Annotated in this window: 50 protein-coding genes, 1 tRNA gene and 1 pseudogene (1 of these 52 running past the window's edge); 29 read left to right on the top strand and 23 right to left on the bottom strand. The window is 42.5% G+C overall.

The features are described from left to right. Window positions 1-2,076, bottom strand: the 5' portion of a protein-coding gene (locus V7K98_RS02405) for a trifunctional serine/threonine-protein kinase/ATP-binding protein/sensor histidine kinase (RefSeq protein ID WP_335019233.1). It extends 3,876 nt beyond the left edge of the window; only the first 2,076 of its 5,952 coding nucleotides appear in the window; it begins with the start codon at window positions 2,074-2,076; its stop codon lies beyond the left edge, outside the window. A 145-nt stretch (window positions 2,077-2,221) separates the two neighbouring features. On the opposite strand from V7K98_RS02405, the gene V7K98_RS02400 reads away from it, so the two are divergent. From V7K98_RS02400 to V7K98_RS02375, 6 genes are all read left to right on the top strand, one after another. Then, the gene (locus V7K98_RS02400) at window positions 2,222-2,548 is read left to right on the top strand and encodes a DUF433 domain-containing protein (RefSeq protein ID WP_094344177.1); all 327 of its coding nucleotides are present in this window, start codon (window positions 2,222-2,224) and stop codon (window positions 2,546-2,548) included. A gap of 3 nt (window positions 2,549-2,551) precedes the next feature. Further along, the gene (locus tag V7K98_RS02395; protein WP_335019231.1) at window positions 2,552-2,899 is read left to right on the top strand and encodes a DUF5615 family PIN-like protein; all 348 of its coding nucleotides are present in this window, start codon (window positions 2,552-2,554) and stop codon (window positions 2,897-2,899) included. 101 nt (window positions 2,900-3,000) lie between these two features. After that, a complete protein-coding gene (locus V7K98_RS02390; RefSeq protein ID WP_335019229.1) occupies window positions 3,001-3,726 on the top strand; it encodes a pyridoxine 5'-phosphate synthase in 726 nt (241 codons plus the stop codon). Between the two features lie 147 nt (window positions 3,727-3,873). Then, on the top strand, window positions 3,874-4,593 hold the full coding sequence (locus V7K98_RS02385) for a SnoaL-like polyketide cyclase (protein ID WP_335019342.1): 720 nt from the start codon (window positions 3,874-3,876) through the stop codon (window positions 4,591-4,593). A gap of 65 nt (window positions 4,594-4,658) precedes the next feature. Beyond that, on the top strand, window positions 4,659-4,988 hold the full coding sequence (locus tag V7K98_RS02380) for an MgPME-cyclase complex family protein (protein ID WP_335019228.1): 330 nt from the start codon (window positions 4,659-4,661) through the stop codon (window positions 4,986-4,988). Window positions 4,989-5,272: 284 nt separating this feature from the next. Further along, window positions 5,273-5,968 carry a hypothetical protein gene (locus V7K98_RS02375; RefSeq protein ID WP_335019226.1) on the top strand — a complete coding sequence of 232 codons (696 nt, stop codon included), beginning with the start codon at window positions 5,273-5,275 and terminating at the stop codon, window positions 5,966-5,968. Between the two features lie 111 nt (window positions 5,969-6,079). On the opposite strand, the gene V7K98_RS02370 is transcribed toward V7K98_RS02375, so the two are convergent. The 3 genes from V7K98_RS02370 to folD form a co-directional block, all read right to left on the bottom strand. Continuing rightward, window positions 6,080-6,541 carry a divergent PAP2 family protein gene (locus V7K98_RS02370; RefSeq protein ID WP_335019224.1) on the bottom strand — a complete coding sequence of 154 codons (462 nt, stop codon included), beginning with the start codon at window positions 6,539-6,541 and terminating at the stop codon, window positions 6,080-6,082. Window positions 6,542-6,824: 283 nt separating this feature from the next. Further along, a complete protein-coding gene (gene crtE / locus V7K98_RS02365; RefSeq protein ID WP_335019222.1) occupies window positions 6,825-7,757 on the bottom strand; it encodes a geranylgeranyl diphosphate synthase CrtE in 933 nt (310 codons plus the stop codon). 214 nt (window positions 7,758-7,971) lie between these two features. After that, window positions 7,972-8,850 (bottom strand): bifunctional methylenetetrahydrofolate dehydrogenase/methenyltetrahydrofolate cyclohydrolase FolD, encoded by an 879-nt coding sequence (gene folD, locus V7K98_RS02360; RefSeq protein WP_335019220.1) that lies wholly within the window; start codon window positions 8,848-8,850, stop codon window positions 7,972-7,974. 224 nt (window positions 8,851-9,074) lie between these two features. Here folD and V7K98_RS02355 point away from each other — a divergent pair, with 224 nt between their 5' ends. Together V7K98_RS02355 and V7K98_RS02350 are read left to right on the top strand one after the other, a co-directional pair. Then, window positions 9,075-9,548 (top strand): hypothetical protein, encoded by a 474-nt coding sequence (locus V7K98_RS02355; protein WP_335019218.1) that lies wholly within the window; start codon window positions 9,075-9,077, stop codon window positions 9,546-9,548. A gap of 21 nt (window positions 9,549-9,569) precedes the next feature. Beyond that, entirely contained in the window at window positions 9,570-10,004 is a 435-nt protein-coding gene (locus V7K98_RS02350; RefSeq protein ID WP_335019216.1) for an NUDIX hydrolase, read from the top strand. Here V7K98_RS02350 and V7K98_RS02345 read toward each other — a convergent pair. Next, window positions 9,948-10,079 (bottom strand): hypothetical protein, encoded by a 132-nt coding sequence (locus V7K98_RS02345; protein ID WP_335019214.1) that lies wholly within the window; start codon window positions 10,077-10,079, stop codon window positions 9,948-9,950. The genes V7K98_RS02350 and V7K98_RS02345 overlap by 57 nt on opposite strands. Before the next feature lie 246 nt (window positions 10,080-10,325). Between V7K98_RS02345 and V7K98_RS02340 the strand changes: the two genes are divergently transcribed. Continuing rightward, window positions 10,326-11,429, top strand: a complete 1,104-nt coding sequence (locus V7K98_RS02340) for an AI-2E family transporter (protein WP_335019212.1) — start codon at window positions 10,326-10,328, stop codon at window positions 11,427-11,429. Window positions 11,430-11,467: 38 nt separating this feature from the next. Here V7K98_RS02340 and V7K98_RS02335 read toward each other — a convergent pair whose 3' ends face one another. Beyond that, window positions 11,468-12,850: a sensor histidine kinase gene (locus V7K98_RS02335; protein ID WP_335019341.1), complete on the bottom strand. Its 1,383-nt coding sequence runs from the start codon at window positions 12,848-12,850 to the stop codon at window positions 11,468-11,470. 1,527 nt (window positions 12,851-14,377) lie between these two features. Here V7K98_RS02335 and V7K98_RS02330 point away from each other — a divergent pair. The 3 genes from V7K98_RS02330 (at window position 14,378) to V7K98_RS02320 (ending at window position 16,996) form a co-directional block, all read left to right on the top strand. Beyond that, on the top strand, window positions 14,378-14,872 hold the full coding sequence (locus tag V7K98_RS02330; RefSeq protein ID WP_335019210.1) for a hypothetical protein: 495 nt from the start codon (window positions 14,378-14,380) through the stop codon (window positions 14,870-14,872). A 108-nt stretch (window positions 14,873-14,980) separates the two neighbouring features. Beyond that, the gene (locus V7K98_RS02325) at window positions 14,981-15,634 is read left to right on the top strand and encodes a pentapeptide repeat-containing protein (protein WP_335019208.1); all 654 of its coding nucleotides are present in this window, start codon (window positions 14,981-14,983) and stop codon (window positions 15,632-15,634) included. A 756-nt stretch (window positions 15,635-16,390) separates the two neighbouring features. Continuing rightward, the gene (locus V7K98_RS02320) at window positions 16,391-16,996 is read left to right on the top strand and encodes a DUF4360 domain-containing protein (RefSeq protein ID WP_335019206.1); all 606 of its coding nucleotides are present in this window, start codon (window positions 16,391-16,393) and stop codon (window positions 16,994-16,996) included. A gap of 146 nt (window positions 16,997-17,142) precedes the next feature. Here V7K98_RS02320 and nagA read toward each other — a convergent pair whose 3' ends face one another. Next, window positions 17,143-18,327 (bottom strand): N-acetylglucosamine-6-phosphate deacetylase, encoded by a 1,185-nt coding sequence (gene nagA, locus V7K98_RS02315; protein WP_335019204.1) that lies wholly within the window; start codon window positions 18,325-18,327, stop codon window positions 17,143-17,145. 152 nt (window positions 18,328-18,479) lie between these two features. Between nagA and purE the strand changes: the two genes are divergently transcribed. The 7 genes from purE to V7K98_RS02280 all read left to right on the top strand — a co-directional run bounded on the left by purE (window position 18,480) and on the right by V7K98_RS02280 (window position 24,282). Then, a complete protein-coding gene (gene purE, locus V7K98_RS02310; protein ID WP_335019202.1) occupies window positions 18,480-18,998 on the top strand; it encodes a 5-(carboxyamino)imidazole ribonucleotide mutase in 519 nt (172 codons plus the stop codon). Between the two features lie 107 nt (window positions 18,999-19,105). Beyond that, window positions 19,106-19,405, top strand: coding sequence for a putative quinol monooxygenase (locus V7K98_RS02305; RefSeq protein WP_335019199.1), 300 nt, complete (start codon window positions 19,106-19,108; stop codon window positions 19,403-19,405). Between the two features lie 160 nt (window positions 19,406-19,565). Next, complete coding sequence (locus tag V7K98_RS02300; RefSeq protein ID WP_335019197.1) at window positions 19,566-20,345, top strand: class II glutamine amidotransferase; 780 nt, start codon at window positions 19,566-19,568, stop codon at window positions 20,343-20,345. A 414-nt stretch (window positions 20,346-20,759) separates the two neighbouring features. Beyond that, entirely contained in the window at window positions 20,760-21,956 is a 1,197-nt protein-coding gene (locus tag V7K98_RS02295) for a sulfate ABC transporter substrate-binding protein (protein WP_335019195.1), read from the top strand. A gap of 232 nt (window positions 21,957-22,188) precedes the next feature. Beyond that, on the top strand, window positions 22,189-23,049 hold the full coding sequence (cysT, locus tag V7K98_RS02290; RefSeq protein ID WP_442940385.1) for a sulfate ABC transporter permease subunit CysT: 861 nt from the start codon (window positions 22,189-22,191) through the stop codon (window positions 23,047-23,049). Next, window positions 23,036-23,896, top strand: a complete 861-nt coding sequence (gene cysW / locus V7K98_RS02285) for a sulfate ABC transporter permease subunit CysW (protein WP_335019193.1) — start codon at window positions 23,036-23,038, stop codon at window positions 23,894-23,896. Before cysT ends, cysW begins: the two co-directional genes overlap by 14 nt. A gap of 119 nt (window positions 23,897-24,015) precedes the next feature. Next, entirely contained in the window at window positions 24,016-24,282 is a 267-nt protein-coding gene (locus V7K98_RS02280) for an NIL domain-containing protein (protein ID WP_335019191.1), read from the top strand. A gap of 23 nt (window positions 24,283-24,305) precedes the next feature. Here the strand turns inward: V7K98_RS02280 and V7K98_RS02275 are convergent. The 5 genes from V7K98_RS02275 to V7K98_RS02255 all read right to left on the bottom strand — a co-directional run bounded on the left by V7K98_RS02275 (window position 24,306) and on the right by V7K98_RS02255 (window position 28,365). Further along, window positions 24,306-24,378, bottom strand: a tRNA-Arg gene (locus V7K98_RS02275). A 65-nt stretch (window positions 24,379-24,443) separates the two neighbouring features. Then, entirely contained in the window at window positions 24,444-25,649 is a 1,206-nt protein-coding gene (locus tag V7K98_RS02270) for a murein hydrolase activator EnvC family protein (protein ID WP_335019189.1), read from the bottom strand. 302 nt (window positions 25,650-25,951) lie between these two features. After that, complete coding sequence (locus V7K98_RS02265; RefSeq protein WP_335019339.1) at window positions 25,952-26,974, bottom strand: tRNA-dihydrouridine synthase family protein; 1,023 nt, start codon at window positions 26,972-26,974, stop codon at window positions 25,952-25,954. A 555-nt stretch (window positions 26,975-27,529) separates the two neighbouring features. Beyond that, entirely contained in the window at window positions 27,530-28,066 is a 537-nt protein-coding gene (locus V7K98_RS02260) for a transposase (RefSeq protein ID WP_335019338.1), read from the bottom strand. Window positions 28,067-28,071: 5 nt separating this feature from the next. Next, window positions 28,072-28,365: a transposase gene (locus tag V7K98_RS02255; RefSeq protein WP_335019187.1), complete on the bottom strand. Its 294-nt coding sequence runs from the start codon at window positions 28,363-28,365 to the stop codon at window positions 28,072-28,074. 63 nt (window positions 28,366-28,428) lie between these two features. Between V7K98_RS02255 and V7K98_RS02250 the strand changes: the two genes are divergently transcribed. Continuing rightward, window positions 28,429-28,644, top strand: coding sequence for an IS4 family transposase (locus V7K98_RS02250; protein ID WP_442940387.1), 216 nt, complete (start codon window positions 28,429-28,431; stop codon window positions 28,642-28,644). Window positions 28,645-28,982: 338 nt separating this feature from the next. Here the strand turns inward: V7K98_RS02250 and V7K98_RS02245 are convergent, their stop codons facing one another. Beyond that, entirely contained in the window at window positions 28,983-31,988 is a 3,006-nt protein-coding gene (locus V7K98_RS02245) for an MFS transporter (RefSeq protein WP_335019185.1), read from the bottom strand. 79 nt (window positions 31,989-32,067) lie between these two features. Here V7K98_RS02245 and V7K98_RS02240 point away from each other — a divergent pair, with 79 nt between their 5' ends. After that, window positions 32,068-32,232, top strand: a complete 165-nt coding sequence (locus tag V7K98_RS02240; RefSeq protein WP_335019183.1) for a hypothetical protein — start codon at window positions 32,068-32,070, stop codon at window positions 32,230-32,232. 126 nt (window positions 32,233-32,358) lie between these two features. Here the strand turns inward: V7K98_RS02240 and infC are convergent, their stop codons facing one another. The 4 genes from infC to V7K98_RS02220 all read right to left on the bottom strand — a co-directional run bounded on the left by infC (window position 32,359) and on the right by V7K98_RS02220 (window position 38,351). Further along, window positions 32,359-32,892 carry a translation initiation factor IF-3 gene (gene infC / locus V7K98_RS02235; protein ID WP_335019181.1) on the bottom strand — a complete coding sequence of 178 codons (534 nt, stop codon included), beginning with the start codon at window positions 32,890-32,892 and terminating at the stop codon, window positions 32,359-32,361. Between the two features lie 861 nt (window positions 32,893-33,753). Then, window positions 33,754-36,135: a phosphoketolase family protein gene (locus tag V7K98_RS02230; protein WP_335019179.1), complete on the bottom strand. Its 2,382-nt coding sequence runs from the start codon at window positions 36,133-36,135 to the stop codon at window positions 33,754-33,756. Window positions 36,136-36,324: 189 nt separating this feature from the next. Continuing rightward, window positions 36,325-37,053, bottom strand: coding sequence for a ribosome maturation factor RimM (gene rimM, locus V7K98_RS02225; RefSeq protein WP_335019177.1), 729 nt, complete (start codon window positions 37,051-37,053; stop codon window positions 36,325-36,327). A gap of 14 nt (window positions 37,054-37,067) precedes the next feature. Then, a complete protein-coding gene (locus V7K98_RS02220) occupies window positions 37,068-38,351 on the bottom strand; it encodes a valine--pyruvate transaminase (RefSeq protein ID WP_335019175.1) in 1,284 nt (427 codons plus the stop codon). A 291-nt stretch (window positions 38,352-38,642) separates the two neighbouring features. Here V7K98_RS02220 and V7K98_RS02215 point away from each other — a divergent pair, with 291 nt between their 5' ends. Together V7K98_RS02215 and V7K98_RS02210 are read left to right on the top strand one after the other, a co-directional pair. Next, window positions 38,643-39,752: an S-(hydroxymethyl)glutathione dehydrogenase/class III alcohol dehydrogenase gene (locus V7K98_RS02215; RefSeq protein ID WP_335019173.1), complete on the top strand. Its 1,110-nt coding sequence runs from the start codon at window positions 38,643-38,645 to the stop codon at window positions 39,750-39,752. A 260-nt stretch (window positions 39,753-40,012) separates the two neighbouring features. Further along, window positions 40,013-40,471: a DUF29 domain-containing protein gene (locus tag V7K98_RS02210; protein ID WP_335019171.1), complete on the top strand. Its 459-nt coding sequence runs from the start codon at window positions 40,013-40,015 to the stop codon at window positions 40,469-40,471. A gap of 25 nt (window positions 40,472-40,496) precedes the next feature. Here the strand turns inward: V7K98_RS02210 and V7K98_RS02205 are convergent, their stop codons facing one another. Further along, complete coding sequence (locus tag V7K98_RS02205; RefSeq protein ID WP_335019169.1) at window positions 40,497-42,173, bottom strand: hybrid sensor histidine kinase/response regulator; 1,677 nt, start codon at window positions 42,171-42,173, stop codon at window positions 40,497-40,499. Between the two features lie 272 nt (window positions 42,174-42,445). Beyond that, window positions 42,446-44,365: a GTPase family protein gene (locus V7K98_RS02200; protein ID WP_335019166.1), complete on the bottom strand. Its 1,920-nt coding sequence runs from the start codon at window positions 44,363-44,365 to the stop codon at window positions 42,446-42,448. Window positions 44,366-44,617: 252 nt separating this feature from the next. Between V7K98_RS02200 and V7K98_RS02195 the strand changes: the two genes are divergently transcribed. Both V7K98_RS02195 and V7K98_RS02190 read left to right on the top strand, forming a co-directional pair. Next, window positions 44,618-44,908 carry a DUF433 domain-containing protein gene (locus tag V7K98_RS02195; protein WP_334859110.1) on the top strand — a complete coding sequence of 97 codons (291 nt, stop codon included), beginning with the start codon at window positions 44,618-44,620 and terminating at the stop codon, window positions 44,906-44,908. Then, the gene (locus tag V7K98_RS02190; RefSeq protein ID WP_335019164.1) at window positions 44,905-45,291 is read left to right on the top strand and encodes a DUF5615 family PIN-like protein; all 387 of its coding nucleotides are present in this window, start codon (window positions 44,905-44,907) and stop codon (window positions 45,289-45,291) included. The genes V7K98_RS02195 and V7K98_RS02190 overlap by 4 nt, the downstream gene beginning before the upstream one ends. A gap of 168 nt (window positions 45,292-45,459) precedes the next feature. On the opposite strand, the gene ebsA is transcribed toward V7K98_RS02190, so the two are convergent. Beyond that, on the bottom strand, window positions 45,460-45,834 hold the full coding sequence (ebsA, locus tag V7K98_RS02185; protein ID WP_334855550.1) for a type IV pilus biogenesis protein EbsA: 375 nt from the start codon (window positions 45,832-45,834) through the stop codon (window positions 45,460-45,462). 626 nt (window positions 45,835-46,460) lie between these two features. Here ebsA and V7K98_RS02180 point away from each other — a divergent pair. Then, the gene (locus V7K98_RS02180) at window positions 46,461-47,867 is read left to right on the top strand and encodes a glycosyltransferase (RefSeq protein ID WP_335019162.1); all 1,407 of its coding nucleotides are present in this window, start codon (window positions 46,461-46,463) and stop codon (window positions 47,865-47,867) included. Window positions 47,868-47,973: 106 nt separating this feature from the next. Here the strand turns inward: V7K98_RS02180 and V7K98_RS02175 are convergent, their stop codons facing one another. Next, a complete protein-coding gene (locus V7K98_RS02175; RefSeq protein ID WP_335019160.1) occupies window positions 47,974-50,031 on the bottom strand; it encodes a DNA polymerase III subunit gamma/tau in 2,058 nt (685 codons plus the stop codon). Window positions 50,032-50,459: 428 nt separating this feature from the next. Between V7K98_RS02175 and V7K98_RS02170 the strand changes: the two genes are divergently transcribed. Together V7K98_RS02170 and V7K98_RS02165 are read left to right on the top strand one after the other, a co-directional pair. Beyond that, the gene (locus tag V7K98_RS02170) at window positions 50,460-51,146 is read left to right on the top strand and encodes a hypothetical protein (protein WP_442940386.1); all 687 of its coding nucleotides are present in this window, start codon (window positions 50,460-50,462) and stop codon (window positions 51,144-51,146) included. 171 nt (window positions 51,147-51,317) lie between these two features. After that, window positions 51,318-55,199, top strand: coding sequence for a CHAT domain-containing protein (locus tag V7K98_RS02165; protein ID WP_335019156.1), 3,882 nt, complete (start codon window positions 51,318-51,320; stop codon window positions 55,197-55,199). A gap of 79 nt (window positions 55,200-55,278) precedes the next feature. Here V7K98_RS02165 and recR read toward each other — a convergent pair whose 3' ends face one another. Beyond that, window positions 55,279-55,845 carry a recombination mediator RecR gene (recR, locus tag V7K98_RS02160; protein WP_335019337.1) on the bottom strand — a complete coding sequence of 189 codons (567 nt, stop codon included), beginning with the start codon at window positions 55,843-55,845 and terminating at the stop codon, window positions 55,279-55,281. A gap of 710 nt (window positions 55,846-56,555) precedes the next feature. On the opposite strand from recR, the gene V7K98_RS02155 reads away from it, so the two are divergent. Further along, entirely contained in the window at window positions 56,556-57,449 is an 894-nt protein-coding gene (locus tag V7K98_RS02155; protein WP_335019154.1) for an SHOCT domain-containing protein, read from the top strand. A 128-nt stretch (window positions 57,450-57,577) separates the two neighbouring features. On the opposite strand, the pseudogene V7K98_RS02150 reads toward V7K98_RS02155, so the two are convergent. After that, window positions 57,578-57,671: pseudogene (locus V7K98_RS02150) on the bottom strand (photosystem II protein D1); the annotation flags it as partial.

The following is a 57,671-nucleotide window of genomic DNA, read 5'->3' as shown; positions in this document are numbered from 1 at the left end:
GAGTGCTTTCCATAACTCATTTGCCGTTGTGGCCTCAGACTGTTCATAGACGATCGCTAATGTGGCTAAATCAAATTGGTTTCCGACACAAGCCGCTAATTTCAAAACTTCTTGAGTTTCTATTGATAACTTTTCTAGTTGAATTGTCATAAACTCTACTACATCATCAGTCAGGGCGAGCGATCGCACTTGAGCAACATCACATTCCCACCCCCCTTGACTTCCCCCCTTAGCAAGGGGGGTAAATGTAATTAGTTTTTCTTGATGTAGCGCTTTGAGAAACTGGGTACTAAAGAAAGGATTACCTTTAGTTTTGGTCAATACCAACTCTGTTAACGGTGCAGCTAATGCTAGAGTGCAACTCAACGTATCTGCAACCAAATGATTAACAGATGTTTGATCGAGAGGAGCTAAGATAATTGTATTGACTGTAGCGCCTAACTTCTGAACCTCTTGCAAAGTCAGCATCAGGGGATGTACCGGGTTGACTTCGTTATCTCGATAAGCACCAATTAATAGTAGATAGGCGATGTCAGCTTCGCTCATTAACAAGTGGATTAACTTTAAAGAAGCCGAATCTGCCCATTGCAAATCGTCAATAAAAATCACCAATGGATGTTCTAGGGCAGTGAAGACTTGAGTGAATTTCAAAAACAGCAAATTGAAGCGTTTTTGTGCCGCACTCCCAGAGAGTTCCGGCGCAGGAGGCTGTTTACCAATAAGACTTTCCAGTTCTGGAATCACCTCAATCATCACTTGTCCGTTCTCACCCAAAGCCGAGAGAATTTTGTACTTCCATTGCTCGAATTGAGCGTCAGTTTCACTCAGCAGTTGCCTGATTAAGTCTCGAAAGGCTTGCACAAAGGCAGAGAACGGAATGTTGCGCCCAAATTGGTCAAATTTACCTTTAATGAAGTAACCCCGTTGTCGGACAATTGGCTTGTGGACTTCGTTAACCACAGCAGTTTTGCCAATGCCAGAGAAGCCTGCTACCAACATAATTTCTACCCCCCTTAGTCCCCCCTTACCAAGGGGGGATTCAGGGGGGTAAAGTCCCCCCTTGGTAATGGGGGATTCAGGGGGGTTAGCAATTCTCTCAAAGGCATCCAGTAAATTTTGAACTTCGTCTTGCCGACCATAGAGTTTTTCTGGGATGATGAAGCGATCGCAAATATCCCGTTCACCTAATTTAAAGGATTTAATCCCTCCAGTTTCTTGCAACTGAGACAAACATTTTTCTAAATCAAATTTCAGCCCTAATGCACTCTGATAGCGATCCTCAGCATTTTTCGCCATCAATTTCATCACAATGTCACAAAGAACTTCAGGAATCTCTTTTTCCCACCAGCTACGTCCTAATTTTTCTGGAGGCTTGGCAATATGACAGTGAACCAACTCCATCGGATCGTTAGACTCAAAGGGTAAGTGTCCAGCCAGCAATTCATAGAAGGTAACGCCGAGAGAATAGTAATCACTGCGATAGTCAATTCCGCGATTCATCCGCCCAGTTTGTTCCGGGGAAAGGTAGGCAAGAGTACCTTCTAAGATATTAGGGCTGTGAACTTCTTGGGTTTCTCTGGGTAAAAGAGAGGCAATGCTAAAATCAATCAACTTGACTTGCTGAGTTTCCGGATTAATCAGGATGTTGGCAGGTTTAATATCTTTGTGGATAACCCGATGGCGATAGAGTCCGTCAAGAATATTGCTCAGAGCGATCGCAATATCCAAAAACTCTGTCAAACTATATTGCTTATCCCCCATTCTTTCGTTCATCCAATCTCTAAGGGAAATACCGCCAAAATCCTCCATCACCAAGGCATAGCTGTTGCGGTAGAGTTCCAGGCTGTAGGGACGAACAATACCAGGTAGATCGATATTTTTAGCGATCGTGTACTGATTGCGGAATAGCAGCAGTTCGTTGAAGCTGGGATACTCCTGCTGAAGCAGTTTGATTACAACCGGAAGTTGATCGGACTCTCGAATTGCACGGTAAACTAAGGTTCTAGAGCCTGCATAAAGTTGTTCGCTAATTCGATAGTTAAAAAGCTTGTCCATCGGCTTAACTGCTGTATTCATACTTCATCAACTGTTGTTAAATCAGCTACTTATTTAAAGTAGTCTGCCCAAAAACCAGCTTTTGCTAACGCAATTACGTTTTTTGACAGAGATTTAACCCCTAAACTTTGTTAATAAGTACGATAAAATTGAGCTAAGATACTCTATGACTCTCCAAGAACTAGAAAATCAAATCCTGGCACTACTTCCAACAGAAAAAGCGGCAATTATCCAAAGCCTAACTCAAACCATTAATATTGGGGCAAAAGGGATCACTAAAACACCCGGTATTTGTGGTGGAGAAGCTTGTATAGCTGGAACTCGGATTGCAATTTGGCTATTAGTTGAAGCACGTCGCCTGGGAATTACTGAAGTCCAACTTTTGCAAGATTATCCTCATATTGGCGCGGCTGATTTAGTTAATGCTTGGATATATGCAGATGCTTATCCTGAAGAAATTGAAGCTGCGATTCGTGCTAATGAGGTTGCTTAAATCATGGCGCGTTTATACGCTGATGAGATGTTCCCACGGAAAGTTAGCGAACTGTTAAGAACAATGGGGCATGATGTTTTAACTGTACAGGAAGCTGGTAACGCAAATTTAGGTATTCCAGATGACGAAGTATTAGCCTTTGCGATCGCCGATAATCGATCTGTCATAACACTAAATCGTCAAGATTTTATCAAACTGCATAGAAGCTCACTTAAACATTTAGGTATTATTGTTTGTACAAATGATACTGATAGGTCTCGAATGGGAACTCGAATTAATGAAGCAATTAATCAAGACGAACCATTGACAGGTAAGTTGATTCGCGTTGTACGCCCTACCAGTTTAAAATAATTGAGGCTCGTTTTCAATTTGTCTTTAGCTTCTCAAGCAAAACTCCGCCAATTTCCGGTAAAATCAAGTTCTGATGACTATGGATTTGGGAGAAATTTGGGGTGCCTACACTTGGCGTTAACATTGACCACATCGCCACCATCCGGCAAGCACGGCGGACGGTGGAACCCGATCCCGTAGCGGCGGCCGTGCTGGCAGAATTAGCGGGTGCTGATGGAATTACGGTGCATCTGCGCGAAGATCGGCGGCATATCCAAGATCGGGATGTGCGGATATTGCGGCAAACAGTGCGATCGCATCTTAATTTAGAAATGGCCGCTACAGAAGAAATGCTAGCGATCGCACTCGATATCAAACCAGATTATGTTACCTTAGTCCCCGAAAAGCGCGAAGAAGTCACCACAGAAGGCGGACTAGATATTATTGGCCAAATTGCTAGAATAGGTGAGATAGTCGATAAATTGCAAAGCGCTAACATTCCAGTTAGTTTATTTATTGATGCCGAGCCAGCACAAATTGAAGCATCTGTCAAGGTACAGGCGCAATTTATCGAATTGCACACCGGACAATATGCCGATGCTAAGGATGAAACAAATCGCCACCGAGAATTAGCCATATTAGCTAAAGGTTGTCAACAAGCCATTCAAGCGGGATTGCGAGTCAACGCCGGTCATGGACTCACCTACTGGAACGTCTATCCCGTAGCGGCGCTTCCAGGCATGGAAGAACTGAACATTGGTCATACCATCATCAGCCGGGCAGCATTAGTAGGTATAGAAAGGGCAGTCCGCGAGATGAGGCAAGCTATAAGAGGGCATGGGGCATAGGGCATTGGGAATTGGGAATTGGGTAGATGAGGGGGATGAGGAAGAATAACTAATACCTCATTCGCCATGCCCCATGCCCATATCTTAAAAGAGGGATTATCACTGCGAAATCTAGAAATTGGGATCAAATCTTCAGCAAAAACTTCTATGAGCGCAACAGAGTCTAGCAACCTGCCACTTTGGGTACAGGATAGAGATAAAGTGATAGCAGAAAGCACTGATGTAGAGTGGCGCTATCAGACACCGCCTGATTATTCTCGTTCTAAAGAGAATCTCGCCCAAGAAAGTATCTATAATCACCTTGAAGGTACACTGGAAGCGATCGTGCAAAACTTGGTACGAACCTTCGAGATGGAGGTATCTTTCAAAGCTAACCCGCAAGAGTGGTTATCTATTGTCAATGAACAGTTTCGCGTCAGTACCAATGGCGGAGTAGAATACACCGCAGCAGATTTATCAGCCCAAGGTACTTACAACTTATTTATGCCTGATTCAGAGCATTACAAAGCTTCAGAAGAAACCTTTGAATCATCGGCAAAAGTCTTCCACACAACATTTCCCCAAGGATTTCCTTGGGAAGTGCTGGAAGTTTTCTCAGGGCCACCAAATGTCACATTCAAATGGCGGCATTGGGGACATTTCAACGGAGAATACAAAGGCCATGCACCGACTGGAGAGACAATAGAAATTATCGGCATGAGCATTGCAAAAGTTACCGATGACTTGAAGGTTATTTCCTTAGAACACTACTTCGACAATAATCTGTTCTTGGAAAAGCTAACATCTGGTGGCAAACAAACAGATGCCCAAAAGCCGGCAAGTGCTTGTCCCTTTAGTTCTTGGTTCAAGAAATCCCGTAAGAGTTAGTTCATCAGGGTACAGAATGTAGTACTGTGCCCTTACATGATTCACACAGCAACCAAAGGATGAAAATGCAAACATACTATTACGTTTTGGCAAGTCTTCGCTTTCTTCTCCAAGAAGAACCGATACAAGAAGTTCTCAAAGAGCGTACCCGTCACTACCACGAACAAGAAAAACAAATAGATTTTTGGTTGGTTGAGCAACCAGCTTTCTTGGAAGCAACCGAATTTGCACAGCTAAAGGCAAAGTGTCCCCAACCAGCAGTAGCAATTATTTCTACAAATCCCCAATTTATTACTTGGTTAAAACTGCGTTTAGAGTACGTCATCACTGGAGAATTTCAGGCTCCTTCTGAGACAATACCAGATGCTTTGCGATCGCTGGCTACTGTATCTTAATGAATTGGGGATGGGGCATGGGGCATAGGGCATTGGACATTGGTTAATCATCAATAGTTCTTCCCAATTCCCAATTCCCAATTCCCAATTCCCAATTCCCAATTCCCAATTCCCAATTCCCAATTCCCAATTCCCAATTCCCAATTCCCAATTCCCAATTTTCTTTGATAAGAACAAAATATATTTTGTAACACTCCTTTCATTCCCATACTGAAGTAGCTAGGTTTTAAGCTTTTTTCTTATAAAATCTTCTAGGACACCTTGATTTACATAATCTAACTTTTGTGCATAGATTTCAGACTTTACCAAGTGTTTTAGGATTAGCGATATCTACGATCAGCTTCGCTTACGCAGGGTTGATTGGTGGCATGAGTTCTGTTTTTGCTCAACAAGCCATTCCTCTTTGTCAACCACCGACTTCGGGCGAGTATCTTTTATTAGTAGTCAGTCCCACAGCAGATAATCAAAAGCAGTTGCGTAGTGCCTTACCACCTGAACTAAAAACCATTACCTGCAAATATCTCAACGAAACTGTAACGCGGATAGGGGGCTTTAAAAAAATTGATGATGCTAATCGATGGGCAAGGTATGTAAGTAATATTGTTGGCTTGTCTGCCATCATCACTACTCGACCGACAACGGCAGATGTGCAGCCACCGCAACAGGCACTACAGCAGGCACAACGACTGCAACAGCCACCACAGCAAACAGTTAACTATAATCCTCAAGCATTAGGAGAGGGTTATGCAGTGTTGGTAGATTATTACAACCGTCCTGAGCTAGTAAATAACGTACAGCAAGCAGTAGGAGGTAACGTAGGTTTTGTTTCTTATGGACAACGCCCTTACTTACTAGCAGTTTATACCACGAACCAAAGTGAAGCATACAACACATTGCAGAAGCTGAACAATGGCGGTTTTGTTGCCAGCATAGTAGATAGTCGTAAGGTGATTCTGCTGCGCTCAACTGTGCGGTTGTAGTGATATTAAGTTTTCTAGAATATTGATGCGATCTACCAATTTGGTAATTTGTCAACTGACAAATTACCAGTTCTCAATTAAAAATAGTTGATCAAACAAGGATTCATTGCTCTAGCTTGAATAAGCAAAGCTAGCTAACCAACAAATGGTTATACCCAAAGCCGACCCAGCTATTACCTGAACTGGTGTATGTCCAAGTAATTCTTTCAGACGATCTTGGCTAAACTCTGGTTTTTCATGAAATAATTCATCAATCATTTGATTCAGGATACGAGCTTGCTTACCAGCTGCTTGGCGAACTCCGGCTGCATCATACATGACAATGATGGCGAAAACAATCGCAACGGCAAAATCAGGAGATGCCCAACCAAGTGTTTGTCCGACACCAGCCGCTAAAGCTGTAACTAAAGCTGAATGGGCACTGGGCATACCTCCGGTTGTCACCAAAACACGGATATTTAGTTTACGATTTTTGATGATCTCGACTACGAGCTTTAATGCTTGAGCAATAAAACAAGCTACCAGAGCAACCAGCAGCACCCGGTTGTCTAAAATGTTGCCTATGTCCTGCATGGTATTTTGGTTAAGTTAGTAAATATTAGCAGCAGTTGTCGGTTGAGGAAACATCTAGATTCAACCCAAAATCCAAAATTAACCTAGTACATCACACAGTAAGCAGACCAATTATTCAAAATATCTAAAAAGCTTACATGATAAGCTTTTTGAATTTTGAATGAGTAAAGTTTGAATTCCGTAGGGCGGTGTAGTACAGCATGGACTCAATAAACCACCCATTGCAAATCAATGAAACGCTTGCGGTATGGAAATTACGAATTACGAATTACCAAAACCGTTGCTAGTTATTGCGGCTAGTAATAAAATGAGCGATCGCTTGGAGTGGCTTGGCTCTGTCTCCAAACGGTTCTAATTCCGCACAAGCTACTTTAACTAGCTCTTGGGCTTTTAAGCGCGATTCTTCAAGTCCCCAAAGGCTAGGATAGGTCACTTTCTTCGCTTGTTGGTCTTTACCAGCCGTTTTACCTAATTGCTCTTTTGTAGAAGTGATATCCAGAATATCATCGATGATTTGGAATGCTAGCCCAATATTTTCAGCATAACGGGTCAGTCGCTGCACATCTTCAGTTGATGCCCCAGCAATGATCCCACCACAAACTACGCAAGCTTCCAAAAGGGCGGATGTTTTGTGTCTATGAATGAAATTTAGGGTTTCTAGAGAAATATCTGATTTCCCCTCACACTCTAAATCAACAACTTGACCACCGACCAAACCAGCTGCCCCCAGCGCCCGACCAAGACGAACAATTACCTGCAAGGTTAGTTCTCTGTTAACACTTTGGGGGGTTTTAAGGGCAACAATCTCAAAAGCGAGTGCTAATAAGCCGTCCCCAGCCAAAATGGCCACATCTTCGCCATAGACTTTATGATTTGTTAGCTTTCCACGACGGTAATCGTCATTATCCATCGCTGGAAGGTCGTCATGAATCAAAGACATTGTGTGGATCATCTCCACAGCACAAGCCGTTGGCATAGCCATCTCGATAGTGCCACCCATCATTTCACAGGTAGCAAGGCAAAGAATGGGACGTACACGCTTGCCGCCAGCTAATAACGAGTAGCGCATCGCCTCATAAATCTTTTCTGGATAAATGATGGGGATAGCCTGATCTAAAGCAGTATCACAAAGCTTTTGTCGCTCTTTGAGATAGGCTGCTAAGTTAAATGTGGCTTCCTCTGGTGGTGTCTTTTGAACGTTATCAGTTGCTACCATTCTTCAATTCCTGACACTTTGAGATTTTTGTTTTATACGTCACAATTTTAAGGTGCTGTGGGGCTGAAAAAATGAAGAGTTGGGAATTATGATTTAAGAGACGCGATTTATCGCGTCTGTACAAAAGGTGGAAGTAGAGACGCGATTCATCGCGTCCGTAGAGGAGTTGAGTTTAATAATTCTTAACTTCTCACTCATAATTCCTCACTCTCTTTCATTTTTTTACTGCTCTGGAATAGCTGGTGAATGTATTTTGTAATAATATGGCGACAGTCATAGGGCCAACACCACCAGGAACGGGGGTAATAAATCCTGCTACAGCAGCAGTAGATTCAAAGTCAACATCGCCAATTAAGCGGCTTTTGCCATTAGCATCAGTGACGCGATTCATTCCCACATCTACCACAACAGCACCTGGTTTTACCATATCAGCAGAGATTAGTCCCGGACGACCTGCTGCTGCAATTAGAATATCAGCATTTTGGGTAATGGTTTTGAGGTCGTGCGATCGCGAGTGAGCGATCGTGACTGTGGCATCAGCTTCTAGTAGCATCAGCGCCATAGGTTTACCCACCAAAATACTACGTCCCACTACTACCGCCTGTTTTCCCTGCAAGGGAATATCATAAGCTTGCAAAAGCCGCATCACACCATCAGGAGTGCAGCTGCGTAAACCAGTTTCTCCCCGTACTAATCGCCCCAAGTTAACTGGGTGCAGCCCATCAGCATCTTTATCGGGATCAATTTGATGTAGCAAAGTCACAGCATTCAAGTGGTTAGGTAGGGGCAACTGCACCAGAATGCCATCAACCCGTTCATCGTCGTTGAGTGCAGCAATTACTTCTTCTAACTCTCCAAGGGTAGTTTCGGCAGGAAAATGCTTACCAAAAGAGGCTATGCCAACTTTAGCGCAAGCTTTTTCTTTATTTCGGACATAAGCGGCTGATGCTGGATTATCTCCAACCATCAACACGGCCAAACCAGGGGGTCGTCCAATTTTTGGTTGTAATTGTGTAATGGCAACAGAAAGTTCTTGCTGAATTTTTGCTGCTATTGCTTTACCATCAAGGAGTTTGGCAGTTTTTGTTTCCATTAAAATTCCCAACTATAATTAATTCGTTTTTTGTCCAAAGTCTGGAATAGAAATATTGCTTATTGACTTTTCACTATTATTGTGTATGTGTTGATGTCGTCGCGTTTCTCTCAGAGTAAAACCATAATGCTTATTTTCTCAGATCAACGGCTTTATCTGAAGAATAAAGAGTTGAGAGCGTGTTTTTAAAACCGCAGAGAATATCATAGATGGGAACTGACCTGATGAAACTGGCGACAAAGCAAGCAGTGAAGCAAAAATTTGCTCAATCGGTGGCTTTCATGGAACAAACAAGAAACTTGTCCCTTTCGTTCTTCTACGGGCACAGTATTGTTCCCTATCGGCTGGGGTTGATTTTTTTATTGGTGGTGGGACTTAGTAGTTGTGGTAGTTTAACCTCGTCTGGCTTGAATGGGACTAATTTTAAAATTGGTGCTAATGTCACCCCAATTCGAGAAATTAAGCCAAGACAAGACAATCAGGCTACAGTTTATATCCAAGGTCAGGTGGAAAATCAAGCACCTTTAATGAAGCAATGGGCTTATCAAATTAATGACTCGACTGGCAAAATTTGGGTTGTCACCAATCAAAAGAATCTGGCTAAGGGAACGCAAGTGGTGATTAAAGGTAAAATTCGCTACCGAAGTATCCCCTTAGCTGGTAAAGAACTGGGGGAAGTTTATCTAGAAGAAGAATAATCAGCAATTAAAAATTAATATATGAACAATCAACCGGTGCATGTAGCGATCGCTATTCTCTATCAAAAAAAACAGTTTCTCATGCAACTACGCGACAACATCCCCGGTATTCTCTACCCTGGTTACTGGGCATTATTTGGCGGTCATATCGAACCTGGTGAAACGCCTGATGTCGCAGTCAAGCGAGAAATTTTAGAAGAAATTGGCTACGATTTGCCACCCTTTGTAGAATTTGGCTGTTATCCCGACGAAAGAGTTGTCCGTCATGTTTTTCATGCACCCCTTTTAGTGGAATTAAATCAACTGGTTTTAAATGAAGGCTGGGATATGGGATTATTGACCCCAGAAGATATTCTTCAAGGTAACTGTTATTCGCAAAAAGCTGGCGAAGTAAGACCTTTAGGAAATATGCATCAGCGAATTATGTTGGATTTTATGGAGAGAAATCAATCTTAATTTAATGGGAATTGGGCATTGGGCATTGGGCATTGGGCATTGGGAATTGGGCATTGGGAATTGGGAATTGGGCATTGGTCAATAGTTAATAGTTATAGCGGTTCTCGGTTGAGTGAGATACACCCGTAGGGGCACAGCACTGCTGTGCCCTTACACTTCGCGTTAATGTTGTACTGTATCTGAATGGGAACCGCTATAGTAGTCAGTAATTAATCTCCCTCATCTCCCTCATCTCCCTCATCCCCACTCCCCACTCCCCACTCCCCACTCCCACTCCCTAGAAGCCAAAATAAAGTTATAACTCTTGTGGAGTCATCACTAATGCAATCAGCAAACAAACTGCCGCGATGGTTAACTATAGGATTGGCATTTCCGATTATTATTCTCAACGGTTGGCTATCGATCCAGGTTGTCCAGTATTTTCAACCCTTGGTTAGCATTATTGCTGCCGCCATCCTACTGGCTTTTGTGTTGAACTATCCAATCCAGTTTTTGCAAGAACAAGGGGTAAAACGTAACCTAGCGATCGCAGGAGTCTTGCTTTTCACTCTAGTGATTTTAGTAGCTTTAGGCATTACCTTAGTTCCCCTAATTATCCAACAACTCGTTGAGCTAGCCAATATTTTGCCCAGTTGGATTGATTCTGGTACTCAGCAACTCCAAACTTTTCAGGATTGGGCGTTAAGTCAACAACAGCTTCCCATTAATTTAAGTGGGTTATTTACCCAAGTTCTGGAACGATTATCTAACCAACTTCAGTCTTTTACTGGGAGAATTCTTGGTTTTGCCGTCGATACCATTGGTATTGTTCTCAACGTGTTGCTGGCGGTAGTGCTAACTGTCTATCTAATATTAAACGGCGAACGTCTTTGGAACGGAATATTTCAGTGGTTTCCCCATAACATTGGGTTAAGATTGCGCGAATTACTGCGAGAGGATTTTCACAATTACTTTATCGGTCAAGCAACATTGGGAGCAGTGTTAGGGGTGACAATTACTCTAGCATTTTTGGCGTTGCAAGTTCCCTTAGCTTTACTTTTTGGCATTGGGATTGGTTTGTTTTCTCTGTTCCCCTTTGGTACAGGAGTTGGTATTGCCATAGTAAGCCTTTTGGTGGCATTGCAAAACTTTTGGTTAGGAGTTGAAGTGTTAGGTGTAGCTGTTGCAATCGACCAAGTTAATTCTAATTTTGTTGCACCTCGAATTCTGAGTAATTTGACTGGTTTAAATCCCGTGTGGGTGGTGATTTCTTTGCTGTTGGGGGCAAAGTTAGGAGGAGTGCTGGGTTTATTAATTGCAATCCCTATTGCCAGTTTTATCAAAGACACAACAGATAGCTGGCGGGCTGGAGAGTTTAATAAGATAGATGATATCGTGTCAGAACCTGTTACGGTCAAGAATGAAACAGCAGGAACTTATAGTTAGAATTAAATTTTAAACCTAAATTTTTACGGTTTATTTTTCTAAACAAGTTCAGAATTCAGGTGAACCGGAATTTTGATCGTAAACTCAGTTCCTTTGCCTAAATCTGATATGCATTGCAAATGACCACCGTGTTTTTCTACAATAATTTGATAGCTGATAGATAAACCTAATCCAGTTCCCTTACCAACAGGTTTAGTAGTAAAAAAGGGATCAAATAATCGTTTCTGTAAACTCTCTGGAATTCCTAGTCCATTATCAGAAATGCCAATAATTACTTGACTATCATTAGTGAGTTGAGTCCGAATGCAAATTTTTCCTTCTTTCGTTACTAATGACGGATGACTAATGACTAATGACTCTTCAATAGCATCAATAGCATTTGCTAAAATATTCATAAATACCTGATTGAGTAACCCCGCGTAGCACTCAACTTGAGGAAGATCGCCGTATTCTTTAATTATGTTTATACTTTCACCACTTTGGTGATTTTGGAGACGACTTTGTAAAATTACCAGAGTACTATCAATACCTTCATGGATATCAACTAATTTTTTCTCAGACTCATCAAGACGAGAAAAATTTCGTAAGGAAAGAATAATTTGCTTGATTCGTTTAGTACCAACCTGCATAGAGGTAAGAAGATGGGGGAGATCGGTAGTTAAAAAATCCAGTTCAATTTGTGCGATCGCAGTTTTAATTTCCGCTTCTGGTTCAGGATAACATTCTTGGTACAATCTAATAATATTAAGTAGATTTTGGCTATATTCGATGGCGTGAACGAGGTTTCCAGCAATAAAGTTGACAGGGTTGTTTATTTCGTGTGCAATACCAGCAACAAGTTGTCCTAATGCAGCCATTTTTTCATTTTGAATTAATCGCGTATAGTTTTGCTGAAGATCGTGAAAGCCTGCTTTAGCAATTCTAGATTGTTCTTCTACCTGCTGTAATTGAACGAGTGTTAATACATGAATTTGGGAGTAGGCTAAAAGTAATTGATGGAAATCAATCAGCTTATATTTTCCAGATGTAGTTTTAACTAAAATCGGTTCATAAGCAATTTGAGGTGGCCTTTGCAAATTTAACTCCGCAGCTTTGACAATAGACATATCTTCAGAAATAGCTAATATCTCTGTCTGGAAAAACTTGTAAAGAATTTTAATCGGTTTTATAGAAAATAGTGCCAAACTGTAGGGATAGCTCATATACTCAAAAAATTTCCGCCGCGAAATCATTCCTATATATTCTTGATTATTATTAAGGATAATTCCTGGTAATAAAGGCTCTTGCTTAAAGAGCGTAGCTAAATCATTCCCTGGACACTCTATTTCAACCTCAACTTGCCAAGAGACTAATTCTTGCAAAGTTGACTCTAATCGCAAGTTTAACTCATCAGCATTTGTTCTACCACCAATAGTAAGCATACTCTCATGTGTTGATTGCTGAGATAATATTTCTGGTAACACCATGAATACCCGTCTCTATAATTTCAAAGTTCATCAATCTTTACAAACTTATCTTTCCCAAATTGATAACCAAAATTAACAGTGTAGATACGGTAATATAGAGTCAATACGCTTCGGTTAAGGCTTTTTGATGGAAATTCTAGATGTTAAAGATGCGATAAATCATCACAAAGACGCGATGAATAACCGTCAAGACGAAGACTGATTATTGTACGGACATTCATCGCGTCTCTTTCCTTAACCGAACAGTATTAAATATAGAGTACTTTAGCGAATCTAATAATTTTCTAGCTGTGTAGGTGTTTAGCTACTATTTATCTATCAAATAAGAATAAATTTAGCTCTAGGTTTTAGAGACTTACAAGAAATAAGTGCTAGAAAAATATTTGTAATTTTGTATGTTTGTATGGTTTAAAAACTGTGAGCCTATACGATAGTATATTGTTTTATTGGAAGTTAAATATTCCTTTTTCTTGAAACAATAAGGTAAAAATGATTTTATATAAACTAAATTTATTGGAAGAAGTAACAATTAAACGACTTACGCAAAAAATAGCCCAAACCTTGATTTTCAGTAGGGGCAATTCATGAATTGCCCCTACTGCGTGTAGTTTTGCGTAAGTCCTAAATTAGTAGAAAAGACTTTTGTTGATAGTTAAGGGGCCTACATCTTTGCTCAAGGTTGCGACAGCGTTGAGAGGTACAAGTTGTCCGCTAGGCGCACGAACTGAGAGTACATCTAGGGCGTTGGAATTTTGCTGATATTTTGGTTCTACGCCCCTAAATCTAGGACATTGCGAGTGTAATCATCGAAACTGCGGAGACTTCTTTGGCACAATACCACATCAGGATTGGGAATTGAGGAGAGACAAGGAAAAAAATTGTTCAATTCCCTAGTCCCTAGTCTCCATTCCCAAATAACAACAAAAAAGCCCGGAACCTTGAAGAGTTCCGGGCGCGTTATGATTAATCGACATGACGGTACTTACCCAGAACTTACTCTGGGCCAAAAGTAAAAGCTATAAAACCAGCTACTCAAATAAGTCATGATGTTAACAAACTATAAAAAAGCGATAGACTCAGTACAAATGTAGGAGTGAAGATCAGCGTTGTAGGTGCAATAACTTGCCTTAAGTTGCTTTGTATCTATATAAATTGCCCCTAAGACAGATGTGCTTTTTGAAATAATCTATATTTATTTGCTCTTTCCAGTGAATGTGTAACTTCTAAAAATATATACAACAGTTTGCTTTTTAAGTGAGATACAAAATGCAGGACTCACATATCAGATATTAAAGAGTTTCTATTTCCTGCCCCCTGCCTGCTGCCCCCTGTCCCTAGCTTTGCAAAAAAAACTGCTGTAATTCTCCTGACTTGTCATCTCACCTTGCGAAAGCTTATTGCAGACAATTAAGAATCGCCATAGATTATTGTTACCCAAGTTCTCATCGACTAAATCAACTTTTTAGGATTATCAGTTTCATTATGCCCAGTTCCAAAATCTTAGCCCAATCTTTCGACTATTATGGAGTTTACCCCTGCCCAGTCTGTCGGATAGGTAAGATTTCTCACATGCCATTGATGGAAGCAATGGCTTGTGACTTTTGCCAAGAAATTTTTACAGTCAATTTAGAACTACAGCAAATCAAGATGCCTTCTAGACAACCACCCTTAACTTGGCGTTGGAGTGGGTTGAGTTGGACTGAAGGCCAGCTGGAAGGTGTAGAGTTAGGTTGGGGTTATGGAATAGCAGCAGCAGTTTTTGTAATTCTTCCAACTACTCTAATCGGGATAGTAGCTTACTATTTTCCTGCTGACCTCAAAGAACCGATTACCTGGATGCCATATATTTGGACAATATTAACTTTATTATCACATTTATCGATTATTGTTTGGATTGTTATTGAAATTTATCAGATTCCAGTTGCAGCATATTTAAGAGCGATCGCGCGCTGGAGAAATCGAGAGATGGAAAGATGAGGGAGTGGGAGAAACTAATGACTAATGACGAATGACAAATGACAAAAGATGCAGCGAATACATGGCTCCATCACTGATAATTAAGTTGATTGTCCACCAAAATATCGTATGAGCGATCTGGAGCGGTACTATAGAATTTTGGAATTAGAGCCTGGAGCAACACTTGAGGAAGTGAACCAGGCTTACAAAGATTTAGTCTTTGTTTGGCATCCCGATCGCATTCCCAAAGAAAATCTCCGTTTACAGCAGAAAGCACAAGACAAGCTGAAAGCCATAAATGAAGCTCGTGAAAAGTTGCGCTCTCTAAAAACCAAACATCAGACCACATCTAATTCACCTTCACCGTCATCTCAATATCAAACACCATCTCAACCAACCCAGCCGCCACCAAAGCAAAACTCAGATTTGAGTGGTAAAGACTACAGTCGGGCAAATTTGAGCAACAAAGATTTATCTGGCAGAAATCTAAGTTATGCAAACTTAAGCGGTGCTAATCTCAGCGACACTTTTATGCACAAAGTCAACCTCAGAGGGGCGAATTTATCTGAAGCAAATTTATTTCGGGCAAACCTCCTTTTAGCGGATCTCCGAGAGGCGAATTTACGCGCTGCTAATTTGATTGGAGCGGATCTCAGTGGAGCCGACTTGCGAGGAGCCGACTTGACAGGAGCGCGGATTCGTTCTGGTGAGCGTCTTTTGGTTAAATTAGTTGGTACTAACCTCGCTGGGGCAATTATGCCTGATGGGGCAATTTATCAATAGTCGAGGTTACGCTACGACACACAGTAAGGTAGCACAGGTGTGCTACCCGATTTTTTAGTAGAAGTACTTAAGTTGACATGCATAAGTAACACTGTGCCGTTGCTTTGCAGTTAAATAATAAGTTGCGATCGCCTAGTTAGTTTTACGGGAACACAATAATAAAATCTTTGGTCATTAAGCAAGTACAGATTAAATATCCAAGTCTTGACTAAGAAGTTAGAAGTCAAAAATTAGAATTAATTAGAGGAAAAATATCGTTAATTGTAGACTGCTAAATATTGTATTTAGTGAGGGAAACTTTTGTCTTTGATTCAGCAGTCATACATAAATTACGTATTTATTCTGAATCCCAATCCTGAATTTGCTTTAGAGACTTCTATAAGTAATTCAGTTCAATTCTAGTTACCTAAAGTCAATATGCAGATGTAGCTTCGGTAAGTTAAATAGCTAACTTCTCGATAGTTTTAAGGTGTCGAAAATAGCTTTAATAGTCTATATTTTGACTTCTTTAAGCTAATTAGTCCAGTTAGCAAATTTATACTTGCCCTATTAATGCCTTGATTTTTTCACCGAAAATAAATTTATTTTAGATTCCTCATCCATATCAAAAATGCAGGAACTTGTTATAAGTTTCACATGGGTTTTACCTCGTATTTAAATATGGATGGTACTGATTTTATTAACAATCAGTTTTCTGGAATCACCCGCAACAAATTTGGAACTAACACTATCCAAAATACTCAAAAAAGGTAAGTTATGAATAATCAAAACTTCAAGACAACATCTAGCAACATTATCAAAGCTTTTCTAGCTGTGGCTACACTAATAACAGCTTCCATTGGCCCTGCTTTTGCTAACGACACAGTGCAAATTGTCAGTGCAGAATATGGGGGTAATGGCTGCCCTGAAGGATCTGCTAGTGTAAGTGTCAGTCCCGATGGTCAAGAGCTAAGTATTCTATTTGATAAATTTATAGCTGTAGGGAACAAGGCAGAAGAAAGACGCAAAAACTGTAACTTAAGTATTCCGATCAAAGTTCCCCAAGGCTTTCAAATTTCTCTCTACGATGCTGATTATCGAGGCTATATTGCTCCTGAAACAACTGGTAGGCTAAGAGCAGAGTACTTTTTTGCTGGTCAGCGTGGCCCTGTTTTTTCTCGGACATTTAATGGTGAACGTGATTACAATGTCCGCGATCAATTAGTGACTGTGGCTGATGTTTGGTCACGCTGTGGTGATAGTGTAAATATGCGAGTGAATGCTGCAATGACCGCCAGTGGTAAAGGGATGGCAACCGTTGACTCTTTTGACCTCGCCCACCGAGGCTTGGTTTATCACGTCAAATATCGCCAGTGTCGTTAAGTCTTTTCAAAGTCGGGAGCAACAAACTCTTAGCTTTAAATGAGTAATAAGTAATAAGTAATAAGTAAATACCCATTACTTATTACTACTTCAAAATTAAAGACAGTTGGAGTCGGGGTCTTAAATCCTTGATTTGGTGATAAATTTCAATCTCCAGCCTTCATTTCTGTAGCGATCGCACGTTCCCAAGTTAATGCTTTTGTAGTCTCATTCCAATGCCAGCGTAATAAGTTAGCGGATTGATTCTTAACAATTCTTGGTAAACCAATCGCTTTTCTAGGTGCATTAGTAGCTAAAGCGATCGCACTTTCTACATCACAAATTCCCCACTTCACCAAATTTTGCACTCCCACCAACAAGGGTAAAGTCGTCCCCGACAAAGTGCCATCGGCTAGTCGTGCCGTACCGTTTTTAACTTCAATTTCCCGACTATCCCAAGGATACACGCCATCGGGTAGTCCCAAAGGAGAAAGGGCATCGCTGACAAGGAACAGCCCTTTTTCTTGATAGCTAGCGCGAAGTAAAATTTGCAGCATTGTGGGCGAAATATGTTCACCATCAGCAATGAAACCACACATTACATCAGGATCGATAATTGCTACCCCTAATAATCCTGGTTCGCGGTGATGTAATGCTGGCATAGCGTTGAAAGCATGAGTTACCATCGTTGCACCTTGTTTAAAGGCACGTTGCCCTTGGGCAGATGTTGCCTGAGAATGCCCTAAACTGACAATGATTCCCAGAGAACGCAAATATGGAATTACTTCACCAGTGAAATCTAACTCCGGTGCTAAGGTGATGACTTTTACAACATGGGCATAATCACCCAAAACCTGCTTTACCCAATCCATTGTCAGGGGTAAGAGATACTCTGCTGGATGTGCGCCGCGCTTTTGGAAATTCAAAAATGGCCCTTCTAGATGTACTCCCAGTATCTTTGCACCTGCTGGTTGATCGGGAAGAACTTCAGCAATAATACCAAGCGATCGCTGAATGTTTTCTACTGAAGTTGTCACAAGTGTTGGTAAAAATCCATCTACCCCGACATCCCACAAAAATTGTGAGATTTTCACCAGTAAGTGAGCATTTTCAGCCGTCAAATCAGGGAATGCTAATCCCAAAGCACCATTAATTTGCAAATCAACGCCACCCAATGAAATCCAGTCGCCAGCAACATTTATTATGGATGCACGGCTGCGTGCTTCTACTGTACTCATTGGTAATATTTGCTCAATTATGCCCTGTTGGTTAACCAAGAGCATCTGCAAATCTTTGTAACCAGGCACTCTAGCATTGATAATATCTACAGGATTTTCTATTACTTGGGTCATCGCACTGACGAGAAGGTAGCTAAATCTGATTTTAGATGCAACCAATATCAATAAATCAATTCAAACAACGCCAATAGATGAGATGATTATCGGCATTACCTAGTTTCTATAAGCTAGCTCAAATAATTTTGAATTATGAATTTTGAATTATTATGACTCCCCTAGTTGGTATTATCATGGGCAGCGATTCCGATTTGCCCACCATGAAAGACGCGATCGCAATTTGTGAGGAATTTGGCGTTGAGAGCGAAGTAGCGATCGTTTCTGCTCATCGTACCCCAGAACGGATGGTGCAATACGCTCAACTTGCACACCAACGTGGTATTAAGGTAATTATTGCCGGTGCCGGTGGTGCTGCCCATCTACCGGGAATGGTAGCGTCTTTAACACCACTTCCTGTTATAGGTGTTCCTGTCCCCACCCGGAATTTACAAGGCGTGGATTCTTTGTATTCTATTTTACAAATGCCTGCGGGTATTCCTGTAGCAACAGTGGCGATCGGTAATGCCAAAAATGCCGGACTTTTAGCAGTACAAATCCTGGCAACTTACCAACCAGAATTGCTAGAAAAAGTGCAACAATATCGCCAAACCTTATGCGAATCAGTAATTGCCAAGCAAGAAAAACTAGAACAACTAGGGTATGAGCAATATTTAAAGCAGATGTTTTAGATAATTCGTAATGTGTTAATAAATCTTAATAATACAGCAGGTGACATAGAAAATAAGCATATCCAATGCCCAATGCCCCATGCCCCATGCCCCATGACAAATAACAAATGACTAACCAAACTATTCGCGTTGTTGCCCGTATTATTGCTTTGCCTAACAAAGTAGAAGAGCTAAAAGCCGTACTGTTGGAACTCATTGAGCCAAGCCGTCAGGAAGCAGGTGCGATCGAGTATAAACTTTTGCAAAACCAAGACGAACCAACAGACTTTACTTTTGTAGAGGAGTGGACTTCTCATGAAGCCCTGAATACTCATCTAGATTCACCCCATTTCCAAGCGGTAGCAGCTAAACTCGAAGGTTTAGTGAGTGCTGCACCAGATAGCCGTTACTACTATCTTTTGGCATAGTGTCATGTTGCTAACTAGAAGTAGGCTCTTTATTGTTGGGGATAATTTGGAATATCTCAGCCCTAAATTCTAAGATTGAAGCGATCGCTCCAGAATCAATCCAGCATTCTGAAGTATGTTGGTCTTGAGACCTTAGTCAAAAATTTAGAGTGCAACATTCATGTGCCAATTGCTCGGAATGAATTGCAATGTTCCAACAGATATTTGCTTTTCTTTTGAAGGGTTTTCTGCACGGGGAGGAAGAACAGATCATCATAGCGATGGCTGGGGCATTGCTTTCTTTGAAGGAAAGGGATGTCGGATGTTTTTAGATGCCCAACCTTCTGTTGCTTCTCCAGTAGCCGAGTTGGTGCGGAGTTATCCCATCCATTCAACCCATGTCATCGCCCATATCCGTAAAGCTACTCAGGGTGAAGTTACCCTAGAAAACTGCCATCCTTTCCGCAGAGAATTGTGGGGTAAGTATTGGGTATTTGCCCACAACGGTAATTTACCCAATTTTCATCCCGAAAATATGGGCTTTTATCAAGCCGTAGGTGATACAGATAGCGAAAAAGCATTCTGCACGATCCTAGAAACATTGCGATCGCGCTTTCTTGACGGTAAGCCTGATATCAAGGAACTGTACCCTGTACTAAAACAAATTAGTGATGCAATTGCAAAGCTAGGTATATTTAATTACTTGTTATCAAATGGTGAATACTTTTTTGCTTATTGTTCAACCAATCTCAGCTACATTGTCCGCCAAGCGCCCTTTGCAGCTGCCCATTTGATCGATCAAGACATGACTGTAGATTTTCGGGAAGTGACTACCGAACGCGATCGCGTTGCTGTTATTGCTACCACACCTCTTACTGACAACGAAGTTTGGACACCAATCCAACCAGGAGAATTACTAGTTTTTCAGGATGGGTTGCCCCTCAAATATGCATTTACTTAAGAATGTGAGCCTGTGGACAAATTCAAAAATTAACAGAAAATTTCCCATTTAGATACTTTCTAAATGGGTTTTATTTTTTATAAGTAGGTAGGCGTAATTAAATATAAGATCAAACCTCACCCTCAATCCCTCTCCAAAGTATCGGAGAGGGAAGCCGGAGGCAGATTTATAACTAATACCCAATCTTCAATTACCTATCAAGTTGCTTGATATATTCGGTAGTTGATTGCAATTTGATATTTGAAAATAAAAGCATTTGCAATTCCTCACAGAACTGGTAGAATCACCATGTTCTTGATAAAGAATGTGAGGTTTTTCAGTGTTTGCAACTAGATGTATGAAATCATATAGTATTATAAGCAGAATATAACTGTATTCCCATCAGATAACTGTAGATTTAGCGGAGGAAATAGAATGAGTTTGTGGCAACGCCCACTGAAAAGATTAAAAGCGATGTCTTACGACAAGCTGCTAGCCTACAGCAACCCCAAAAGCGATCGCATCTACGCTGAACGTAGAACATATCGGTTCAGACTAAATTCGCTCAAAAGCTTTGTATCACTCTTTTTAGTAGGTACTGTGTTGAGTGTGGCGCTTGCCGCCTGCTCCGGTGGTGAAACTGCGAGTAATTCTTCCTCTGAAACCCCTAGTGCGGCTCCTGTGGCTGCAACCAAAGATAATGTTGAACTAACTCTAGTTTCCTTTGCTGTCACCAAAGCGGCTCATGAAGCAATTATCCCTAAATTTGTAGAACAGTGGAAGAAAGATCATAACCAAACTGTCGTCTTCAAACAAAGCTATGGCGGATCTGGTTCTCAAACTCGCGCCGTTATCGATGGTTTAGAAGCAGATGTTGTCCACTTGGCACTAGCTGGAGACACCTCAAAGATTGAGAAAGCTGGATTGATTCAGCCAGGATGGGAGAAAGAAGTTCCCAACAATGGTATTGTCTCCAAATCAGTGGCAGCATTAGTCACACGTCCAGGAAATCCTAAAAACATCAAGAACTGGGAAGATTTATCTAAAGACGGTATAAAACTAATTACTGCCGATCCGAAAACATCAGGGGTTGCTCGCTGGAATTTCTTAGCTCTTTGGAATTCAGTGATTAAAACTGGTGGAGATGATGCTAAAGCGACTGAGTTTGTTACCAAGGTATACAAAAACGTGCCTTTGTTGACTAAAGATGCACGTGAAGCTACTGATGCATTTTTCAAGCAAGGTCAAGGTGATGCCTTGATTAACTATGAAAATGAGATTATCTTGGCAGAACAAAAGGGTGAAAAGTTAACTGCGATCGTCCCCGATGTCAATATATCTATCGATAATCCCATAGCAGTGGTAGACAAAAATGTAGATAAGCATGGGACTCGTGAAGTTGCCGAAGGTTTTGTCAAATATCTATATACTCCAGAGGCTCAACAGGAGTTTGCAAAATTAGGATTCCGACCAACGGATGATACTTTGACTCTAAGTAAAGAAGTTGCAGACAAATTTCCCAAGGTGAAAACTCTGGGTACAGTTGCAGACTTCGGTGGTTGGGATGGAATCAATAAGAAGTTCTTCGCCGATGGAGCTATTTTTGACCAGATTCAAGCCAAGAAAAAGTAATTCGTAATAGAGCCTCCGGCACGCTCCGCGAACGTAATTCGTAATTGAAGGACAAATCAACTAAGCTGAAAAACAGTTAAATTGCATAATTCAGATTAAATAAAACTACTGTGGGGTGGGCATCTTGCCCGCCATAATTATGCGAACAGTTGTGGAATAGTAATTACGAATTACGAATACTTACAAAAAACTTCTTTTGAATGCGTGAATTTTGAATTCGGAGCGAAGCAACGTGACGACTGTAGGGACTTCTGTGGAAATTGAACGCAAAACACCGTTCTGGAAGAAATTGGGGCGCGTTCCCTGGACTTGGCGAATCACCATTGGATACCTCACGGTGATGTTGTTTATCCCCATAGCTGCCATGTTCTTGAAAGCAAGTACAGAACCTCCGGCGAGATTTTGGGCGATCGCAACCAGCGATGTCGCATTAGCAACATATAATGTAACTTTTTTTACAGCAATATTTGCAGCCTTGCTCAATGGCGTATTTGGTACTCTAATTGCTTGGGTTTTGGTTCGCTACGACTTTCCTTTAAAACGCTTGATTGATGCCACAGTAGATTTACCCTTTGCCCTACCAACATCGGTAGCAGGGCTAACTTTAGCAACAGTTTACAGTGATAATGGCTGGATTGGTTCGCTACTAGCACCACTGGGAATTAAGGTATCCTTTACCCGCACGGGAGTAGCAGTGGCAATGATATTTATCTCACTACCTTTTATTGTGAGAACTGTGCAACCCGTGCTTCAGGAAATGGAACATGAAATTGAAGAAGCCTCCTGGTGTCTGGGTGCTTCTCAATGGCAGACCTTTTGGAAAGTAATTTTGCCACCTTTATTTCCGACAATTTTAACTGGTGTTGCCTTGGGTTTCTCCCGTGCAGTTGGGGAATATGGATCAACTGTGATTATCTCTTCCAATACGCCTTATCAAGATTTGATCGCACCTGTGCTGATTTTCCAACGGTTAGAGCAGTATGACTACTCTGGTGCAACAGTAATTGGCATAGTTTTACTATCAATTTCGTTGGTACTGCTATTGGCAATTAATTTCTTACAAGCATGGGCAAGGCGATATGACACTAGATAAGCCAAGTTTTCATTCATCTGTATCTGATACCACCAAACAGAAGAGTTGGGTTCCAATAGTTTTAATTGGTGTAGCGATCGCTTATTTAGCTCTAGTTCAATACATCCCTGCAATCAACGTATTTGTCCAAGCCTTTAGCAAGGGAGTTGGGCCATTTCTATCCAACCTGACACGACCGGCTTTTCTCCATGCAGCTTGGTTAACACTATTGTTGGCTGTAATTTCTCTACCTTTGAATACAGTATTTGGACTATGTGCAGCGTGGGCGATCGCTCGTCATAAATTTCCAGGACGCGCCATAGTTTTAAGCATTATCGACCTACCCTTTTCCATCTCACCTGTAGTCGCAGGATTGATGATTGTGCTACTTTACGGACGCAATGGCTGGTTTGGCCCTTGGCTCCAAGCACACGATATCAAAATTGTCTTTGCCTTTCCAGGTATGATGCTAGCTACAGCCTTCGTGAGTATGCCCTTTGTCGCGCGAGAAGTAATTCCCGTTTTAGAGGAATTTGGTAAAGATCAAGAAGAAGCTGCTAGAACTCTCGGTGCAAAAGATTGGCAGATATTTTGGCGCGTCACCTTACCTAGCATCCGTTGGGGCTTACTCTACGGTTTAATTTTGACCAACGCCAGAGCAATGGGTGAATTCGGTGCAGTTTCGGTGGTATCTGGCAACATTGCTGACCAAACCCAGAGCTTACCACTGTTTGTAGAAGATGCTTACAAACAGTATGAAACCGAAGCTGCTTTTTCTGCTGCTGTACTTTTAGCGTTGCTAGCGGTAGTAACCTTAGTGCTGAAAGAGATTTTAGAACGCAAAACCAGCATTAAAGATGTTGAATAGTTAAGTTTTGGGAATTGGGGAATGGGAATTGGGCATCAGTTATTCTCCTTGTCCCCCTACCCCCTACTCCCTCTGCCTTCGCCAATCCACAATGTCTAATCCCCTTGATGGTGATAATTATGGCTAGTGACAATACACTTATAAATAAAAGGATTCGATTAAGAATTCCCAAGGACTATCACCAGGAACCTGTAATTTCTCGCCTGGTGTCTGACTATGGACTGACTGTGAATATTACCGCAGCAATTTTAGGAGCAAATGCCGTCGGTGATGGTTGGTTTGACCTGGAATTAAAAGGAACAGATGCACAAATTCAGAGTGCCCTCACCTATCTTCAAGAATTGGAGTTAGAAGTCTGGGATGACACTAAAGCAAATGATTGGTAAAAATTATAGCAAGATATAAGTAACGAGCGCGGAGGGATTTGAACCCCCGACCCACAGAACCGGAATCTGTTGCTCTATCCACTGAGCTACGCACCCTTAGTCTTAGCCATTATAGCACGTCTATGATAAGATTTGCAGCTTAGAGAAACTTGGTTTATCCGTTAAAGATAATTAGCTGGATCTACGGGCGTACCATTGCGACGGACTTCAAAGTGGAGGTGGGGGCCAGTTGAGAAACCCGTAGAACCCACAGCAGCGATCGCTTGTCCGCGTTCAACTGCTTGTCCCTCAGAAACATACAACTCGCTGGTATGTCCATAGAGTGTTGTCAGACCATTGCCGTGGTCGATAATTACCGCTCTGCCATAACCACCATACCATCCAGCAAAAATTACTCTTCCCGAATCGGCTGCCCGAATTGTACTACCATAGCTAGCGGCAAAATCTAAGCCGGCGTGAAAGCGACGATAGCCAAGGATTGGGTGTATCCGCCAGCCGAAGGGACTACTAGTAGAAGCATCGCTAGGATATGCCATGACACCAGTTCCCCGAATGATGACGCTTGTCCGGCTGTTGGTTTTTGTTTGCACTTCTTCTGTTGCTCTGGCTTTTGCTACCTTTTGTTGAATCAAGACTTCCAAATTTTTGGATTCCCTCTCTAGCTGGTTTTGTGCGGCTTCCAAGGCGAGGCGATCGCTATTGAGGCGTTGAATCAATTCTGATTGTGACTGCGCCTGAGTTTGATAATCGGCTTTTTGTGCTAACAGTTGCTCACGAATCAAGGCAATTTCGTTTTTTTGCTGTTCTACGCCCGTTTTTTGTTGATTTATCGAGTTTGCTTGGGCGTTGAGTTTTCCCAAAATTTGTTCGTCTGCCTGATACACTAACTTCAACTGATGACGACGGCTAATAAAGTCGCTAATGTTTTGACTTTGGAGCAAAACTGCCCATCCAACAGATGCAGGCGATCGCTGGAGATAGCGCAATCGTGCTACTGTTGCTATCTGCCGCTCCTGGTATGAACGTTCCGCTACCGCTAAATCTGTTTCCAATTGCTGGAGGCGTTGAGTAGCAAGTTGTAATCGTGATTCGCTCTCTTGAATATAGCTATCTGTAGTTTGCAGATTTTGCTTTAAACCAGTGAGGTGTTTTTGCGCCTCATTTTGGAGATTTGTTAAGCGATTGCGATCGTTAACCACACCCTGACGCTGCTGGTTCATTTGTTGCTGCTGTTGTCGCAGAGTATCAATCGACCCTGTAGAGGTTGCATGTACTGGAATTAATGACAAATAAATCCACCAAATGCAGCAAAATACAAGAGATAAACAGCCAAAAATCAGATTTTTCCCGATAAATCGCGCTCTCATAGCGTGAAGCCTAACCAAAACGATGCTTTCAAACACTATGAGGATTATTCCCAAAATCTGATTCACTCACTCCATGTATCGAATTGACCTGCCAAGTTGTAACATAAAGATTCTCGTTATGTCAGCATTAATCAACCGACTGCCAAACATATAGCAGTTCTCAATTGCACGAAATACAGACCTAACCCCCAGCCCCTTCCCTACTAGCGTTGGGGACTAAGATTCAAAGCCTCTCCCCTTGTAGGGGAGAGGTTTGGAGAGAGGTCAAAGTAATTGTATTTTCCATTCGAGAAGCGCTATAGTTACACACTCAAGGAGGGTGCTAGGGCTAAAGTTTTCGTACTATTATCAAGAAGAGTGCGATCGCAGAGGCTAAACAGTTCTAATTCGGTCTGGGTGTGTCGCATCAGGCGCAAAAAATGGCCTTCAGTGTCAACACTTAGAGCAATGTAGTTGAGGAACATTTTTAGGTAGCCGACGCGCGATCGCTCTGGCATACTTGCTGCTGTGGGAGTTTGCCATAAACGATCGATATAGTTGCGTACCTCTACCAAAGGAACGGGCGCGATCGCTTCTCCTCGCAAAGCCTGCCGAATTTGACTAAAAATCCAAGGATTGCCGATCGCCCAGCGCCCCACCATTACACCAGCCGCACCTGTTTGAGAAAGCACTTCAATAGCAGTTGTGGCAGAGTTGATATTACCGTTAGCAAGCACTGGACAATGGACTCGTTTGACGGCTTCAGCGATCAAATCATATTTCACTGCGCCGCGATACATATCTTTCACTGTGCGACCATGTAAACTCAGTAAATCAATGTTGTGGCGATTGATCGAATCTAAAATTTCGTAAAAATTATCCGTATTCTCAAAGCCTACGCGCATCTTGACAGTCAAAGGGCGATCGTTCACTGCTTGCCGCAATTCTGCCAAAATTCGATCCACTTTTTTTGGTAAAAGCAGCAATCCACCACCAACCTTTTTACGATAGATTCTAGGTGCTGGACAACCCATGTTCAAGTCAACTCCAGCGATATTATAGCGGCAGAGATCAATTGCTGTTCTTACTAAGTCTGGAATACTTTCGCCAATCATTTGAGCAAAAACGGGGCGACCCGTGTCGTTTTCGGTGATTGCTGCTAAGATGCTACGATTGAGCCGTGAGGTATCATTGACGCGGAAGTACTCGGTGAAGAAGTAGTCAGGGCTGCCGTAATGGGCAATGACTTTCATAAACCAAAGGTTTGTCACGTCCTGCATGGGCGCAAGAGCAGTCAGGGGTAAGTATGGATCGAGCGATCGGGGAAGAGATACCTGGGAGGACATGGAGATAACAGCGTTCGGCAAAGCATCAATCTTTGAACCTCGCATGACTAACGAGTCACGCGATTCCTGCTTCATAGATCCCTGCCTAAATAGCTCCAGGTCTTATGGGTTCTCCACAGGCGTTTTGATGAGTCTCCGACGCACCGGCGGCGACTTTTGAACAACTACCTTAAAAGTATGTTCAACCTCAGTACCTTAAAGATTTTACCTACTACAAGCATACGGCACAATGTACCCATTTCCGAGTAGAACCCCATATCTTTAGTTGTCCTGGTTCTGTTACCTTGGTTTTCGCTATCTATATAGTGATAGTGTATCAGAATATGGATTGCTTTTCTCATGACTGGAAGTCACGAGTGTGCAGCTTGCAGAAATCAAAAAATTGTCAATAATTCATCATTCATCAGAAAGCCGATGGAAAAGCATTTCAACCAGACTGCCTCCGGCTTCCCTCTCCTTACTAAGGCTACGGTGTACACACATCTCTATGCTGAGTGCAAAATGTGGTTTGATCCCCCTAAATCCCCTTTATAGAACCCATTTGATATCTTTTTTCTAGTTAGCAGCTAGTCTTCTGAGCATCAATCTGATAAAACAAAGCTTGAGCTTGGCATTGGCACGAGCGAGTGTCCGGTCAAAATTTTTGACTAAACTTTTACATCGCTCCACCCAAGCGTTTGACCTTTCAATTACCCATCTAGCGGCAACAGGCACAAATCCAGATTTTCCATTAGCTTCCTTTTCGGCTTTCGATGGCTTGGCTGAAAGTTCAAATTGGATTTTGCTCATGATTTGAGGATAAATCTGCTCTAACGCTTGGGTAAGTTTATCAGGATGATAGCCATGATCTATCAAGATTGTAATCTTAGGTAGCTTAATCGGTTTGGATTTGAAATAATCGATGTTAATTGAGAGCATCTCAATCAACCCAAGGTCATCAGATACACTGGCTTTAGTACAGTGCGTAAAGAAGGGGAAGCCCAGTATATCAACTGCTAGATGTCTTTTGATCCCATTTGTTGCTTTGTAAAAACAGAACCCTTTGGATTCAACGCTAGCATTACAAGTGTTTTTTACTGCTTGCGAGTCAATTATTATTAGGGTCGTCCACTGCGGTTTTTTTTTACTTGTTCGCGCGCCCTGCCATGCAAAGTGGTCATAATATTGTCAAGGATACCCTCGCTGCACCAATGCTTGTAATGCCAGAATACAGTGGAATAGGGCGGAAAATCTTTAGGTAAATCAGCCCAATTGCAACCATTCTTGAGTTGATAAAATACACCGTCAAGAATTTGTCGCTTTGTCCACAAAGGTGGTCTAGTTTTTTTCTTAGTCGGCAATAATGGCTCAATAATTTCCCACTCTTTGTCTGTCACGTCGCTTGAATACACTATTTTCAACCCTCACTGCTTGAATCCACCTATTTGTGTTGATTCTACTTGGTCGCCTAAAAGATACCAAATGGGTTCTATAGCGCCATTCATCATCAACTTTACCCTCATACATCACCACCTACTCTGGCTGAAGTTGTGAATTGGATTGCTCGACTGGGTGGGTTTTTAGGTCGCAAACATGATGCCTCTCCGGGTGTGAAAGTTCTCTGGCTTGGCTTGACTCGATTACATGATCTCGTTGAAGGTTGGCAACTTTGTCAGTCTCTCTATCATTGATTCTTGCCTCATCTTGAGTCAATTTTTTGGGTGTGAGTGCTTCGATTCCTCTGATGAGCTGTTCACACCTAAGTTGTCATGAACTCATTCGACTTTTTGCTGTTTTTTTGATTCTCATCTTAATTTTCCCCATCATTGCTGATTTTTTCTCTTCATCTTCTAATACACAACTCCTGACTCCTGTCAACTTTTCTGTTAAGAAAGATGTTTATAATGGATAGCCTTATAAAGGGGAGGGTTAGGGTGGGCTAAAACGACTGTGTAATAAGCATTTGAGCTTAAGTTGATACCGATGTACAACTGTACGCCCCTACTTAGCAGCAATGGAAATAAAAAAATTATTTGTAATTTTTGAATTGGTATTTTTCGAGCAACTCTTTAACTTGAGCAGCTACCAAAGGATGTGGATCTTTTTGTAGCTGGGGTAAGATTTGCAAAAGAACGCGATGTGAAACCATATTCAAGTATGCGATCGCAGCTTCTCTAACAAAGCCTGTTGGATGACGCAAACTCACTAAAATCTCGTAACTTGTCAGTCTGATGCGAGTTACTTGAGCAAAATGGAAACAGCAAGCTAGACACCAATCAGAAAGGAAGTTACCCAACATCAGCAATCTGTGGAGGCGATCGCTAACTAGCATATTCTCATAGACTAGGATCTTAGCTTCGACAAGATATTGCAATTTTTCTGACTGCGGTCGATTATCTAAAATATTGATTAACAAAGACTTTGAAGGCAAAGTTATGGTATGCTCTAGGATTTCTAATCCGCGTGCTAAGTTTACCACTGAGAGCGATCGCAGATTAAATGCTGCGGCTTGCATCTTTTCTGGCGAGTAAAGCAGTCTCAGTAATAGCAGCAGCCGCTCTTTAACATCTAATTCCAATTCTAAAAGGGCGCGTTGCAATAACTCAGAGACAATCACAATCCTTTGACGTGATTGATAATTTTCTTTTTCATCTAATGTTTTAAAGTCAATATATGCGGCATAAATCTCGCCTAAAAACTTTAATTCCTGTTCGATTAAATTTTCTACTCGACTTTCATAAAACCGATCTACTAAACCTTTAATTCCGGGTTGTTTATGTATTTTTAGTAAGCTACGAAGAATATGATCTCTAGTTATACCCCAGGATGTCTCTAAGTTTTCCCATAAAGTCTCTAATGCTTCCTGAGTAGCAATTTGAGCAATAGTACGCCAAGCATACATTCGCACTATTTCTGGTTTGTAAATATTGGTAGCTAACCGTAATAGCATCTCTATAGCTTCATTTTCTAGTCGCACTAGGGCTGACATTGCTGTAGTGCGGGTTGATTTGTAATAAAGTGCTGCAATCAGTGCTGAATAGTACTCTTCTAAATGGGTTGCTGAAATCATTTCCAATACAGCACAGCGCACCCGTAATGACTCATCTTGTAATAAATTCGGGATGTGAATCCGTAATGCCTGCAAATAAACTGCTTCTCTCAGCGCTCTGACTCCATTCACCCGTTCCCGTTCTTTCTTATGAGTTAACATCCGGCGCATAGTTTGGGTAGCTGCTACCTTTTGCATCGGCGTTCCCTGGCGTAAGACTAAGGCGGCGGCGGTAGCGCGGATGAGTGAGTTTTGGCGGGGATTCAGATATTCTTCTAAAATACTTAAATTGGGATTTGGTTCAGCTAGCCAAACGTAGCGCAACGCTAGGGCGAAAACTTCAGGGTTAGTTTCTTGGGGTTGTTCTAACAAAGGACGGATGGCGGATAGATAAGCGGGATTTGCACCTGCTGTCAGCATTACTTCCAAACTTTGGCGTTGCAAATCTGGGGTTAACTTGAGTAATAAAGGTGCTAAAACTTCCGTAGCACCTTGGGAATCAATTTGAGCTAAAAGTTCAATACAAGAGCGTTTATCGGCCTCACTGCCTTTTTCTTCCAAGGCTTTGACTACACCTTGCTTGAAAAATCGTAAGCCGACATTGGTGGCACTCAACTGGCCTCGTGCCACACTCAAGACTAACAGTTCAACGTAGCGCGATCGCAATTCCCAAATTACTTTTAAACAAGTGGCAGCTATCAGCATTGTTTCTGCTACTAACACCCACTTTTGCAAGTCTACGGGTACAAACCGCCCAGAAAACAATATAGTTGCAAAAATTAGCGCTCCTGTCAAACCTGTTGCGATCGCTTCGGCAGTTCCACCCGATAAAGTCTGCATTCGGCTGCGAATTGATTCTGGAATTGGTTGGTACAGGATGGGGCCGCTACTCATCACAAAGGTATAGCGCAGAAGTTCATCGCAGAATTTGACAATTATCAGACCCCAGAAAAAGCTTTGCGATTGGATGGCTGGAATTAAATGGAAAAATACCAGCACTGCTGGTAATGAAAAGCCTACGGTGATTGGTAAAAGTGTCGCTGTAAAAAATACCCCCATCCGTTCAATGAGTCGGCTGGAAATAAACCACTGCAATAACAACTCACACAGTCCCAACATCCCACCAAAAAGACCCAAGAAACTGGCGAGTTCTCGGTCGCTCATATTGGATTTGAGTTCGCGCAGATATTGAAAATCTATTAATAACCCAATGACTTGCAATAGACCGACAAAAGCAAATAATTGCCAAACATAGCGCTTCAGAGGACTTTTAATGAAACGCTCTCGTGAAGCTTGTTCTTCAGGAACTAATCTTTGTGGGGTTTCAGGAAAAGCTGCTCGATAATGATGAGTTAAATACAATAAAATCCCCGATCCTAATAAAATCACTAGACAGGCGATAAAGATGATCTTATTTAGCGATGTGTATTGCACTAGCCAAGGCAAACTAAAGCCACTAATTACATCTGCTACCAAAAGACCACTACTCACCAGTGGGTAAGTGCGTTTAATCTCCCGAATGTTAAATATTTGGTTAGCGACAATGGAGGTGTTGAGGTCATTGACTACATAAAGGGCATCTACCCATAGCCGCAGCAGAAAGGCCGAAATAACTACCAGGTAGGAAATATTAGATCCCCAACGTAATACAACTAATAGTAGTAATGGCATCAACATGCAAGGTGCGATCGCCACAATCACCTGACGTAAGGGAAAAATCCTTTGCAGCCAAGAGTATAAAAAAACCAGCCCTGCACTCATAACAGCACTGGCAATATACATCCACGGCAGCAAATGAGTCCCATATTCATCCAAAAATAGCGCCACCGTACTGTCTTCCGCCCACCGCAATCCTACACACACAGTTGTGTAAAAAACAAACATTATCTGAGTTCGTTCGCTCTCCTCTGGTCGGAGATTTACCCACTGTAGTAGTCGTGGTAAAGCAACTTTATTTATAGCCAACCAGTGATTTTTCAGTTCCATGCAATTTTATTTTCTGGTAGTATCACCCCGTAATGGGAGCGGGGGGGGGCAGGGGAGGCAGGAAGACAAGGAGGAATTATTGAACAAGTCATTGTATCTTCTTCATGTTCAATGCCCAATTCCCAATTCCCAATTCCCCATTCCCAATTCCCAATTCCCAATTCCCTTATCCCCTGGAAATAGCAAAAGTCCTGAGCAACTGAGTATTATCTTTCCCACTCAGCCCTCAAGACTATCTATTTGAGATAAATTTAAACTACCTAAAAACTTTAGACGGCTTCTGATCCCTGCAATTCCCAAAGGAAAAACGAAAAAACCCCTGACTTCTAACCAGGGGATTTTCAACATAGTCTATTAAACAGTTAGAGGATTATTTTTTGGGCGAGATGAGCATCATCAAGTTTCGCCCTTCTTTTTTAGGCACTTGTTGAAGCTCACCAAAAGGCTCCAAATCTGTTGCCATTCGCTTGAGCAAATCTTCTGCTAGGTCGCTGTGTTGAATTTCTCGACCCCGGAACATCACAGTTGCTTTGACTTTATCGCCATCTTTCAAAAAGCGCTCTGCTTGCTTAACACGCACGTTGTAGTCGTGTTCTTCTATTTTGTAGCGCATCTTAACTTCTTTGACATCAGCTGTATGTTGCTTTTTCCGGGCTTCCCGCGCCTTTTTCTCCTGCTCAAACTTGTATTTCCCGTAGTCCATAATCCGACAAACTGGCGGATCAGCTTTGTCACTTATAAGCAGCAAATCTAACTCTTTCTCTTCTGCTAGTTGTAGTGCTTCCTGTGGGGGCATAATTCCCAGTTGGGCACCATCTGTATCAATGACCCGAATTTTCGGGAAGCGAATTCTTTCGTTAATTTGGGGCAGATCGCGAGTTCTTTTCTTCTCAATCACAGCCATTATGATTTGTGGGATATCTTAATGAAGGATTTGGTGTGTGGTCTTGATTGCTATGCCTTCAGAGGCAAAATACGGAAGTAACTCAGGACTGAAAACATAGTCTACAGTTCTAGAATAGCTAATCTATAAAATAGTTGCGTCCTTAGTATTTTTCATTTTACTAACTCTGAGATAATTTCTCTGCAATAGTTAATCTAAATTACACAACCTAGACTCATGTTAAATATTATTACAATTATTTAGTAATAATTTTTGCGATCGCATTGAGCAAAATCACATCTCCAGAATATTAAGCTCATAGATGCAGAATATCTAGCAAAATCAATGTAACATATTGCTTTACATTATGTAAGTTTAATAGTGTTTATAGTCCAATACGCTTTGGTTAAGGTTAGAAGTCTTTGTAAAAGTCATTTTTTTAACGTTCGAGCGTGCCGGAGGCATCACCACAGAGGTGCAGAGAAGACAGAAGAAAGAGAAAGAAAAGTTTTCTTAAGCCAAGGGTATTACTTTATAGTCCACAAGCGCTTGATAAATCTACTTTTATCGAACAGAATTCAGGAGTCAGGAGTCAGAATTCAGTTGGGTATTCTGTACGACTGGTGGATGAATAATTGGGTTTAAAACCCCTACTGAACTACCGTTCAGTAGCTCAAAATCCTGCGCCGGTCTCTCTTACAAAGTTGCTCCTCTTGGGGAGACCCCAAGACCGCACTTTGCGCTGAATCCCCGACTGATTTATTCTGACTCCTGTACGCGAATAGCGGGGCGTTCAGCCCATTCTGACTTCTGAATTCTTCTTCAATAAAGAGAGAAGCAGAGAGGATAGTTTCCCCTCTGCCTCTTTCCCCTTATCTCCTGTTAATAAGGCCACTTCCAGTCACGAATTTCTGGCATATCGTCGCCGTACTTCTGGATGTAGTGCTTGTGTTCGATTAGCTTATCTTGCAGTTCTTGTTTGACATAAGCTGCCCTATATCCTAACTTTGGTACACGAGCGATTACGTCCATTGCTAGGTGAAAGCGATCCAAATCGTTAAGCACAACCATATCAAAGGGAGTGGTAGTGGTTCCTTCTTCTTTATAGCCACGCACATGCAAGTTATGGTGGTTTGTCTGGCGATAAGTTAGGCGATGAATCAGCCAAGGATAGCCATGAAAGGCAAAGATAATCGGTTTGTCTGTGGTGAAAATTGTCTCAAAGTCTTTTTCACTCAAACCGTGGGGATGTTCGCTTTTTGGTTGTAGTGTCATCAAATCGACTACGTTCACTACCCGCACTTTTAAGTCAGGGAAGTTCTGGCGCAGAATATCCACAGCCGCGAGGGTTTCTAAGGTGGGGATATCCCCAGCACAACCCATTACTACATCTGGTTCGCCACCTTGGTCGTTGCTTGCCCATTCCCAAATGCCGATACCTTTGGTGCAGTGCTTGATAGCAGCATCCATGTCAAGATATTGCAATGCTGGTTGCTTTCCGGCAACGATGACGTTGACATAGTTGCGGCTTCTTAAACAATGGTCAGTTACTGATAGCAAAGTGTTGGCATCGGGGGGCAAATATACCCGAACGATCTCTGCTTTCTTATTGATTACATGGTCGATAAAACCGGGATCTTGGTGGGAAAAGCCGTTATGGTCTTGCCGCCAAACGTGGGAGGTGAGTAGGTAATTGAGGGAAGCAATCGGTCTACGCCAGGGAATATGTTTGGTCGTTTTTAACCATTTGGCGTGCTGATTGAACATCGAGTCAATGATGTGGATAAATGCCTCGTAGCAAGAAAATAACCCGTGTCGCCCTGTGAGGAGATACCCTTCTAACCATCCTTGACAATTAGTTTCGCTGAGAATTTCCATTACCCGACCGTCGGGGGAAAGGTGATCATCTTCCGGGAGTATTTGGGCTACCCAATCCCGGTTTGTTACTTCCAACACAGCGCCCAAGCGGTTTGATACTGTTTCGTCGGGGCCAACGATGCGGAAATTGCGGGTTTCTTGGTTAAGTTGCATGATATCCCGGAGGAATTTGCCTGCAACTTGAGTAGCTTCAGCGATCGCCTGACCTGGTTTGAGAACAGCTACAGCATAGTCTTGAAAGTCGGGCATCTTCAGGTCGCGCAGCAAAATGCCGCCGTTGGCGTGGGGATTGTCACCCATGCGTCGATGACCTTTGGGAGCCAGTTCTGCTAATTCTGGAATCAGTTTACCGTTGCTGTCGAAGAGTTCTTCTGGTTGGTAACTCTTCATCCAATCTTCTAGGAGTTTCAGGTGTTCTGGCTGTTTGGCGATATTGCCAAAGGGGACTTGGTGCGATCGCCAAGAACCCTCAGTTTTTTTGCCATCTACTTCTTTGGGCCCTGTCCAACCTTTGGGGGTTTTCAAGACAATCATTGGCCACTGGGGACGTTCAGTGAAACCATGTACACGGGCTTCTCTTTGGATGCTTTGAATTTGCGCGATCGCTATATCCAGAGTCGCCGCCATCTGCTGGTGGACATCTGCGGGATCGTCACCTTCGACAAAGTAGGGCTTGTAGCCGTAGCCCACAAATAAGCTTTCTAATTCTTCATGACTAATCCGTGCAAGTACTGTTGGATTAGCAATTTTATACCCATTCAGGTGTAGAATCGGCAATACAGCCCCATCATGCACGGGGTTAAGAAACTTGTTGGAATGCCAGCTAGTTGCTAAAGCACCCGTTTCAGCTTCGCCGTCACCCACAACAGCAGCAACGATCAAGTCAGGGTTATCAAAGGCTGCACCAAAAGCATGGACGAGGGCATAACCTAATTCCCCACCTTCGTGGATCGAACCAGGAGTTTCTGGTGCAACGTGGCTAGGAATACCACCAGGAAAAGAGAATTGTTTGAAGAGTTTCTGGATTCCTTCAGCATCCTGGGAGATGTTATGATAATACTCGGTGTAAGTGCCTTCTAGGTAGGTGTTGGCTACCAGTCCAGGGCCTCCATGACCAGGCCCAGCAATATAAATGGTGTTTAAGTCATATTTTTTGATGACCCGATTCAGGTGAACATAGATCAAATTCAGCCCTGGTGTTGTTCCCCAATGACCCAAAAGCCGGGGTTTGACGTGTTCCAGCTTTAGCGGTTCTCTGAGTAGCGGATTATCCAGTAAATATATCTGGCCAACGGAAAGATAGTTAGCTGCACGCCAGTAGGCGTTTATCTGACGTAATTCTTCATCTGTTAAAGGCTTTGTCTGTGGAGTTGTTGCTAATGTCATTATCGACACTCCATTACAAAAAGGATTTTGATGGGTTCATCAGTAAGCAAGTATACTTTTTTTCCAGATAATGGCCATCTAACCAATGAGGAATATTTGCAGCGTTTGTGACTAAATTTTTGTCTTTCAGTACAGAATGGAAAGCGATCGCTACCTCTCATTTTCTCAGATTCATTCGTGGGGTAATAATTACGAATTATTAATTTCCAACAACCCAGGCGGCGGCGTAATTTCAATGCGATTAGATTTTAAGTCTACGACTGGTGCGATCGCTTCTACAAATGGAATCAAAACAGTCTTTTGTTTTTTGTCATTTGTCATTTGTCCTTCGTCAGTGGTAAAAGACGGGTGCAACTTGACTTCTAACAAGTCATTGCCGGCGGCGATGATATCTACCACCGTACCAACGAGTTCGCCTGACGCTTGCATGAAGACTTCTACGCCAATCAAATCGAGGACATGATATTCACCTTTGCCTAATTGGGGGCGATCGCTAACTGGTACCATTAACTTACAACCGCGCAACGCCTCGGCCTGATCGCAATTTTCCACGCCAGCTAATTTGATTACATACAAATTTTTGTTACTAATATAACGTCCTGTCAATAATTCTATTGGTTGCGGTTCTGTGCCATCTAAACGCAACAACCAACGTTTTCCCGGCACCTCAAATCTTTCGGGGAAGTCAGATACAGGATAAACCTTTAATTCTCCAGACAATCCTTGAGGGGAAACAATCTTACCAATTTCTAGCCAATCGTCGAGATTGGGGGCTGGGGATTGCGGATTGGGAACTAGGGACTGGGGACTAGGGATTGGGGACTGGGGACTGGACTTTTTTGATCCTCTTCCTCTTCTGCTTTTCTGCGCCTCTGTGCCTTTGCTCTCTATCTCTTTGTTGGCTTCTTCGTGTTTCATATATACTTTCCCTATTAGGCAGTCACCGCCGCACTTTTATAAACTTCTTCAGCAACTTTTGCTAAACGTTGCATAGCAGTGGCTATCTCTTCATCTGTACCTGTGAGACTGACGCGGAAACATTGGTGCTTGTGCGCCCATTCTTCCTCTAAACCAGGAAAGAAGCTACTTCCAGGGACAATAATCACACCTACTTGCTTTAATTGCTGGTAAAATTCCCAGTCAGTGATGGGTAAATCTTCTAACCACAACCAAGCAAAAATTGCTCCTTCACCGCGATGGAGAAACCAAGGTAAATCCTTGGGCATTGCTTGTTCTAAGCTGGTTTCTAAAACGGCAAACTTATTCTGGTAAAAGGGACGGATGACAGTGTGAGAAATTTCTACTAAGGCTCCAGAATTAATTGCAAAAGCTGCGATCGCTTGGCCGTAACGTGAAGAATGGAGACTCATATTTGCCTGGAAACACTCCAGTACTTCAATCCATTTTTCATCCCCAACGGCAATACCAATTCGTTCTCCTGGTAATCCCGCTTTCGATAAACTCATGCAGTGTAAGATATTCTCACCAAACACTGGTGTCATTTCAGTAAAGTTCAACGCTGGGAAGGGAGGCGCATAAGCCGAATCAATTAACACGGGCAAATTATAAGGTGCAGCCAAAGCAGCAATCTTTTTTACTTCATCATCAGTGAGGACATTACCAGTAGGATTACAGGGGCGTGAGAAGAGAACACAACCCGTATTTTCTGTAATCGTAAGTTTACTGAAGTCGGGACGATATTTAAATCTATGGGCGGCTGCATCGATATCGAGAGTTGGTTTGTAGGCAGTTAAGGCTTTTGGAACTAAGCAAACACCGCCGTAACCTGTGTAATCAGGGCTGAGGGGTAAAACTATTTGTTTTAACTCGCCGCTAGGAGTGTAGCCACCGAAGGTATTTGCAGCGTAGAAGTAGAGGGTTTGACTACCGGGGGTGATGAGGATATTGCGATCGCTTAAGTTTAACCCGTAGCGTTTGTTAAAATCATTAGCGATCGCTTCAATTAATGGTGCATAACCCTGACTTGAGCCGTACCGACAAACTACCTCACCATATTCTGGACTAGCTAAAAGCTGTGCGGTACAATCTCGCCATAACTGCTCTACTTCTGGCAAAATCAACGGATTACCAGCACTCAAATTAATAAACTGCTGCCCTGTGCCCCCTCGTAAAGTCTCGATAATATCCTTCATGATTGCTCTTACGCCAGTCAGGTTAGACATTTGAGCGCCAATTTGAGTTAGGGCAGGGTTCATAAGCTGTAACAAAATAATGTATTAATCTAGGGGTGGACAAATTATTTGGGGGTTGCTGCTGACATCAAGTTTACATCGTTGCCAAAACAGCTGTTACCACCTTTAACTAATCTAGCTAGAGAATGATATTTTAACAGAGTAAGATTTATCCTTATAGCGGCGATCATCTGTCCTTAAGTAAATAAGATGAAGTGATACAAAAGTGTATCATGCGCTCAATTATGTTCAAGTGAAATAATCCTCGTGTTTCAGCACTAGGGAGAATGTCAAATAAAATATAGGAGGCTGACGTTGCAAGTTAAAGCAGCAGTAGCTTACGGCGCAGGTAAGCCATTAACGATTGAAACTGTTCAACTGTCGGGGCCACAAGCCGGTGAAGTATTAGTTGAGATGAAAGCCAGTGGAGTTTGCCATACCGATGCTTTTACCCTATCTGGTGACGATCCTGAAGGTTTGTTTCCGGCAATTTTGGGACATGAAGGTGCTGGCGTGGTAGTGGAAGTAGGCGCTGGTGTCACGAGTCTGAAACCAGGGGATCATGTGATTCCCCTATACACTCCCGAATGCCGCCAGTGCGAATATTGTCTCAGCTTCAAAACGAATCTTTGTCAAGCCATTCGCCTCACTCAAGCACGCGGTGTCATGCCCAATGGCACTAGCCGCTTTAGTATCGATGGGCAGATGATTCATCATTATATGGGTACATCCACTTTTGCCAACTATACGGTGCTGCCGGAAATCGCCCTGGCAAAAATTCGGGAAGATGCCCCATTTGAAAAGGTTTGTTACATTGGCTGTGGCGTGACTACTGGTATTGGTGCAGTTATCAATACTGCCAAGGTGGAACCGGGAGCAAATGTCATAGTTTTCGGCTTGGGTGGTATTGGTTTAAATGTCATCCAAGGGGCGCGGATGGTAGGGGCGAATATGATTGTTGGGGTAGATATTAATCCCAGCAAACGCGCTTTGGCAGAAAAGTTTGGCATGACGCACTTTGTTAATCCCAAAGAAGTAGAGGGCGATTTAGTTCCTTATCTGGTTGATTTAACAAAAGGCGGTGCTGATTACAGTTTTGAATGTATCGGTAATGTCAAAATTATGCGTCAAGCATTAGAATGCTGCCATAAGGGTTGGGGCGTTAGTGTGGTTATTGGTGTTGCTGGTGCTGGACAGGAAATCAGTACTCGTCCTTTTCAATTAGTAACTGGGCGCGTTTGGAAAGGTTCAGCATTCGGTGGCGCTAGAGGGCGTACAGATGTGCCAAAAATTGTTGATTGGTATATGGAAGGTAAGATAAATATTGATGATTTGATTACTCATATTATGCCCATTGAGCAAATTAATCATGCTTTTGAATTGATGCACAAAGGTGAATCAATTCGGAGTGTAGTGACTTTTTAATTCGTAATTCGTAATTCGTAATTAAAAAGACTTTTTACTTAATGCTTATGCAGATAGTCTTGTTTCAAATAAGCTTTAAATCTTTATCTGAAACATAATTATGAATTATAGATTTTTCAATTACAGCAGATTGCAACAGGCGTGAGGTATAGATCATCGTAGGGGCACAACATGTTGTGCCCCTACCCGTGTACTTCATTTACCTGCAATACGCTGTATGTAGACTAGACGCTACAGAGCTAAAAAACGGCAAAAAACTGATGCAAAATTTCTATGAAGCAGACTTCTATAGTTGGACTCAAGAACAGGCTAACCTTCTGCGTCATCAGCAATGGAATCAACTTGATCTACCCAATTTAATTGAGGAAATCGAATCTTTGGGAAGAAAGGAACGCCAAGAATTGAGAAATCGTCTTAGTATATTAATTGGACATTTGTTTAAATGGGAATATCAACCAGAACAACGGAGTCGTAGTTGGTTAGCAACAATTAGAGTACAACGACGGGAAATTATCAAGTTGTTGAGCGAGAATCCTAGTCTCAAACCTTATTTTGAAGAGGCACTTCAGGATTCATATCAAAACGCTAGGGATTTAGCTTCGGGAGAAACAAATCTGCCAGTCTCAACTTTTCCTAATGAATGTTTATATCCTTTTGAGGAAATTCTGAGCGATCGCTTTTATCCGGGTGAGGCTGCGACAGATGATTTAATGGGATAAAAGCGATGTCTATGACTGTGTACGCTTACAACGCACTCACCAGAAAGTATCGATCAATTTCTGCCGTCAGCATTTCAAAGTCCACAGGTTTGATCAAGTGGCATTTAAAACCAGACTTCAGCGCAAGCTCCTTTTCCTCCTGGCCACTGTAGCCAGTAAGCGCAATCAAAATTGAGTGAGTAAATTTGGAGTCTTTACTCAGTTCTTGTGCTACGGCGAATCCATCCATTTCAGGAAGTCCGATGTCACAAATAATTACATGAGGCTCAAGTTCTCTTGCCGTTTGTAACCCTAAAATTCCATTATTGGCAATGGAAACTTCATGCCCCAAATACTCAAGCACTGCTTTTAATGTTGTAGCTGAATCGTCATTATCTTCAATGACTAAAATCTTCAACGATTTGTTAGCCGCTTCTATAATCTCCAGGTTGTTATCCAAGGTTGTCATCTCTTCACATGCAGGGAGAGTTACTTTAAATTCTGCTCCCAAATTGATCCCTCTACTTGAGGCTTCAACATTGCCACCATGAAGTTCTACAAGACTTTTTACTACCGAGAGTCCTAAACCTAGTCCGCCCCTGGAACGATCTAAACTGCGATCGGCCTGGGTAAATGGTTCAAAGAGTTCTGGTAAGATTGTCGGTTCTATCCCTATACCTGAGTCTCTTACAGATAAGTCCGCTACACTACCTAAGCCATTTTCACCGCGAAGAAATGACAGAGAAATCCAGATCGTCCCATCTGGGTTTGAAAATTTTAAGGCGTTATCAAGAAGATTTCCAAAGATTTGAAAGAACCGCGTCGGGTCAACATAAGCCCACAGAGGTGTGTTTGGCAGGTCTTGTACTATATTAAGGTTCGATCCCTTGATTGCTTGTGCATGGTCATTAAGACTCTGGCGAACCAATTCCACCAGATTAACTTTCTCAAGGTTTAATGAAATCTTCCCATAAGTGATGGACGATACATCAAGTAACTCATCGATTAATTTCGAGAGGTGCTTAATCTGGTGTTGCATCTTTAAAACTGTTTCTCCGACTGCACCAGTCTCGCCTAGCTTTAACTTGAGTAGCTGAACCCCGTTCGAGATGGGGGCGACGGGATTCCTCAACTCGTGAGCTAGCATCGCAATAAATTTGTCTTTCAGCGCGTTTTGGTTCGTAAGTTTCTGGAAAAGTTGAACGTTTGCGATCGCCACTGCTGTAATGTCGGTTAAAATTTCAAGCAGTTCTATTTCTTCAGGTGTGGCTAGGTGTGGTGTACTCCAGTAGGCTCCGATGGCACCCAATGGATCGGCAATCCGTATCGGAACCATCACTAGACTCTTGACAAAAGTTACTTTATATGCATCAAGAGGAATTCTTGCATCCTGGTAAATGTCCTCAATTACGGCTGCTTGTTTATTGAGCATTGCCCAACCGGAGATGCAAGACTTAAGCGGAAAACGCATACCTTTCCAAAGCGGCCCGATGGCGTTTTCATCAACATAGTGGCAACATTCACCATCCCGCAATACAAAAGTTACTCCATCAGCATTGGTCAGATCCCTCGCAGCCAAACGCACAATCTCAATAATTTCCTCAATAGTCCTTACACAAGCCAAATCTTTCACGACCACAAGTAGCCGATTATAAGACGAGATGCTATAGCTCTGATGTGAATTCTGTTCTTGAGAGATGGAGCTTTGTAATATATTTTTCATAAATAACTCCGCAAAAAAGGGATGTCTATGCAAAAACTTAGGTAAGGCGGGTAGGTTCAGCAGACACTTACTGTTAATCGTAATCTTAAGTTTAATGTTAACAGTACGAAATGTTACTGCATTTATTATGTCCTCTTTATGGGTATAAATATTCTTGCACTTACTAAGTAAATATTTTTAACTATCCGTAGAGGCGAATGCAAATTGTGGAATTTGGAGTCATTGATTATTGGTACTAATGACCAATGACCAATGACCAATGACGAATAAAATTATTTTGCAACTGATAGATAATATTCAAATCGCGCCCGGAGTTGTTCAACCGTTAGATTTTGAGTCCAGTACTCTACTAGGGAGTGACCAAATGCCCAGGCGTTGCGATCGGGTGAAGTAGAATTTTCTAGCAGTAGCGGCCAGAGGGATAGCAATTCAAAGTTGAGCGGGTTAGTGTTAGCTGTATTCAAGAGCGAGAAAAGATCGTAAGCCATTTGGAGTTTGCCAATTACAATCGGCAACTGTTCCACGGGAATTTGCTCTGCCAGCATATATGCTAGGGCTGGCGATCCGGTTGATATGGTAGAAACAAACTGGAGGACGGGACTTTTGAGCAATGACGTTAGTCCCTGTGTTGTCGCCATCTGGAAGGTGTAGTGGTCGATGATTTTGGCTGCGGCAACGGTACGGGCTTCAAGGTTACGCAAAAAACGGGCGAGACGGAGTTGCTTGCTAGGCGCGATCGCATCTACTAATCCCAATGATAGCGCCTCTACTCCCCAAGGAACTCGACTTGTTTTCCTGTCACCTGTAACCACGGGTACAACTAGATTACAGAAGTTTCCCAGCAATTTTGCACGATACTCAGTAGCTTCTCGAATGGCAATTTCTTTGGGGCGATTACCCCATTCCCAATCATAAGGCGGTTGCCATTCGCGGATGGGACGCAAACGGTCTACTTGAGTGACGATCGCTATTGCTGGTAAATCTGCAACTTCTGCTTTGATGTCTTGCAAAAAGTCTACATCCATTTGCAAGGCAGGATCGAGGGCAGGGGTAACTAATAGCAGCAAATCTGCATCAATAGCATAATCAAGCACCAAATTTCGGAGATCGGCACGGTTGACTTGTTCGTAACCAGGTCTATCCAAAAGCGTCAAACTTTCCCCGTTTTGAGTCTGCCATTGATAATTTTGAATGCGATCGGTACTGGGTAAAACATCAACGGCTGCTAAATCTGCCTGAAATAGGGTGTTAATCAGGCTACTTTTTCCTGAACCGGTGCGCCCTACCAGCAGAATATTTACAGGTTTTTGCTCAACGGCTTCGGGTGGTTGAGCTTGAGTCAAGATTTCTCGGAGTGTTTGGGTTTTGGCTTTGGGTAAACTCGCTGTGGATACTACAGTTGCTGAAACTGGTAATGTACTGCGTCCGTAGAGTGCGATCGCTTGCCGACATAAATTTCTCAGGGCAGCTTCTCGGAATAACTGGCTCAAATTTCCTAATAATTGCTGAGTTGCCTGGTTACTAGAACCCTGACTGGCTTGTTTTGCCACCGCCGCCACCGGATTTAATACCCACTGTGCCCAGCTCCAAGCTTTCCAGAATTTTCGAGCCGATGGTTCCAACTTCCGATAGACTTCGTATCCTTGGTATGCTTGCCCAACCGTCACCTGATTGAGGACGGGAGATAATTTTTGCATCCACTGATCCATATCATCCACCGTTCCGCGAATCAGCCCGTAAGCTTGGGGGACGTAAATGTTCAGTAGAGGATATTGAATTTGAGGATTGTAAATATGAGCGATCGCTACTACCAAATCTTGGCATCGGTTCCAAAAAGTTGGCCAGTCTTCCCAAATTGGGCGATCGCTTTGTGCCGCTTGCAGAATCTCTTGGAGTGCGCTTTCTGCAAGCTTTGTGACATCACTTCCTACTGGTGCTGTTACTATATCCTCTGCTGTCGATTCGAGTTGTTCTTGAACCTGGGCTAATACAGCTTCCACTTGCTTAACAGCAGGTTGAGTCCATTTTACGAGTAGCCAACGCCAACCAACAAATAAAAGGGTGAATACAGCCCAAATCCAACTAATACCCCAAGCGTGAATTTGTGAACCTGCGGATACCAGTAAGAAAATAATGATAAACGCGATCGGGATTGCTAAGACGACCCACTGCCACGGTTTTAATCGCACCATTGCCCCATACCTGCTTTGAAATGTTGGGAAATTCGAGTTTTTGCAAAAATTACTCTTATAAAAAGTTTATCGTCTTCAATGTAAGCAGGATATTTGATTTTCTTGGATTAGTGCTAGACTCCTAATTATTAGGGATAAATGTTTTATTTTGCTGTGGGCAGCTGAATAAATAAATGGACATTTATATTTCTAGATTAGAAGAAGTTTTAAATTGCTCACTTGCTTATAGAACCAAAATTTAGTAACCAAGCTATGCAAACCATTACCGACATTGGCACGCTAATTGTCAGCACACCCGGAACCTGTGGTGGTCGCCCTCGGATTGTGGGACATCGAATTACGGTACACAACATTGCGATCGACTTCAACGCAGGTATGAAACCGGAAGAGATAGTTGTCCAAAGACCACAGCTAATGTTGGCACAAGTTTATGCAGCGCTAGCTTACTACTATGCTAACCAGGAAGTAATTGACACGGAGATTGCCGCAGAAATTAAAGAATACGATCGTTTGGAAGCTGAATACACGGCGAAGAGACAGTGAGCCAAATTCGTTTGTATTTAGATGAGGACAGCTTTGAAAAGTCCCTAATCAAAGCTTTCTGTAATGCAAACTTGGATGTTGTCACAGTCGCCGATGTGAGCAGGCAGAGCTATTCTGATGATGAGCAGCTAATTTGGGCAACAGAGCAAGGGCGTGCCATCTATAGCTACAACCGAAGAGACTTCTGCTACTTGCATAACGAGTTTTTAGCCACAGAGAGAAATCATGCTGGCATTATCTTGTTGCAGCAACAACGCTATTCGGTAGGGCAACAGTTACAAGGGTTTGCTATGTTGACTGAGCCTGATCTAACTATTGCTGATGCAAAGTTCTTTTTACTTTCATGTACGTCTTTCATAAATTATCTGAAATCGAAGATTTAGAGTGCGATCGCTTTTTCATCGTATTTTGGATATGAGGAGCGATTATGTTCGACACGCTCCGCGATCGCAAGTAAGAATAAGAGAGCAATATTCTTCTTTTCTGATGTCGGCATCAGAATAAACAATTTTAAATCCAGGCCGAACTTGTAAAAGTCCGGCTGATTTTAATCAATCGTCTATACGCAATAACTTGCGGTAAAACGGTTGTGAAAAATCGGTTAGGCGATGACGTTTATAGTTGTCCATAACTTCAATTAAAAAATTAATAAACTCGAAACTAGCCATCATCAGTTCGTAACTCAGGTCTGCGTTACCATCAAACTGAATTCGGCAACGGGTTAAGTCTGAGGGTAAAGTAGCAACATTCCAGGAGGCGACGAAGGGTATATGTTCACTAGCTTCTATCTTTCGGTGTCCTTCCAAGACCCCTTTTTGATAAAGACTGATGGCATAGGGTAAGAAATTGCGCTTAGTACCCTGGACGTAAGGTAAGTAAACACTGGCTTGTTGCTGAGTAGCAGGCTGGAGTTGCTCAATAGACATTGTTAAATATTCCTCAAGTTAGTTGGCAACTAGGGATATTAGTGGATGTTAGTAGTGTTCCCAAAAGATGTGTCTAAAGCACACAGTAGAAAGAGGGAGTAGGAAGCAGGAATAAAATTCCTCTACTCTGCACCCTTCCCTCTGCCTCTTTTACCCAATGCCCCATAAATGAAGTTACTGCTAAGAAATATTAAAATTTCGGTTACAATAAGGCTGCATTAACTTTGCTCGAAGCTGGGCGCAATAACATAATATGAAAAATCCCCACTATAAAGTTGTGGATGTTATTATTGCTATTTCTCCCAACAAAAAGCTCCTGCTACCTTGGTATCACTTTACATAAACCGGAGTTCTCATTGAAGAAAGTTCTACTCTACAAGCTTCCTGCCCAAGTGGTTATCAAAGGAATCAAGCCTCTGTCTAAGAGTTGGAAACGTGGTTAAGCTAAGTAGTTACCCAGAGTGGAAGTAGGAATAAAAGTAGTCCCAGCAGCTTTTGGCTTAGGGATAGCGGGTATTGCAGTTTGCCCATTCCGATTAATATCGGGAAAAGTAGCTTAGGGATATTTGTCCGTAAAATTACTAACTGTAGACAAATACTGGTTTTTGAATCAAGCAACCTAACCTATGCCAGCGAATTCCTGGCCCGAAGAAGATTCTTATCAAGAGCTTGATCCGCTCAACTCCTTGTTGTCTGACCTATCAGTAGATGAGGAGTCAGTGTTAGAGACAGATCCTATGTCTCTACCATCCCGGTTTCAAGGTCGTAGACGTAAGGCAGCTTTAGTCTTGACCGTTGTCTGGAGTGGGACGATCGCTCTACATTTAGTTTCTTGGGCTTCTATATTTATTCTAGGACTGACCACCATTCTAGGATTTCATGCTTTGGTGGTAGTGTTTACTAAATCCCGTCGCTATCCAAAAGAAATACAGGGAGATTTGCCCTTTGTATCTGTGCTAGTAGCTGCGAAAAATGAGGAGGCAGTAATTGCTAAATTAGTCAAAAATCTTTGTAATCTGGAATATCCAGGTGGGCAATATGAAGTATGGATTATTGACGATAATAGCAGCGATCGCACGCCAAATTTGTTAGCAGAACTAGAGCAGAAACACGACCAACTGAAAGTACTCAGGCGTTCAGCAGAAGCTAGTGGCGGCAAATCAGGGGCGTTGAATCAGGTGTTGCCTCTGACAAAGGGCGATATTATAGCAGTATTTGATGCTGATGCCCAAGTTGCACCAGATATGCTGCAACAAGTAATACCTTTATTTCAAAGAGAAAAAGTAGGGGCGGTGCAGGTGCGAAAAGCGATTGCCAACGCCAAAGAAAACTTTTTGACTAAGGGGCAAATGGCCGAAATGGCCCTTGATACCTGGTTTCAGCAACAGCGTACTGCCCTTGGTGGTATTGGCGAACTGCGGGGCAATGGTCAATTTGTCCGGCGTTCAGCCTTGGAAAGCTGCGGTGGCTGGAATGAGGAAACCATTACCGATGATTTGGATTTGACAATCCGCTTACATTTGGATAAATGGGATATTGAGTGTGTTTTCCATCCAGCAGTGCAAGAAGAAGGTGTGACAAGTGCGATCGCACTCTGGCATCAGCGCAGCCGGTGGGCAGAAGGCGGTTATCAACGCTATCTGGATTACTGGGATTTAATTCTCAAAAACCGTATGGGATGGCGCAAAAGCTGGGATTTGCTGATTTTTATGCTGATTATGTATATCTTACCCACAGCAGCAGTCCCAGATTTATTAATGGCGATCGCGCGTCATCGTCCACCAATGTTAAGTCCCATTACAGGTTTGTCCGTTACCATGTCGATGGTGGGAATGTATACAGGTCTAAGGCGCATCCGTCAAGATCCGAAATTCTCACTTTCTACATATTTACTGATGCTAGTGCAAACTATGCGTGGCAGTTTATATATGTTGCACTGGCTAGTCGTAATGAGCAGTACTACTGCCCGCATGTCGGTAAGGCCAAAGCGCCTAAAATGGGTGAAAACTTTGCATACTGGGAATGGGGGATAGGGCATGGGGCATGGGGGATGGGGAGATGATGGAGTAGAAGAGTAGAACGGTAGAGAAGAACTTTCTCAGGTCTTTCCCCAATTCCCAATGCCCAATGCCCAATTTTTTATTCATCATCAACTTCTGATTCTTCTACCCATTCAGGTGTAGTTATGGAATCAGAGAATTCTGTTGAATCCTCTGTGAAACGGATAATTTGTCCGTTGAAGAATTCTGCTAGACGTTGAGCCGCGATCGCTACTTCATCAACTTCCCAATCAGTTGCAGGTGTTCGCTGTGGCGATGGAGGCAAAGTTTGCGCTCCATTTCTATTTGCTCCATTTCCATTTGCCCCATTTCCATTTGTCCCATTTCCATTTCTTGCAATCGGCTCAGTTTTCAGTGGTGCTGGTGGTGGCGTTGCTGGCTGTGGTACTGGCGCTGGAGGCGAAATTTGCTGGTTGTAAGTCGGAGTAGCTGGTTGCTGAACGCGACTAGAGTCTTTTGGGGGAGGATTTTTTTTAGCTGAAGTAGAGTTTGAAGAAATTCCTTTTTCTATATTGATCTGGATTTCACGCTGGAAAGTCTGCTGGAAAGCCGCCGTAATCATAGGTAGATAAGATTTACCCTTGTCATACCACGCCTGTCTGATCGCAATTCGAGCTACAACACCGTCGAACTCTATAAGTTGGCTCATTTGGCGGAGCATTTCTTGCCTTGATTTTGGCTGGAGGTTAGCAAGCACCTGTTGCCAAACCTGAGTTAAATCATATTGTGCTTCTCCAACAACTTCTGAAGTTACTGGTTCAATGTTTGCAGGTGAGACTGGTAAAGCTACAGGTTCTGGGGTTGGTAGTGAAACTGAGTTAGCAGCAGAATTATGATTTTTTTGCGGTTCAACTACTGGAGATGAAGCAACGGGATGATTTTGAGCAGTCGCTACATGATGGTTTGTAGAATTATGATTTTTTTGCGGTTCAGCTATCGGTAAAGAAGAGACTGCATGATTTTGGGGAACTGCTGGAGGATAGCTAGGAGACACAGCCGGTGAGGTAACTCGCGGCGCGACAGTTGGGGCTTGTGGTTGAATATTCGTCGCACTGGGTAACAATCCTAGTAATGTTACCTCTAACCACAAACGCGGCTGAGTGGTATTTTTAATTTGTACTTCAGCTTTTCGCAGGTGTTCCTGTCCTGCTAAAATCACGCTCATATCGAAGTATCGGGCAAACTCAACCAGCGCTGCCCAGGTTTGCTGAGTACAAGCAACCAAATCCTGGCGGTTGGGTGCAGTTTTGGCAATGAGTAAATCGCGGTAGAAGGCGGCGAGATTTTGGAGGAGAGTTAGGGGTTCTCGACCACGATCTAAAGTTTTGTGGGTACTGTCTAGAACTGCTTCTGGTTTATCTTGAGCGATCGCATTTAAAAGCCCCAGCAAGTCCTGTTCGCTTACTGTCCCCACCAAATCCCAAACTCTATCCGGTGTTACTTCACCCTCCAACAAACCCAATTGGTCGAGTAAACTTTCGGCATCCCGTAACCCTCCCTGAGAAAGTTGGGCTACCAGGGTTACAGCGTCGGGTGAAATATGAATGCTTTCATAAGATGCGATCGCACTTAAATGCTTAACCATCGCTTCTAATTGAATGCGTCTAAAATCAAATCTTTGACAGCGCGAAATAATTGTTGGTAACACCCTTTGCGGATCTGTTGTCGCCAACACAAAAACTACGTGTCTCGGTGGTTCTTCTAGGGTCTTAAGTAGCGCATTGAATGCCTGGGTACTGAGCATGTGGCATTCATCGATTACATAAACCTTGTAACGACACTGCACAGGAGCAAACTGGGCTTTTTCAATCAACTCGCGGATATTATCGACACCAGTGTTACTAGCGGCATCGATTTCAATTACATCTAAGGCGTAACCCTTGGTGATTCCCTGACAAACATCACACACGCCGCAGGGTTCAGCAGTGGGGCGATCGCTTTTGAGACAATTGAGAGATTTCGCCAGAATCCGCGCACTAGAAGTTTTCCCCGTACCTCTTGGCCCAGTAAATAAATAGGCGGGGGCGATTTTGGATGTACCGATCGCATTCGTGAGGGTGGTAGCGATCGCCTCTTGTCCCACCAGTTCAGCAAAACTTTTGGGGCGATATTTGTGGTGCAGGGGTTCGTAAGACATGGAAAAATAGACTTCAATGCCTTTCAACGTGAATTAGTAGCACCGAGTCGAGTTTAGAATTCAATTATTTTAAACTCTCGTACCTGCTTTGTTTATCGATATTGCCATAGCGCTTACACTCAACTAATGCCGTCAATTTTGGCACTCAGGAAAGCAAGCAACCAGATCATATTCTTAACTATGATTCCAACATCAACGTATCGGAATTATAGCATAGCATTTAGTACATTTGTTCTAGATAAGGGAGAGACGCGATGAATCGCTTCTGTACAGGAATTCTAATAATTATTCCCCCATGCCCAATGTCCCATGCCCCATGCCCAATCCCCAATGCCCAAGAGAAAAATACGTTTTATTGACTGAACTAACGCTATAGTCCAGTGCGATCGCTACAATTTTAGGATAGGCAAAATTCGATGGTGCAGCAGATGCTCAAGCGGCTATTTCAATGGCTCAAAAAGCTTTTTCAGAGCTTGTTCGGTGGAAAACAGAATGTCTCAAAATCTAGAGGGAATATCCCAAAAGAACCAGCACCACCCCTAAGCGATACCGATCTGGAATTTCTCTTCACCGAGCTATTGCAAGGAGTACATCAAGCACGAGGGGAAGCCTGGGCGCAAAAGTGGCTGTATAATATTGAACATCGGATTACAACTCAAGACTGGGTTGAGTGGTTAGGGCGTTTTGGCGAAAAATTACTAGCATCACCTACACCCAATAATGAAATAGCTGCGCGGTTAGTACAACTAGGTGAGTTGAACATCGGAGAAGTCGGAGATGTTGCCTATAGTATGGGGATGCAGCTGTTGACACGCAATCAAGGCGAACCAATTTGGGAATATGAAGGGCCAGATGGCATTAGCACGATTTTACCCTCTGAGCCAAGCGCCCCGATATCAGAGTCAGTAGATGTGCTAGAGAACGCCCCAGAGGGAGAATACCAAACTGTCACCCTAGAAGAGTTGTTGGTGATGTTGCAGGACGATGAAAACTTACGCCAGCAAATTGCTGAACAGCTTTCGGTTGAGACAGATGATCCACAAGTGCTTGTCCAGGCATTGATCAATCAATTATATCCTGCTGGTCAATCGACTACAGAGCAAGCAGAAAATTAGTCGAATCGGGGAATTGTAACGTTGTAATGCTTTAGTCTTGAATGTTTGTATATTTTTTGCTAACCTGCGACGGAAGCGCCGTCACAATCTAATGGATTTTTACGTAATTGATGATTTTTTTAACACAACGATGGCTACAATCTAGAAAAACAAAATCCAATAGTGTGGCAGATGCTCAGGCGGATATCGCAGTCGCTTAAAAGGTTTTTAAAGCGCCTCATTGAAAGTAAGCAGGGTAGTTCTCTCAAGGGTGCGAGAGGGCGCAATCTGGTGGGTGTACTACCAGAACTAACCAATGCCGATCTAGAACAATTGTTTATCCAATTGTTAGAAGGCGTGCATCAAGCACGAGGAAGACAGTGGGCATTGAGGTATCTGCAACGGGTCGAAAATCGGATTCCGGCTGAACGCTGGATAGATTGGTTGGTGATGTTTGGCGAAAGCTTGCTAGCTTCACCTACACCGAATCCTCTTTTAGCAGCCCAGATGGTGCAATTGGGGGAACTTGGTGTTGGCAGAATTGGAGATGTTGCTTATGACATTGGCATCCGAATCATGCAAAACTCACCTACACAGATAGAGTATGAGGAAAATTATCCCGAAGAGGACTTAGAAATCACTCCTGAAGAATATGGGGTAGAAATCACTCCTGGGGAAGAACTGATCCACAACTTAGGTGAGCAGTTATGGGAATATGATGAGCCAGATGTCATAGAAACCACTCCTGGGCAAGAACTGATCCGCAATTTAGGGGAGCAGTTATGGGAGTATGATGAGCCAGATGTTGTAGAAATCGCAACTGATGAAGAAATTATCCCAATTTTGCCTGAGCAAGAGCTAATTCGTAGCTTAGATGAGCAGTTATGGGAATATGACGCGCCAGATGTTGAGCCAATGGCGTCAGCACCTGAAAATACCTCTTTTGAGGAAAGATTCACCGAGAATTTAGAGGAACTGGTGTTGGAGTATGAAAGCGAAGAAGCCCAAACCACAATACTCGAAAATCTCCCTCTCCCGGCAAAGCAAGATTCAATCACCTTGTTAACGCAACTAAGGTTCGATGATGAAGAAGTTCTTCAAAATCCAACAGGAGCAAATCTCCTTTCTACTAGGCAAAGAAGTGAATTAACAACTTCTCCCTCTGTGGAAACCTGGGATAACGCTTTGACAAATTTAGAGCCAAATGTGGCTAATGCATTAGATGAGTTGTGGGTGAGATTGGATCAGAGTACCAATTTAGTCCAGCAACTTGCTTCTAACTTGGCAGTTCAAAGCAGTAATTCTCCTGGTATTATTGAGCGACATGGCGATAATCCGATTACCCACGCTCAAGGGTGGTTTTACCAAGGTCTTCAGCAAGCAAAAACAGGGGATTTGTTAGGCGCGATCGCATCTTACGATCAAGCTATCGAACTTCAACCTGAATTCTCAGAGTATTGGTTTAATCGAGGCTTGACGCTGTTCCATTTAGAACGTTTTGAAGAAGCGATCGCATCTTACGAAACCGCCATAGAATTAAAACCCGACTTCTACAAGGCTTGGTATAACCGGGGCGGAACTCTCGGAGAATTAGGATATTTTGAAGAAGCGATCGCATCTTTTGACAAAGCCATAGAAGTTAAGCCAGACTACCAAGAAGCATGGTCTAGCAAAGGTTTGGCACTGCTGAAATTAGGTTGGCTACCCGAAGCGATTGCTAGTTATGACCAAGCCCTGTATTTGGAACCAGAAGACCAGGAAAACTGGTATCACCGAGGGATAGCCCTAGCTGTAGGCGAACAATTTGCAGAGGCGATTATATCCTACGATAAAGCCCTAGAAATTAACCCTGAATATCACGAAGTTTGGATAGATCGGGGTGTAGTGCTGTTTAATTTAGGAAGGTGGTCAGAAGCGATCGCTTCCTGGGATAAAGCACTGTCAGTTCAAGCCGACTTCTACTTAGCTTGGTACAACCGAGGTATAGCGTTAGACAACTTAGGTCGTCGCCAAGAAGCGATCGCATCCTATCGGCAAGCGATCGCTATTAAACCCGACTTCCACCTAGCTTGGTATAATCAGGCCGTAGCGCTGTTTTATTTAGAACAATTTGCCGAAGCGATCGCTTGTTATGACAACGCTTTGGAAATTAAACAAGATTATTGGGAAGCTTGGATTGGTCGGGGAACTGCGATCGGTCATTTAGTAGATTCTGACGCATTGCTGAATTTATCGAGTAGTATTACAGCGATAAATCCCGACTTACAACAGGTTGGCTACGAAGGAAAATTAGCCAGCTACGAAGAAGGGTTAAAGCATCTGCGGACAGATACCCACCCAGAAGGCTGGGGGAGATTGCATTTGGCGATCGCTAATACTTACTACGAACAAGGTAAAAAACATCCCAATCCCCGCGATTATTGGCGCAAAGCAGCATCTGAATACCATCAAGCGCTGTTAACTCTGACACTAGAATATTTTCCCCAGTTCCACTTAGAGGTTTTACAATCTCTAAGCAAAGTCTTGATGGGTTTGGGACAAACAACACAAGTCCAAGAATTGCTGCAACGCGGTACAGATTTATTGCGACAATTGCTGAGTGAAGAAACTCGCTCAGACGAAAGTAAAAAACAGCTAGCTTTAAAATTTGCAGGCTTCGATCAATTGGCAGTTGATTTAGCAGTAGAATCTGGTGATTTAGTAGAAGCTTGGGAAATTGCCGAACAAGGCAAAAATGCTTGTTTAAACAGGCTGCTTTCTGGCTGGAATGATAATATCTACTCGCCCCATTATAGTGCAATTCAAGAACTATTCAATCCCACAACAGCAATTATTTACTGGCATATTAGCCCAGTAGCCTTACATACTTTCATTCTCAAAGACCAAGCGCCATCGCCGATTCTCCTGTTTACACCCATGCAAGATACCGGGGGAATACCTTTAGGAGAAGACGCTATCCGTCTCAATGAATTACCTTTACCCGAAGCAGTACAACGCCTAATTGAATTTGAAACTTGGCTAGAAGATTGGCATCAACAATACCAAAAATATCGCACCATAACCCAAGACAAAGAAAGTAAAAACCAGCATTCTTGGCGAGTTGATATGGAACAGAAGCTGGTGCAGTTGTATGGCATCTTGAATATTTCCACAATTGCCCAGGAACTCGAAGGCATCACCCAACTAGTTTTAATTCCTCACCGCGACTTGTATAGATTGCCCATTCATACGCTTTTCCATCTCTCTTCCCCATCTCAGGAAGAGTTACCGAATGTGGAGTCAAATTTTACCGTTACCTATCTACCTAGTGCCCAAACAGGTTTATCAATCAGAACTAAAGATATTTGGCAGTGGCAAAATCAGTTATTGCTCAGTGTTGAACATCCTGAAAGTGCAGGTTATCCTACACTAAAATTTGCTAAACTTGAGTCTGAAGTTGTTAGCCAGATGTTCCATAATATCCAGCGAATTCAGGGAGCAGAAGTTACAAAAAATATTGTCGAAAATGCCTTGTCTGATAATTATAATATCTTTCATTTTACGGGTCATGTCACTAATAATTTGGCTGAACCCAAAAAATCAGAATTAGCATTATCAGGCGAAGATAAGCTTACTCTAGATGAAATTTGTCAACAAAATCTATCAAATTACAACCTTATTACTCTCTCTGCCTGTGAAAATTTAAGTACTGGCAACCACATTATCAACAGCGAATATGTAAGTTTAGCTAGTGGTTTAATGAGTCAGGGCGTTCCTCATATAGTAAGTACTCTCTGGAGTGTAGAATCTTCAGCTAGTGCTTTGGTAATGATAGAGTTTTACCGAAGATTACAGCCTAATAAATCAGCAGTTACTGCCTTAGCAGAAGCAACACTATGGCTGAAAGAACTAACGGCTGGAGAACTGACAAAATGGTATGAAGATATCTTGAATAATCTTCATCCTGAAGAATTACGAATTCAAACTTATTTAGCTACACAACTATATAGAAATAGTAAGATGGCATCAGATAAAAATCTTTATAATCATCCTTACTACTGGGCAGCATTTACGATTACAGGTAAACCGAATTAATCATTTGAGGTAGGGGCAATTGATGAATTGCCCCTACCTCAAAATTTTTACTTTTAGTTTATAAACCTTTGAATTAAGTCTAATCTAATTCCCTACGTCCTTCCAATGCCCTTGCCAAAGTTATTTCATCAGCATATTCTAAATCACCACCTACAGGTAAACCAAAAGCAATTCGTGTAACCTTGGTGAATGGTTTCAGTAGCTGACCGATATATAGTGTTGTTGTCTCTCCTTCTACACTTGGACTAATTGCTAGAATTACTTCCTGGGGTTTTTGCTGACTTACTCGCCGTTGCAAAGCCAATATAGTTAACTGTTCTGGGCCAATTCCATCAATTGGAGAAATCACCCCACCCAAAACGTGATATTTGCCTTTATACTCGCGGGTTTTTTCCAGCGCAATTACATCGCGGGGATCTGCTACGACACAAATAGTTTTGTTGTCCCGGTTGGCATTGCGGCAGATTTCACAAACAGGTTCAGCAGATAAATGAAAGCAAACAGAACACAAACCGATCTGTTTTTTTGCTTCAATTAAAGCTTGTGCTAAAGCTTCTACTTCTGCTTCTGGACGCTTTAAAATATGCAAAGCCAGTCGTTGGGCAGATTTAGGGCCAACTCCCGGCAGGCGTTGTAATTGCTCAATTAACCGTGCTAAAGGGCGTGCGTAAACCGTTGTCTTATCTCCAGAATGTTTTTACCTTAACTATGATGACATTCTTACAGAATTTTGGAGTAGTCATTTAATTTATTAGAAGTCAAACAGGCTCTACACACCCCGTCTGCTAGGCAGGGCCGTTTCATTCTCTAAAAGGCTCTGATTTACAAGCGTTTCAAGCAAAAAAGTCAGGTGACTAAAAAATCTGATTGGGCAAGAAAATCGCGTAGGCGTAGCCCGTCGTAGACATCGCACTGAAATTTAGTCGTTGAGGTGGTAGCTTTTCGATGACCAAATCAAGCAAGTTTCTGACTCATACTCTTGACAAAATATCTAAGAGATCGAATGAAACAGCCCTGCGTCTGCTAGGTTCTAAAACATGGGTATAAACAATCGATAACCTCAACTGGTAGACCTGAACTGCTTCTAGGAATTGATCTAAACCCCATTAATACGCAAAACTAGACGCTGTAGGGGCAATTTATGAAGTGCCCCTACTGAAAAATCAGGGTTTCCGCTATTATTTGCGTAAGTCTTGATTAAGTATCTCTCTGTGAAGCTTCTCAGTCTTTTCGCTTTATAGTGTAACTACAGAAAATCACTTCATAAAAGTTCGTGCAGTTTATATATAGGGAATCATAAGCAAGACAGCCTGAAAAATCTCTGGCTACATAGTAAGCATTGAGAAGAGACATACTATGACTAAGAAGACCTATCAAGATAAAGACCGTGATCTAGATGCCTTGTTGAGAGATATTGAAACGTGGTTTAGTGGACAAGGCTATCAAATACAAACTAATAAAACAGACGGAACTTGGTTCTTGCAAGCTGCAAAAACTGAGATGTGGCGAAAAGCAATTGGTGCATCTAGAGCATTCAACGTTCTGATTCAAGGACAACCGAAAGATTTTTCTGTGGAACTCAGCACTGGAGAATGGGCATCGAATTTGACTGCTGGCGGTGTTGCAGCAGTCTTGACAGGTGGTGCTACTTTGCTTGTTAGTGGTCTTGCCGCAGGCTGGTCGAAGAAGATTGAGAGTGATTTGTGGAATTTTATCGACCAGAAGGTTATGTTTGGCGAAAAAGCTAAGTCTGTTCAAGAATTAGTTGTTCTGAAGACTCAAAACACGTTAGAAGAGAAACTTAAGCAGCTTAGAGATGCCTATGATCAGGGTTTCATTGATGAGATTGCGTACAATGCCAAAAAGCTAGAAATTGAAGGTCAAGTGCGGGTTACTCAGCAAAATGCCGGGACTGAAGAAAAGCTGGTAAAACTCAAGAGCTTGCTCAATGCAGGAATTTTGAGTCAAGGTGAATTTGAGATGAAGAAGGCTGAATTGATGCGAGAGTCTTCTAATTCGGAATTGGATGCCCAGATTTCTAAGCTCAATGCTGCTTTGGCTGCCGAAATTATTACACAAGAGGAGTATGAGAGCAAGAAAGCAGCGATTCAGAGAGAATCTCAACTTGCGGGTAAAATCAAGCAGCTTCAGAATGCTAGAGATGCTGGAATAATTACTGGTGAAGAGTTTGAGAATAAAAAGCTAACTCTGCAATTGAGTCCGACTTACAAAGATCATGTGACCAGTTAATTATAGGTTTCATAGGTTTCAATAATTAAAATAGCCTAATATATCTTCAAATAAAAAAGCGCCCCCTATTAACAGAGGGCGCTTTTTTTAATTGTAGAGACGCTATGAATAACGCCTTAAGATTATGATTAACCGTTGATAGCAGGAGCGGTTAGAGCTACAGGAGCAAAATCACCAGCAGCCAAATCTAGAGGGAAGTTGTGAGCATTGCGCTCGTGCATT

This window comes from Nostoc sp., from assembly GCF_036917435.1.
GTDB lineage: Bacteria > Cyanobacteriota > Cyanobacteriia > Cyanobacteriales > Nostocaceae > Nostoc.
The sequence above is the reverse complement of the archived record's forward strand: the minus strand, read 5'-3'. Positions and strand labels throughout refer to the sequence as shown.

Coding starts and splice junctions, on each gene's coding strand:
- V7K98_RS02400 (WP_094344177.1), top strand. CDS start 2,222: ATGACTCTCCAAGAACTAGAAAATCAAATCCTGGCACTACTTCCAACA.
- V7K98_RS02395 (WP_335019231.1), top strand. CDS start 2,552: ATGGCGCGTTTATACGCTGATGAGATGTTCCCACGGAAAGTTAGCGAA.
- V7K98_RS02385 (WP_335019342.1), top strand. CDS start 3,874: ATGAGCGCAACAGAGTCTAGCAACCTGCCACTTTGGGTACAGGATAGA.
- V7K98_RS02380 (WP_335019228.1), top strand. CDS start 4,659: ATGCAAACATACTATTACGTTTTGGCAAGTCTTCGCTTTCTTCTCCAA.
- V7K98_RS02370 (WP_335019224.1), bottom strand. CDS start 6,541: ATGCAGGACATAGGCAACATTTTAGACAACCGGGTGCTGCTGGTTGCT.
- crtE (WP_335019222.1), bottom strand. CDS start 7,757: ATGGTAGCAACTGATAACGTTCAAAAGACACCACCAGAGGAAGCCACA.
- folD (WP_335019220.1), bottom strand. CDS start 8,850: ATGGAAACAAAAACTGCCAAACTCCTTGATGGTAAAGCAATAGCAGCA.
- V7K98_RS02355 (WP_335019218.1), top strand. CDS start 9,075: ATGAAACTGGCGACAAAGCAAGCAGTGAAGCAAAAATTTGCTCAATCG.
- V7K98_RS02350 (WP_335019216.1), top strand. CDS start 9,570: ATGAACAATCAACCGGTGCATGTAGCGATCGCTATTCTCTATCAAAAA.
- V7K98_RS02345 (WP_335019214.1), bottom strand. CDS start 10,079: ATGCCCAATTCCCAATTCCCAATGCCCAATTCCCAATGCCCAATGCCC.
- V7K98_RS02340 (WP_335019212.1), top strand. CDS start 10,326: ATGCAATCAGCAAACAAACTGCCGCGATGGTTAACTATAGGATTGGCA.
- V7K98_RS02335 (WP_335019341.1), bottom strand. CDS start 12,850: ATGCTTACTATTGGTGGTAGAACAAATGCTGATGAGTTAAACTTGCGA.
- V7K98_RS02330 (WP_335019210.1), top strand. CDS start 14,378: ATGCCCAGTTCCAAAATCTTAGCCCAATCTTTCGACTATTATGGAGTT.
- V7K98_RS02325 (WP_335019208.1), top strand. CDS start 14,981: ATGAGCGATCTGGAGCGGTACTATAGAATTTTGGAATTAGAGCCTGGA.
- V7K98_RS02320 (WP_335019206.1), top strand. CDS start 16,391: ATGAATAATCAAAACTTCAAGACAACATCTAGCAACATTATCAAAGCT.
- nagA (WP_335019204.1), bottom strand. CDS start 18,327: ATGACCCAAGTAATAGAAAATCCTGTAGATATTATCAATGCTAGAGTG.
- purE (WP_335019202.1), top strand. CDS start 18,480: ATGACTCCCCTAGTTGGTATTATCATGGGCAGCGATTCCGATTTGCCC.
- V7K98_RS02305 (WP_335019199.1), top strand. CDS start 19,106: ATGACTAACCAAACTATTCGCGTTGTTGCCCGTATTATTGCTTTGCCT.
- V7K98_RS02300 (WP_335019197.1), top strand. CDS start 19,566: ATGTGCCAATTGCTCGGAATGAATTGCAATGTTCCAACAGATATTTGC.
- V7K98_RS02295 (WP_335019195.1), top strand. CDS start 20,760: ATGAGTTTGTGGCAACGCCCACTGAAAAGATTAAAAGCGATGTCTTAC.
- cysW (WP_335019193.1), top strand. CDS start 23,036: ATGACACTAGATAAGCCAAGTTTTCATTCATCTGTATCTGATACCACC.
- V7K98_RS02280 (WP_335019191.1), top strand. CDS start 24,016: ATGGCTAGTGACAATACACTTATAAATAAAAGGATTCGATTAAGAATT.
- V7K98_RS02270 (WP_335019189.1), bottom strand. CDS start 25,649: ATGAGAGCGCGATTTATCGGGAAAAATCTGATTTTTGGCTGTTTATCT.
- V7K98_RS02265 (WP_335019339.1), bottom strand. CDS start 26,974: ATGTCCTCCCAGGTATCTCTTCCCCGATCGCTCGATCCATACTTACCC.
- V7K98_RS02245 (WP_335019185.1), bottom strand. CDS start 31,988: ATGGAACTGAAAAATCACTGGTTGGCTATAAATAAAGTTGCTTTACCA.
- infC (WP_335019181.1), bottom strand. CDS start 32,892: ATGGCTGTGATTGAGAAGAAAAGAACTCGCGATCTGCCCCAAATTAAC.
- V7K98_RS02230 (WP_335019179.1), bottom strand. CDS start 36,135: ATGACATTAGCAACAACTCCACAGACAAAGCCTTTAACAGATGAAGAA.
- rimM (WP_335019177.1), bottom strand. CDS start 37,053: ATGAAACACGAAGAAGCCAACAAAGAGATAGAGAGCAAAGGCACAGAG.
- V7K98_RS02220 (WP_335019175.1), bottom strand. CDS start 38,351: ATGAACCCTGCCCTAACTCAAATTGGCGCTCAAATGTCTAACCTGACT.
- V7K98_RS02210 (WP_335019171.1), top strand. CDS start 40,013: ATGCAAAATTTCTATGAAGCAGACTTCTATAGTTGGACTCAAGAACAG.
- V7K98_RS02205 (WP_335019169.1), bottom strand. CDS start 42,173: ATGAAAAATATATTACAAAGCTCCATCTCTCAAGAACAGAATTCACAT.
- V7K98_RS02200 (WP_335019166.1), bottom strand. CDS start 44,365: ATGGTGCGATTAAAACCGTGGCAGTGGGTCGTCTTAGCAATCCCGATC.
- V7K98_RS02195 (WP_334859110.1), top strand. CDS start 44,618: ATGCAAACCATTACCGACATTGGCACGCTAATTGTCAGCACACCCGGA.
- ebsA (WP_334855550.1), bottom strand. CDS start 45,834: ATGTCTATTGAGCAACTCCAGCCTGCTACTCAGCAACAAGCCAGTGTT.
- V7K98_RS02180 (WP_335019162.1), top strand. CDS start 46,461: ATGCCAGCGAATTCCTGGCCCGAAGAAGATTCTTATCAAGAGCTTGAT.
- V7K98_RS02175 (WP_335019160.1), bottom strand. CDS start 50,031: ATGTCTTACGAACCCCTGCACCACAAATATCGCCCCAAAAGTTTTGCT.
- V7K98_RS02170 (WP_442940386.1), top strand. CDS start 50,460: ATGCTCAAGCGGCTATTTCAATGGCTCAAAAAGCTTTTTCAGAGCTTG.
- V7K98_RS02165 (WP_335019156.1), top strand. CDS start 51,318: ATGCTCAGGCGGATATCGCAGTCGCTTAAAAGGTTTTTAAAGCGCCTC.
- V7K98_RS02155 (WP_335019154.1), top strand. CDS start 56,556: ATGACTAAGAAGACCTATCAAGATAAAGACCGTGATCTAGATGCCTTG.